Source organism: Streptomyces radicis, assembly GCF_003626575.1.
Taxonomy (GTDB): Bacteria; Actinomycetota; Actinomycetes; order Streptomycetales; family Streptomycetaceae; genus Streptomyces; species Streptomyces radicis.
In genome coordinates this window covers 1-56,178 of record NZ_RBDY01000028.1, presented here as the reverse complement: position 1 = coordinate 56,178, position 56,178 = coordinate 1, and the positions used below count along the sequence as shown (strand labels likewise).

The 56,178-nt window shown below is 72.3% G+C and carries 54 protein-coding genes (1 of these 54 only partly in view); 21 read left to right on the top strand and 33 right to left on the bottom strand.

Translation table 11 applies throughout. From position 1 onward, the window contains the following. Positions 1-969: the 5' portion of a 2,3,4,5-tetrahydropyridine-2,6-dicarboxylate N-succinyltransferase gene (dapD, locus tag D7318_RS26130; RefSeq protein ID WP_120699675.1), read on the bottom strand. The gene continues 27 nt to the left of window position 1, outside the view; the window shows 969 of its 996 coding nt (coding positions 1-969); the start codon lies at positions 967-969; its stop codon lies off the left edge, out of view. Positions 970-1,141: 172 nt separating this feature from the next. Here dapD and D7318_RS26125 point away from each other — a divergent pair, with 172 nt between their 5' ends. Beyond that, positions 1,142-1,378, top strand: a complete 237-nt coding sequence (locus D7318_RS26125) for a hypothetical protein (RefSeq protein WP_120699674.1) — start codon at positions 1,142-1,144, stop codon at positions 1,376-1,378. Between the two features lie 120 nt (positions 1,379-1,498). On the opposite strand, the gene D7318_RS26120 is transcribed toward D7318_RS26125, so the two are convergent. The 8 genes from D7318_RS26120 to D7318_RS26085 form a co-directional block, all read right to left on the bottom strand. Continuing rightward, complete coding sequence (locus D7318_RS26120) at positions 1,499-1,831, bottom strand: metal-sulfur cluster assembly factor (RefSeq protein WP_120699673.1); 333 nt, start codon at positions 1,829-1,831, stop codon at positions 1,499-1,501. Further along, on the bottom strand, positions 1,828-2,292 hold the full coding sequence (sufU, locus tag D7318_RS26115) for a Fe-S cluster assembly sulfur transfer protein SufU (protein WP_113689066.1): 465 nt from the start codon (positions 2,290-2,292) through the stop codon (positions 1,828-1,830). The genes D7318_RS26120 and sufU overlap by 4 nt, the downstream gene beginning before the upstream one ends. A 15-nt stretch (positions 2,293-2,307) precedes the next feature. After that, a complete protein-coding gene (locus D7318_RS26110; protein WP_120699672.1) occupies positions 2,308-3,594 on the bottom strand; it encodes a cysteine desulfurase in 1,287 nt (428 codons plus the stop codon). Then, on the bottom strand, positions 3,591-4,352 hold the full coding sequence (sufC, locus tag D7318_RS26105; RefSeq protein ID WP_120699671.1) for a Fe-S cluster assembly ATPase SufC: 762 nt from the start codon (positions 4,350-4,352) through the stop codon (positions 3,591-3,593). Before sufC ends, D7318_RS26110 begins: the two co-directional genes overlap by 4 nt. A gap of 8 nt (positions 4,353-4,360) precedes the next feature. Further along, entirely contained in the window at positions 4,361-4,708 is a 348-nt protein-coding gene (locus D7318_RS26100; protein WP_120699670.1) for a non-heme iron oxygenase ferredoxin subunit, read from the bottom strand. Continuing rightward, the gene (sufD, locus tag D7318_RS26095; protein ID WP_120699669.1) at positions 4,705-5,856 is read right to left on the bottom strand and encodes a Fe-S cluster assembly protein SufD; all 1,152 of its coding nucleotides are present in this window, start codon (positions 5,854-5,856) and stop codon (positions 4,705-4,707) included. Before sufD ends, D7318_RS26100 begins: the two co-directional genes overlap by 4 nt. A gap of 96 nt (positions 5,857-5,952) precedes the next feature. Further along, positions 5,953-7,374, bottom strand: a complete 1,422-nt coding sequence (sufB, locus tag D7318_RS26090; RefSeq protein ID WP_120699668.1) for a Fe-S cluster assembly protein SufB — start codon at positions 7,372-7,374, stop codon at positions 5,953-5,955. Next, complete coding sequence (locus tag D7318_RS26085) at positions 7,371-8,171, bottom strand: helix-turn-helix transcriptional regulator (RefSeq protein WP_120699667.1); 801 nt, start codon at positions 8,169-8,171, stop codon at positions 7,371-7,373. The genes sufB and D7318_RS26085 overlap by 4 nt, the downstream gene beginning before the upstream one ends. A 149-nt stretch (positions 8,172-8,320) precedes the next feature. On the opposite strand from D7318_RS26085, the gene D7318_RS26080 reads away from it, so the two are divergent. The 3 genes from D7318_RS26080 to D7318_RS26070 all read left to right on the top strand — a co-directional run bounded on the left by D7318_RS26080 (position 8,321) and on the right by D7318_RS26070 (position 11,317). Continuing rightward, on the top strand, positions 8,321-9,253 hold the full coding sequence (locus D7318_RS26080) for an ABC transporter ATP-binding protein (RefSeq protein WP_120699666.1): 933 nt from the start codon (positions 8,321-8,323) through the stop codon (positions 9,251-9,253). After that, positions 9,250-10,041, top strand: coding sequence for an ABC transporter permease (locus tag D7318_RS26075; RefSeq protein ID WP_120699665.1), 792 nt, complete (start codon positions 9,250-9,252; stop codon positions 10,039-10,041). The genes D7318_RS26080 and D7318_RS26075 overlap by 4 nt, the downstream gene beginning before the upstream one ends. A gap of 274 nt (positions 10,042-10,315) precedes the next feature. Beyond that, positions 10,316-11,317, top strand: coding sequence for a COX15/CtaA family protein (locus tag D7318_RS26070; protein ID WP_230424081.1), 1,002 nt, complete (start codon positions 10,316-10,318; stop codon positions 11,315-11,317). Positions 11,318-11,347: 30 nt separating this feature from the next. Here the strand turns inward: D7318_RS26070 and D7318_RS26065 are convergent, their stop codons facing one another. Further along, positions 11,348-11,668 carry an antibiotic biosynthesis monooxygenase family protein gene (locus D7318_RS26065; RefSeq protein ID WP_120699663.1) on the bottom strand — a complete coding sequence of 107 codons (321 nt, stop codon included), beginning with the start codon at positions 11,666-11,668 and terminating at the stop codon, positions 11,348-11,350. A gap of 217 nt (positions 11,669-11,885) precedes the next feature. On the opposite strand from D7318_RS26065, the gene D7318_RS26060 reads away from it, so the two are divergent. Continuing rightward, positions 11,886-12,356, top strand: coding sequence for a VOC family protein (locus D7318_RS26060; RefSeq protein ID WP_120699662.1), 471 nt, complete (start codon positions 11,886-11,888; stop codon positions 12,354-12,356). Between the two features lie 33 nt (positions 12,357-12,389). Further along, the gene (locus D7318_RS26055) at positions 12,390-12,656 is read left to right on the top strand and encodes a DUF2087 domain-containing protein (RefSeq protein ID WP_120699661.1); all 267 of its coding nucleotides are present in this window, start codon (positions 12,390-12,392) and stop codon (positions 12,654-12,656) included. Here D7318_RS26055 and D7318_RS26050 read toward each other — a convergent pair. After that, the gene (locus D7318_RS26050; RefSeq protein WP_120699660.1) at positions 12,638-13,033 is read right to left on the bottom strand and encodes a hypothetical protein; all 396 of its coding nucleotides are present in this window, start codon (positions 13,031-13,033) and stop codon (positions 12,638-12,640) included. The genes D7318_RS26055 and D7318_RS26050 overlap by 19 nt on opposite strands. Before the next feature lie 26 nt (positions 13,034-13,059). Continuing rightward, positions 13,060-14,007, bottom strand: a complete 948-nt coding sequence (locus D7318_RS26045; protein WP_230424090.1) for a heme o synthase — start codon at positions 14,005-14,007, stop codon at positions 13,060-13,062. 323 nt (positions 14,008-14,330) lie between these two features. Between D7318_RS26045 and tkt the strand changes: the two genes are divergently transcribed. From tkt to pgl, 5 genes are read left to right on the top strand one after another with little or no spacing between them, the layout of a single operon-like run. Then, a complete protein-coding gene (gene tkt, locus D7318_RS26040; RefSeq protein WP_120699658.1) occupies positions 14,331-16,409 on the top strand; it encodes a transketolase in 2,079 nt (692 codons plus the stop codon). A gap of 35 nt (positions 16,410-16,444) precedes the next feature. Beyond that, a complete protein-coding gene (gene tal, locus D7318_RS26035; protein WP_120699657.1) occupies positions 16,445-17,563 on the top strand; it encodes a transaldolase in 1,119 nt (372 codons plus the stop codon). Between the two features lie 7 nt (positions 17,564-17,570). Then, complete coding sequence (gene zwf, locus D7318_RS26030) at positions 17,571-19,103, top strand: glucose-6-phosphate dehydrogenase (protein WP_120699656.1); 1,533 nt, start codon at positions 17,571-17,573, stop codon at positions 19,101-19,103. Next, positions 19,100-20,146 carry a glucose-6-phosphate dehydrogenase assembly protein OpcA gene (gene opcA / locus D7318_RS26025; protein WP_120699655.1) on the top strand — a complete coding sequence of 349 codons (1,047 nt, stop codon included), beginning with the start codon at positions 19,100-19,102 and terminating at the stop codon, positions 20,144-20,146. The genes zwf and opcA overlap by 4 nt, the downstream gene beginning before the upstream one ends. Beyond that, a complete protein-coding gene (pgl, locus tag D7318_RS26020) occupies positions 20,143-20,901 on the top strand; it encodes a 6-phosphogluconolactonase (protein ID WP_120699654.1) in 759 nt (252 codons plus the stop codon). Before opcA ends, pgl begins: the two co-directional genes overlap by 4 nt. Here the strand turns inward: pgl and pgi are convergent. The 12 genes from pgi to D7318_RS25960 form a co-directional block, all read right to left on the bottom strand. Beyond that, the gene (gene pgi, locus D7318_RS26015; protein ID WP_120699653.1) at positions 20,898-22,550 is read right to left on the bottom strand and encodes a glucose-6-phosphate isomerase; all 1,653 of its coding nucleotides are present in this window, start codon (positions 22,548-22,550) and stop codon (positions 20,898-20,900) included. The two genes, pgl and pgi, sit on opposite strands and share 4 nt — an antisense overlap. A 138-nt stretch (positions 22,551-22,688) precedes the next feature. Then, positions 22,689-23,024, bottom strand: a complete 336-nt coding sequence (locus D7318_RS26010; RefSeq protein WP_077062098.1) for an RNA polymerase-binding protein RbpA — start codon at positions 23,022-23,024, stop codon at positions 22,689-22,691. Between the two features lie 94 nt (positions 23,025-23,118). Further along, positions 23,119-23,349, bottom strand: a complete 231-nt coding sequence (secG, locus tag D7318_RS26005) for a preprotein translocase subunit SecG (protein ID WP_113689047.1) — start codon at positions 23,347-23,349, stop codon at positions 23,119-23,121. A 141-nt stretch (positions 23,350-23,490) separates the two neighbouring features. After that, positions 23,491-24,276, bottom strand: coding sequence for a triose-phosphate isomerase (gene tpiA / locus D7318_RS26000; RefSeq protein ID WP_120699652.1), 786 nt, complete (start codon positions 24,274-24,276; stop codon positions 23,491-23,493). 6 nt (positions 24,277-24,282) lie between these two features. Then, a complete protein-coding gene (locus D7318_RS25995) occupies positions 24,283-25,485 on the bottom strand; it encodes a phosphoglycerate kinase (protein WP_120699651.1) in 1,203 nt (400 codons plus the stop codon). A gap of 103 nt (positions 25,486-25,588) precedes the next feature. Then, positions 25,589-26,593: a type I glyceraldehyde-3-phosphate dehydrogenase gene (gap, locus tag D7318_RS25990; RefSeq protein WP_120699650.1), complete on the bottom strand. Its 1,005-nt coding sequence runs from the start codon at positions 26,591-26,593 to the stop codon at positions 25,589-25,591. A gap of 168 nt (positions 26,594-26,761) precedes the next feature. After that, on the bottom strand, positions 26,762-27,739 hold the full coding sequence (gene whiA, locus D7318_RS25985; RefSeq protein WP_120699649.1) for a DNA-binding protein WhiA: 978 nt from the start codon (positions 27,737-27,739) through the stop codon (positions 26,762-26,764). Then, positions 27,730-28,785 (bottom strand): gluconeogenesis factor YvcK family protein, encoded by a 1,056-nt coding sequence (locus D7318_RS25980; RefSeq protein ID WP_120699648.1) that lies wholly within the window; start codon positions 28,783-28,785, stop codon positions 27,730-27,732. The genes whiA and D7318_RS25980 overlap by 10 nt, the downstream gene beginning before the upstream one ends. Then, positions 28,786-29,709, bottom strand: a complete 924-nt coding sequence (rapZ, locus tag D7318_RS25975) for an RNase adapter RapZ (protein WP_230424080.1) — start codon at positions 29,707-29,709, stop codon at positions 28,786-28,788. A gap of 59 nt (positions 29,710-29,768) precedes the next feature. After that, entirely contained in the window at positions 29,769-31,742 is a 1,974-nt protein-coding gene (gene uvrC, locus D7318_RS25970) for an excinuclease ABC subunit UvrC (protein ID WP_120699647.1), read from the bottom strand. Between the two features lie 157 nt (positions 31,743-31,899). Next, positions 31,900-32,556: an MBL fold metallo-hydrolase gene (locus D7318_RS25965; RefSeq protein WP_120699646.1), complete on the bottom strand. Its 657-nt coding sequence runs from the start codon at positions 32,554-32,556 to the stop codon at positions 31,900-31,902. A gap of 13 nt (positions 32,557-32,569) precedes the next feature. Then, the gene (locus D7318_RS25960; protein WP_120699645.1) at positions 32,570-33,256 is read right to left on the bottom strand and encodes a maleylpyruvate isomerase family mycothiol-dependent enzyme; all 687 of its coding nucleotides are present in this window, start codon (positions 33,254-33,256) and stop codon (positions 32,570-32,572) included. 216 nt (positions 33,257-33,472) lie between these two features. On the opposite strand from D7318_RS25960, the gene uvrA reads away from it, so the two are divergent. Both uvrA and D7318_RS25950 read left to right on the top strand, forming a co-directional pair. Next, entirely contained in the window at positions 33,473-36,409 is a 2,937-nt protein-coding gene (uvrA, locus tag D7318_RS25955) for an excinuclease ABC subunit UvrA (protein ID WP_120699644.1), read from the top strand. Between the two features lie 294 nt (positions 36,410-36,703). After that, positions 36,704-39,988, top strand: a complete 3,285-nt coding sequence (locus D7318_RS25950) for a phosphodiester glycosidase family protein (RefSeq protein ID WP_120699703.1) — start codon at positions 36,704-36,706, stop codon at positions 39,986-39,988. An 18-nt stretch (positions 39,989-40,006) separates the two neighbouring features. Here D7318_RS25950 and D7318_RS25945 read toward each other — a convergent pair whose 3' ends face one another. Together D7318_RS25945 and uvrB are read right to left on the bottom strand one after the other, a co-directional pair. After that, positions 40,007-40,594, bottom strand: a complete 588-nt coding sequence (locus D7318_RS25945) for a TerD family protein (RefSeq protein WP_120699643.1) — start codon at positions 40,592-40,594, stop codon at positions 40,007-40,009. Positions 40,595-40,663: 69 nt separating this feature from the next. After that, positions 40,664-42,769, bottom strand: a complete 2,106-nt coding sequence (uvrB, locus tag D7318_RS25940; RefSeq protein WP_120699642.1) for an excinuclease ABC subunit UvrB — start codon at positions 42,767-42,769, stop codon at positions 40,664-40,666. Between the two features lie 152 nt (positions 42,770-42,921). On the opposite strand from uvrB, the gene D7318_RS25935 reads away from it, so the two are divergent. From D7318_RS25935 to D7318_RS25925, 3 genes are all read left to right on the top strand, one after another. After that, the gene (locus tag D7318_RS25935; protein ID WP_120699641.1) at positions 42,922-43,821 is read left to right on the top strand and encodes a glycerophosphodiester phosphodiesterase; all 900 of its coding nucleotides are present in this window, start codon (positions 42,922-42,924) and stop codon (positions 43,819-43,821) included. An 87-nt stretch (positions 43,822-43,908) separates the two neighbouring features. Next, complete coding sequence (locus tag D7318_RS25930; RefSeq protein WP_120699640.1) at positions 43,909-44,451, top strand: methylated-DNA--[protein]-cysteine S-methyltransferase; 543 nt, start codon at positions 43,909-43,911, stop codon at positions 44,449-44,451. A 76-nt stretch (positions 44,452-44,527) separates the two neighbouring features. Next, positions 44,528-45,007, top strand: a complete 480-nt coding sequence (locus D7318_RS25925; protein ID WP_120699639.1) for a hypothetical protein — start codon at positions 44,528-44,530, stop codon at positions 45,005-45,007. A 17-nt stretch (positions 45,008-45,024) separates the two neighbouring features. Here D7318_RS25925 and D7318_RS25920 read toward each other — a convergent pair whose 3' ends face one another. The 4 genes from D7318_RS25920 to D7318_RS25905 all read right to left on the bottom strand — a co-directional run bounded on the left by D7318_RS25920 (position 45,025) and on the right by D7318_RS25905 (position 48,864). Beyond that, positions 45,025-45,627, bottom strand: a complete 603-nt coding sequence (locus D7318_RS25920) for a M23 family metallopeptidase (protein WP_230424079.1) — start codon at positions 45,625-45,627, stop codon at positions 45,025-45,027. 446 nt (positions 45,628-46,073) lie between these two features. Beyond that, on the bottom strand, positions 46,074-46,796 hold the full coding sequence (locus D7318_RS25915; protein WP_183091613.1) for a PIG-L deacetylase family protein: 723 nt from the start codon (positions 46,794-46,796) through the stop codon (positions 46,074-46,076). Between the two features lie 159 nt (positions 46,797-46,955). Continuing rightward, positions 46,956-48,407 (bottom strand): 3'-5' exonuclease, encoded by a 1,452-nt coding sequence (locus D7318_RS25910; RefSeq protein WP_120699637.1) that lies wholly within the window; start codon positions 48,405-48,407, stop codon positions 46,956-46,958. 7 nt (positions 48,408-48,414) lie between these two features. After that, positions 48,415-48,864 (bottom strand): type II toxin-antitoxin system PemK/MazF family toxin, encoded by a 450-nt coding sequence (locus D7318_RS25905; protein ID WP_120699636.1) that lies wholly within the window; start codon positions 48,862-48,864, stop codon positions 48,415-48,417. A 133-nt stretch (positions 48,865-48,997) separates the two neighbouring features. Here D7318_RS25905 and D7318_RS25900 point away from each other — a divergent pair, with 133 nt between their 5' ends. Together D7318_RS25900 and D7318_RS25895 are read left to right on the top strand one after the other, a co-directional pair. Further along, a complete protein-coding gene (locus tag D7318_RS25900) occupies positions 48,998-50,428 on the top strand; it encodes a WGR domain-containing protein (RefSeq protein ID WP_120699635.1) in 1,431 nt (476 codons plus the stop codon). A gap of 50 nt (positions 50,429-50,478) precedes the next feature. Continuing rightward, entirely contained in the window at positions 50,479-51,471 is a 993-nt protein-coding gene (locus tag D7318_RS25895) for a zinc-binding alcohol dehydrogenase family protein (protein ID WP_183091614.1), read from the top strand. 15 nt (positions 51,472-51,486) lie between these two features. On the opposite strand, the gene D7318_RS33040 is transcribed toward D7318_RS25895, so the two are convergent. Together D7318_RS33040 and D7318_RS25885 are read right to left on the bottom strand one after the other, a co-directional pair. After that, positions 51,487-51,927 (bottom strand): DUF6224 family protein, encoded by a 441-nt coding sequence (locus D7318_RS33040; RefSeq protein ID WP_183091612.1) that lies wholly within the window; start codon positions 51,925-51,927, stop codon positions 51,487-51,489. 112 nt (positions 51,928-52,039) lie between these two features. Next, a complete protein-coding gene (locus D7318_RS25885) occupies positions 52,040-52,678 on the bottom strand; it encodes a nucleoside/nucleotide kinase family protein (protein WP_120699633.1) in 639 nt (212 codons plus the stop codon). Positions 52,679-52,812: 134 nt separating this feature from the next. On the opposite strand from D7318_RS25885, the gene D7318_RS25880 reads away from it, so the two are divergent. Next, complete coding sequence (locus D7318_RS25880) at positions 52,813-53,247, top strand: excalibur calcium-binding domain-containing protein (protein WP_120699632.1); 435 nt, start codon at positions 52,813-52,815, stop codon at positions 53,245-53,247. Positions 53,248-53,621: 374 nt separating this feature from the next. Here the strand turns inward: D7318_RS25880 and D7318_RS25875 are convergent, their stop codons facing one another. Further along, positions 53,622-54,353 carry a DUF7873 family protein gene (locus D7318_RS25875; protein ID WP_120699631.1) on the bottom strand — a complete coding sequence of 244 codons (732 nt, stop codon included), beginning with the start codon at positions 54,351-54,353 and terminating at the stop codon, positions 53,622-53,624. 98 nt (positions 54,354-54,451) lie between these two features. Between D7318_RS25875 and D7318_RS25870 the strand changes: the two genes are divergently transcribed. Together D7318_RS25870 and D7318_RS25865 are read left to right on the top strand one after the other, a co-directional pair. After that, entirely contained in the window at positions 54,452-54,733 is a 282-nt protein-coding gene (locus D7318_RS25870) for a hypothetical protein (RefSeq protein WP_120699630.1), read from the top strand. A gap of 71 nt (positions 54,734-54,804) precedes the next feature. Further along, positions 54,805-56,055 carry an FUSC family protein gene (locus D7318_RS25865; RefSeq protein ID WP_120699629.1) on the top strand — a complete coding sequence of 417 codons (1,251 nt, stop codon included), beginning with the start codon at positions 54,805-54,807 and terminating at the stop codon, positions 56,053-56,055. Positions 56,056-56,178: the final 123 nt, after the last annotated feature.

The window sequence follows — 56,178 nt, the reverse complement described above, 5'->3', positions numbered from 1 at the left end:
GAGGCTGCCCCAGGCGCCGGTGCGGGGCAGCGCCTCGACGGCGCCGCTCGTGGAGTTGCGGCGGAAGAGGAGGTTGTGGGCGCCCGAGAGCTCGAGCGCCTTGACGATCTCGCCGTCCGGCAGCGTGACCCGCGTCCCCGCCGTGACATACAGGCCCGCCTCGACCACGCAGTCGTCGCCGAGCGAGATCCCGATGCCCGCCTGCGCGCCGAGCAGGCAGCGCTCGCCGATGGAGATGGTCTGCTTGCCGCCGCCCGACAGCGTGCCCATGATCGACGAGCCACCGCCCACGTCCGAGCCGTCGCCGACCACGACGCCCGCGCTGATCCGGCCCTCGACCATCGAGACGCCGAGCGTCCCCGCGTTGAAGTTGACGAAGCCCTCGTGCATCACCGTCGTCCCCGACGCCAGGTGCGCGCCGAGGCGCACGCGGTCCGCGTCGCCGATGCGCACACCCGAGGGCACCACGTAGTCGGTCATCCTCGGGAACTTGTCGACGCTCGTCACCCCGAGCTGCCCGCCCGACGCGCGGACGGCGACCCTGGTCCGCTCGATCCGCTCGACGGGAACGGGCCCGACCGTCGTCCAGGCGACATTGGCGAGCAGCCCGAAGATCCCGTCGAGGCTCAGGCCGTGCGGGCGCACCAGGCGGTGGCTGAGCAGGTGGAGCCTGAGGTAGACGTCGTGCGCGTCGACCGGCTTCTCCTGGAGGTCGGAGATCACCGTCCGCACCGCGACGACCTCGACGCCGCGCCGCTCGTCGGGCCCGAGCGCGGCGGGGGCCGAGGGGCCGAGCAGCTCGGCGACGCGCGGCCCGGTCAGCCGCTCGGTGCCCGAGACGCCGGGCTCGGTGACCAGTTCGGGGGCGGGGAACCAGGTGTCGAGCACGACGCCTTCGGCGGTGACCGTGGCGAGCCCGGCGGCGACGGCGCCGGAGAGGGAGAGCTGGTGAGAGGGGGTCTCGGTCATGGCCACGACGCTAGCCGGTGCCCGCCGCCGGACGCGAACCGGTCCCGGGGAGCCCGGCCGGTCGGGTGACCGCCCCGCGCGTCTGCGGGGCGACCGACGCGGGCGCCCGCGATCCTTGCGGCGAATTTCCCATCGTCCTTTTTCCACACACATGAGAAGGAGTGAGAGTCGGATGGCCGAGTGCGAGGTCTGCGGCAACGACTACCGGATGGCCTTCGAGGTGCGCGCCGCCGGGCAGGTGCACGTCTTCGACAGCTTCGAGTGCGCGGTGCAGCGGATGGCGCCGGTGTGCGAGAACTGCGGCTGCAAGATCATGGGCCATGGCCTGGAGACGGAGGAAGGACACTTCTTCTGCTGCGGCCACTGCGCCCGCACCCAGGGCCACGCGGAGCTGGTCGACCACGCCTGAGCCCGCGCTGAGCCCGAAGCGCGAACGCGCCGATGCCCGCCGGGGCGAGAGCGACCCGGGCGGGCATCGGCGCGTTCGAGGGCTGGCAGTGCCGTCAGCGCCGTCGGCTCAGGGGCGCGCTCAGACGTTGAACCCCAGGGCGCGCAGCTGGTCGCGCCCGTCGTCGGTGATCTTGTCGGGTCCCCACGGCGGCATCCAGACCCAGTTGATCTTGAGCTCGCTCACCAGGCCCTCGGTCGCCGTCCTGGCCTGGTCCTCGATGACGTCGGTCAGCGGACACGCGGCCGAGGTCAGGGTCATGTCCACGGTGGCGACGTTGTCCTCGTCCACGTGGATGCCGTAGATCAGGCCGAGGTTGACGACGTCGATGCCCAGCTCGGGGTCGACGACGTCCATCATCGCCTCGCGGATCTCCTCCTCGCCCGCGGGCGCGGTTTTCGTTGCCTCACTCACAGCTTCTCCTCGAGAGCGGTCTCGCCCAGCGCCTGGGCGGTGGCGTCCTTCCAGGCCATCCAGCTCAGCAGGGCGCACTTCACCCGGGCCGGATACTTCGACACCCCGGCGAACGCGACGGCGTCCTCCAGGGTCTCCTCCATGGCGTCGTCCGGGGTGAGCCGCCCCTTGGACTGCATCAGCGTGAGAAACGTCTCCTGCACGGCCAGCGCGTCCTTCAGCTCGCGGCCCACCAGCAGGTCGTTGAGCACCGAGGCGCTGGCCTGGCTGATCGAGCAGCCCTGCCCCTCGTAGGAGACATCGGCGATCCGCTCACCCTCGTACCGGACGCGCAGCGTGATCTCGTCGCCGCACGTGGGGTTCACGTGGTGCACCTCGGCGTCGCCCTCGCGCAGGCCACGCCCGTGCGGGTTCTTGTAGTGGTCCAGGATCACGTCCTGGTACATCGATTCCAGCTGCACGCGTTCACACCGCTCTCATCCGAAGAAGCCACGGACGTACTCGAGCCCGGCGACCAGGGCGTCCACCTCGGCCGGTGTCGAGTACAGATAGAACGACGCCCGCGTGGTCGCGGGAATTCCGTACCGCAGGCAGACGGGCCGCGCGCAGTGGTGGCCGACCCGGACGGCGATGCCCTGCTCGTCGAGCACCTGCCCCACGTCGTGCGGGTGGATGTCGCCCAGCGTGAACGAGATCGTCGCGCCGCGGTCCTCGCCCGTGACCGGGCCGATGATCCGCAGGTCGGGGACCTCGGCCAGCCGCCCGAGCGCGTACGCGGTCAGCGCGTGCTCGTGCTCGGCGATCCGCTCCATGCCGATGCCCGAGAGGTAGTCGACGGCCGCGCCGAGCCCGACCGCCTGGGCGATCGGCGGCGTGCCCGCCTCGAACTTGTGGGGCGCGGGCGCGTAGGTCGACGCGTGCATCGTGACCGTCTCGATCATCTCCCCGCCGCCGAGGAAGGGCGGCAGGTCCTCGAGCAGCTCCTGCCTGCCCCACAGCACGCCGATGCCCGTCGGGCCGCACATCTTGTGCCCGGTGAACACCACGAAGTCCGCGCCGAGCGACTGCACGTCGAGCGGCATGTGCGGGGCCGCCTGCGAGGCGTCCACCACGACCAGCGCGCCGACCTCCTGCGCCCTGCGGACGATCTCGTCCACGGGGTTGACCGTGCCGAGGACGTTGGAGACCAGCATGAACGAGACGACCTTGGTCCGCTCCGTGATGACCTCGTCGATGCGGGAGAGGTCGAGCCTGCCGTCGTCGGTCAGCCCGAACCACTTCAGCGTCGCGCCCGTGCGCTGCGCGAGCAGCTGCCACGGCACGATGTTGGAGTGGTGCTCCATCTCCGTGATGACGACCTCGGTGCGGGAGTCCACCCGGTAGGGGTCGTCGGCCCAGCCGAGCATGTTCGCGACGAGGTTGAGCGACTCGGAGGCGTTCTTGGTGAAGACGACCTCGTCGCGGCTCGGGGCGTTGATGAACGCCGCGACCTTGTCCCTCGCGCCCTCGTACAGCGCCGTCGACTCCTCGGCGAGGATGTGGACGCCGCGGTGCACGTTGGCGTGGTGCCGCTCGTAGTACTCGTTCACCGCGTCGAGGACCTGGCGCGGCTTCTGCGAGCTGGCCGCGTTGTCCAGGTAGATCAACGGCTTCCCGCCGTGGACCGTGCGGTGCAGGATCGGGAAGTCCTTGCGGATCGCCTCGGTGTCCAACAGGCCGGGCAGCCCGTGCGGCGTGCCGGGTGCCTGCGTGCCGTCCGTCATGAGCCGCCGCCCTTCGTGTACTGCTCGTAGCCCTCGGCCTCCAGCTTGTCCGCCAGCTCGGCGCCGCCGGACTCCACGATCCGGCCGCCCGCGAAGACGTGCACGTGGTCGGGGGTGATGTACCGCAGGATGCGGGTGTAGTGCGTGATCAGCAGGGTGCCGACCTCGCCGGTGGAACGGACCCTGTTGACGCCCTCGGAGACGATCCGCAGCGCGTCGATGTCGAGCCCCGAGTCGGTCTCGTCGAGCACCGCGATCCTCGGCTTGAGCAGCTCGAGCTGAAGGATCTCGTGGCGCTTCTTCTCGCCGCCCGAGAAGCCCTCGTTGACGTTGCGCTCGGCGAACGCCGGGTCCATCTCCAGGCGCTCCATGGTCTCCTTGACCTCCTTGACCCATGTCCGCAGCCTGGGGGCCTCGCCGCGGACCGCGGTGGCGGAGGTGCGCAGGAAGTTGGAGACCGAGACGCCGGGGATCTCCACCGGGTACTGCATGGCCAGGAAGACGCCGGCGCGGGCGCGCTCGTCGACGGACATCTCCAGGACGTCCTCGCCGTCGAGCGTGACGGTGCCGCCGGTGACGGTGTACTTGGGGTGCCCGGCCAGCGAGTAGGCCAGGGTGGACTTGCCGGAGCCGTTGGGGCCCATGATGGCGTGCGTCTCGCCCTGCTTCACGGTCAGGTCGACCCCGCGCAGGATCTCTTTGGAGCCGCCTTCGCCGTCGACGGAGACGTGCAGGTCGTGGATCTCAAGCGTTGCCATGGGTGCCTTCAGGACTCCTGGGTGACGGAGACGAGCACGGCGGCGCCGGGCCCCTCTCCTTCGATCTTTACGGGGTAAACGGGGATGGGCCGCGTGGCGGGCAGCCCGGACGGCTTTCCGGTGCGCAGGTCGAAGCGGGAGCCGTGCAGCCAGCACTCGATCTGGCAGTCCTCCACCTCGCCCTCGGACAGCGACACGTTCGCGTGCGAGCAGATGTCGTTGACCGCGAACACCTCGCCCTCGGCACGGACCACGGCGACCGGGACGCCGCCGAGGTCGACGCGGCGGGCCACCTCGTCCTCCAGGTCGCCGAGCGAGCAGACCCTGACGAAGCCGCCGTCGCCGGGGGCGCTCACGCGATCGCCTCCGCGAGCTCCGCCTCCAGCTTGGCGATCAGCCGCTCCTCGACGTCCGGCACGCCGATCTGCTGGACCAGCTCGGCGAAGAAGCCGCGCACCACGAGGCGCCGCGCCTCCTCGGCCGGGATGCCGCGCGCCATCAGGTAGAACAGCTGCTCGTCCTCGAAGCGCCCGGTGGCCGACGCGTGCCCCGCGCCGACGATCTCGCCGGTCTCGATCTCCAGGTTGGGCACGGAGTCCACGCGGGCGCCGTCGGTCAGCACGAGGTTCCGGTTGAGCTCGTAGGTGTCCGTGCCGGTGGCGGCGGCCCTGATCAGCACGTCGCCGATCCACACCGCGTGCGCGTCCGCGCCCTGGAGCGCGCCCTTGTAGGCGACGTTGCTCCGGCAGTTCGCCGCCGTGTGGTCCACGAGCAGCCGGTGCTCCTGGTGCTGCCCGTTGTCCGTGAAGTACAGGCCGTACAGCTCGGCCTCGCCGCCGGGGCCCGCGTAGCTGACCCGGGGGTGCAGCCGCACCAGGTCGCCGCCGAAGGTGACGACCACGGACTTGAACGTGGCGTCCCGGCCGATCAGCGCGCTGTGCTGCGAGCAGTGCACGGCGGTGTCGTCCCAGTCCTGCACGGAGACGAACGTGACCTTGGCGCCGTCGCCGACCAGGAACTCGACGTTGGCCGCGCGGACCGCGTCGCCGGTGTGGTCGGCCACGATGACGACCTCGGCGAACGCCCCGATCTCGAAGACCGTGTGCCCGTACGTCACCCCGCCCTCGCCCTGCACGCTCAGCCGCACCGGCTCGGCGGGGGCCGCCTCGGCGGGCACCGAGACGACCGTGGCCTTCTCGAAGGCGCTGAACGCCTGCGCGGCCACCCGGTCCACCGGCGTGCCCGCCCTGCCGACGCGCGGGTCGTCCCGCCCGACGGTGGTGACGGTCACGCCGTCGGGCGCGCTCACCTCGACCTTGACGGAGCCGGTCGCGACGGCGGTGCCGTTGTGCAGCCCCTTGAGCCGCTCCAGGGGAGTGAAGCGCCACTCCTCCTCGCGGCCGTGCGGCACAGGGAAGTCGGCCACGTCGTAGGACGGCGGCGCGCTCATCCTGGTGGCCACGGTGGATTCGGCTGCCACCGCGATGCTCTGGGCCTCAGCCATGGGTGTCGTCGTGCTCACTCTCTTGATGGACCTTGATGGACGCTCTTGCCCGGGCTCCTGCCCGGGCGCTCCGACGGACGGGTGCGGCGCGGCGGGTCAGCCGACGGCGCCCTCCATCTGGAGCTCGATCAGCCTGTTCAGCTCGAGGGCGTACTCCATGGGCAGCTCCTTGGCGATCGGCTCGACGAAGCCGCGCACGATCATCGCCATCGCCTCGTCCTCGGACAGGCCCCGGCTCATCAGGTAGAACAGCTGGTCATCGCTCACCTTGGAGACGGTCGCCTCGTGGCCCATCGTCACGTCGTCCTCGCGGACGTCCACATACGGATAGGTGTCCGAGCGGGAGATGGTGTCCACCAGGAGCGCGTCGCACAGCACGTTGGACTTGGAGCCCTCGGCGCCCTCGCCGATCTCGATCAGCCCACGGTACGAGGTCCGGCCGCCGCCCCTGGCCACGGACTTGGACACGATGTTCGACGACGTGCGGGGGGCCATGTGCACCATCTTGGCGCCCGCGTCCTGGTGCTGGCCCTCGCCCGCGAACGCGACCGAAAGGGTCTCGCCCTTGGCGTGCTCGCCCATCAGGTAGACGGCGGGGTACTTCATGGTGACCTTGGAGCCGATGTTCCCGTCGACCCACTCCATGGTGGCGCCCTCGTAGGCGACGGCGCGCTTGGTCACGAGGTTGTACACGTTGTTCGACCAGTTCTGGATGGTCGTGTAGCGGCAGCGGCCGCCCTTCTTGACGATGATCTCGACGACCGCGGAGTGCAGCGAGTCCGAGTCGTAGATCGGCGCGGTGCAGCCCTCGACGTAGTGGACGTAGGCGTCCTCGTCGACGATGATCAGCGTCCGCTCGAACTGGCCCATGTTCTCGGTGTTGATCCGGAAGTACGCCTGGAGCGGGATGTCCACGTGCACGCCCGGCGGGACGTAGATGAACGAACCACCGGACCAGACCGCGGTGTTGAGCGCCGCGAACTTGTTGTCGCCGACGGGGATCACCGTGCCGAAGTGCTCCTGGAACAGCTCGGGGTGCTCGCGCAGCGCCGTGTCGGTGTCGAGGAAGATGACGCCCTGCTTCTCCAGGTCCTCGCGGATCTGGTGGTAGACGACCTCCGACTCGTACTGCGCGGCGACGCCCGCGACCAGCCGCTGCTTCTCCGCCTCGGGGATGCCCAGCTTGTCGTAGGTGTTCTTGATGTCCTCGGGCAGGTCCTCCCAGCTCTGGGCCTGCTTCTCGGTGGACCGGACGAAGTACTTGATGTTGTCGAAGTCGATGCCGCTGAGGTCGGAGCCCCAGGACGGCATGGGCTTCTTGCCGAACAGCTTGAGCCCCTTCAGGCGGAGCTTGAGCATCCACTCCGGCTCGGACTTCTTGCCCGAGATGTCGCGGACGACGTCCTCGGACAGGCCGCGCTTGGCGGCGGCACCGGCCGTGTCGGAGTCGGCCCAGCCGTATTCGTACTTGCCCAGCCCCTCGAGCTCGGGGTGGGCCGTCTCCGTGGGGAGCGTCATGCGGGGTTCCTCCCGGCAGTGCGTGGTGGTGCGGTGGTCTTGGGCGGTGCCTTCGTGGGCGGTACGTCGGGCGGTACTTCGGGGACGAACGTGGTGCACACGCCGTCGCCGTGGGCGATGGTCGCGAGCCGCTGCACATGGCTGCCGAGCAGGCGGGAGAACACCTCGGTCTCCGCCTCGCACAGCTGAGGGAAGCGCGCGGCGGCGTGCGCCACGGGGCAGTGATGCTGGCACACCTGCTCCCCCGCCGACGCGTCCACCCGGCGCACGGTCGCGGCGTACCCGTGGTGGGACAGCGCCTCGGCCAGCGCCCGCGCCCGGCCCTCCGGGGGGACGCCGTCGAGGAACGGACGGTACGCCTCGGCCTGTGCGGCGGCCTTGTCCCTGGCGAAGTCCATCACGGCCGCGGCCCCGCGGTCGCCTCCCCCGGCCAGGCGCTCGATCCAGCGCAGCGCCTCGACGGCCAGCTCGTCATAGGCCTGGTCGAACGCGTCGCGCCCCGAGTCGGTGATCGCGAAGACCTTGGCGGGACGGCCACGCCCCCGCGAGCCGTAGACTCGCTTCTCGCGCGGCTCCACGAGGCCCCCTCCGACGAGCGCGTCGAGGTGGCGGCGGACCGCCGCCTGGGTGAGCCCGAGCCGGTCGGCCAGCTCGGCCGCGGTCGAAGGGCCGTGGTCAAGGATCGAACGGGCGACGCGGCGGCGGGTGCCGGACTGCTCGTCGGCGGCCTGGGGCACGCCTGAGCCACCGACGGCGGGGGCCGCCTGGGTGTCATCGCGCTCGGGCCCGTTTTTCACAACGCCATTGTTGCTTAATTCGGCGGACACGAGCAAGCCGCGTCCTGACCTGGCCGGATGCAGTACATCACGTAAGGCAAGCCTTACTTCGCGGGCCCCGGGGGACCTGGCGCACGGGGCGCACCCACCGGGTTCCTACACTCCACCCCATGGATGCGCCCCCCACCGCGTCGGCCGTCGAGGCCGTCGGACTGGTCAAGCGATACGGCGCCACGACCGCGGTGGACGGCCTCGACCTGACCGTGCGCCCCGGCACCGTGACCGCCGTGCTCGGGCCCAACGGCGCGGGCAAGACCACCACCATCGAGCTGTGCGAGGGCTACCGCGCCCCCGACGCCGGGCGGCTGCGCGTGCTCGGCCTCGACCCGGTGGCCGACGCCGCGGCGCTGCGCCCCAGGATCGGCGTGATGCTCCAGAGCGGCGGCGTCTACCCCGGCGTCCGCGCGATCGAGATGCTCACGCACGTCGCCAGGCTGCACGCGCACCCCCTCGACGTGGCCGAGCTGGCCGAACGCCTCGGGCTCGCCTCGTGCGGGCGCACCCCCTACCGCCGCCTCTCCGGCGGCCAGCGCCAGCGGCTCGCCCTCGCGCTCGCCGTGGTGGGCCGCCCCGAGCTGGTCTTCCTCGACGAGCCCACCGCGGGCCTCGACCCACAGGCCAGGCGCGCCACCTGGGAGTTGATCGGCGAGCTGCGCGCCGACGGGGTGACCACCGTGCTGAGCACCCACACCATGGAGGAGGCCGAGGAGCTGGCCGACGACGTGGCGATCGTGGACGCGGGCCGGGTCATCGCGCGGGGCACCCCGGCCGAGCTGTGCGGCGGTGGCGGCGACGTGCTGCGCTTCGCGGGCCGCCCCGGACTCGACCTGGTGTCGCTGCGCCAGGCGCTCCCGGTGGGCGGCGACGCGGCGGAGCCGAGCCCCGGCAGCTATGTGGTCACCGGCGACGTGGACCCCAGGCTGCTGGCCACGGTCACCGCGTGGTGCGCCCAGCACGGGGTCCTGGCCGACCGGATCACCACCAGGCGCCACACGCTCGAGGACGTCTTCCTCGAGCTGACCGGCAAGGAGCTGCGGCCATGACGGAGACCCGGACCCACACCGGGCGCCACACCCCGAGGCCAGGCGCGGCGCCGCTGCCGCGGATGATCGCCGCGCAGGCCGCGTTGGAGACCCGGATGCTGCTGCGCCACGGCGAGCAGCTGCTGCTCACGGTCGTCATCCCGACGCTGCTGCTCGTGCTGTTCAGCGCGGTGGACATCGTGTCGGCGGCCGGGGACACGCGCGCGGAGCGCGTCGACTTCCTCGCCCCGGGCGTCCTCGCGCTCGCCGTGCTGTCGACCGCGTTCACCGGGCAGGCCATCGCCACGGGGTACGAGCGGCGTTACGGCGTGCTCAAACGCCTCGCCACCTCGCCGCTGCCGCGCTGGGGGCTGATGTGCGGCAAGACGGGCGCGGTGCTGGTGACCCTGCTCCTCCAGACCGCCCTGCTGACCGGGATCGCCCTGGCCCTGGGCTGGTCCCCGCGCGGCAACGCCCTGGGCGCGGCACTCCTGATGCTGCTCGGCACCGCGGCCTGCTCGGGCCTCGGGCTGCTGATGGCCGGGACCCTGCGCGCCGAGGCGACGCTGGCCGCGGCCAACCTGGTCTTCGTCCTGCTGCTGTTCTTCGGCGGGGTGATCATCCCGCTCGACGACTTCCCCGACGAGCTGCGGGCGGTGCTCGAGGCACTCCCGGTGAGCGCGCTCTCGGGCGGCCTGCGCGACATCCTGCGCGACGGCGCGGGCCTCCCCTGGGCGGACGCGGCCACGCTGGCCGCGTGGTCGGCGGCGGGACTGGCCGCCGCGGGCCACTTCTTCCGCTGGGAGTGATCAGGGGGCTGACGCCCCCGGCAGGCACGACGCGCTGGTCGCCGCCGGACACCCAGGACCCCGCCGGTCCTGCCGAGGCGAGCACGAACGCGCGCAGGCAACGGTCCGGGACCCCGCCCGAGCGACCTCCCGAGGACCCCACCCGTGGGAGCACCCCCCACACCCCGGAGGTGCTCGCTCGCGACGACGCGAGCTGTTCGCCCGGACAGGACCGAGGCGGCTCAGCGCGGCCCCTCGTGAAACCGTGCACAAGCCGAGGGCCTACGATGTGCGCGTGCCGAAAGCAGTGCGAAACCCCCTCGCCCTCATCGCAGAGCGCTGGACCCCACGCCCGGCGACCGTGCGCCGGGCCGCGCTGGCCGCGCTGGTCATGAGCGTGGTGATCGTCGTCACGGGCGGCGCGGTCCGCCTCACCGGGTCGGGCCTCGGCTGCGACACCTGGCCCAAGTGCAGCGACGAGAGCCTGGTCGCCACCTCGGAGATGGGCGTCCACGGCGCGATCGAGTTCGGCAACCGCCTGATGTCCTACGTGGTCTCGGCCGCGGTCGGCTGGTTCATCGTCGCCGCCCGGTGCGCGAAGCCGCGCCGCAGGGAGCTGACCCGGCTCGGCTGGCTCCAGTTCTGGATCGTGATGACCAACGCCGTGATCGGCGGCATCACCGTACGGACCGAGCTCAACCCCTGGATCGTCGCGTCCCACTTCCTTGCCGCGATGGCGCTGCTGACCGCGACGACCGTCTCCTGGCAGCGCGCCCGCGAGGGCGACGCCCCGCCAAGGCCGCTGGTCGGCATCCCGCTGCGGCGCGCGATCGGCGGGCTCACGCTGCTGACGGCCGCCCTCGTGGTGGTCGGCACCGCGGTGACCGGCAGCGGCAAGCACTCGGGCGACACCAGCGGGCACATCGAGCGGATGCCGTTCGACTGGGACACCATCACGCGCGCGCACTCCGCGCTCGCCTGGCTCGTGGTGCTCGGCACGCTGGCCGTGCTCGCCGGGCTGCGCCTGATGGACGCCCCGCGGGGGGCGCGGGCCCGCGCCCGCGACCTGCTGCTGATCCTGCTGGCCCAGGGCGTCATCGGCTATGTCCAGTACGCGCTCGACGAGCCCGCGTGGCTGGTCGGCGGCCACCTGCTCGGCGCCACCCTGGTGTGGATCGCGGCGCTGCGCCTCTGGCTCGCCACCCGCGACCGCGAAGAGGCGGCCACCGCCCCGGTGCCCCGGGACGGCGCCGCCCCGGCCGAGCCCCCGACCCGCGAGCCCGCGACCTCGGCCTGACCCCCGGGGCCGCCCTCCGCTACGCGGCGGCTACGCGGCGCTCTCCTTGGGCGACGCCTGCTGGAGCACCTCGAACGACCACAGCGTGGCGCCGGACGCCGGGGAGGTGCGCCGCTCCTCACCCTGGTGCGCCTCCCGCATGGACCCCTTCGTCCAGTTCGCGAAGTCCTCCTCGCTGCGCCAGCGCGTATAGACGAGATAGGTGTCGGTGCCCTCCACCGGCCTCAACAGCTCGAACCACTCGAATCCGTCAGCCCCCTCCACCAGCCCCGCACGGGCCGCGAAGCGGGCCTCGAACTCCTCCCGGCGCTCCTCGGGCACGGTCACGGCGTTGATCTTCACAACGGACACGGGATCTCCTCGCGTTTCTCGGGCCGGTGCGGTCCTCCTCGCTCCGGCACCTGTGCGAGCAGTGTCCTACATCCTCGGGAGCGGACGCCGGGGCGAGGAAGGGCCGATCCTTCCTGACCCCCCGCCGCCCCCGCGCGGCGGGCCGGGAGCGGCGGGGGTGTCCTCCGTCCAGCACGCCCCGCTTTCGCGCCCCCCGCGTCGGCCGCACGATGGGCCCATGCGCACAGAAGACCTCCCCGCGCCCGACACCGGGATCCTGCTGACCCACTTCCTGACCGTCCGCGACGTGCCGCGCTCGCGGCGCTTCTACAGCGAGGTGCTCGGCGGCACGGTGGTGCTCGACGAGAACCCCTGCGTCGTCAAGCTGGCCAACGGCTGGATCATCATGAACCCGGGCGGAGGGCCGACCCCCGACAAGCCGGATGTGACCCTGGCCCCGCCGGAGGACCGGGGCGCGGCCTCCGCGTTCCTCAACATCCGGGTCGCGGACATCGCCGCGTGCCACCGGGAGTGGAGCGCCAAGGGGGCGGAGTTCCTGACGCCGCCGCTCGACCGCAAGGCCGAGCTGCGCTGCTATCTGCGCGACCCCGACGGCTACCTGATCGAGGTCGGCCAGGCGACGGGCATGCTGAGCGGCGTCTTCGCCGACCCGACGCCCGGCGCGTCGGGCGGCCGGAAAAGCGGATGACCCCGCGGCCGGGCCCATGACAGGCTCGGCCGCATGACGGACGGTGGCGCGCGTGGTGTCCAGGCTCTCTTCGCCCGCGGGCGCCTGATCGCGATCCCCCGCCGGGTCGACCGCCGCGAGCAGCTGCTCGCGCACCTGAGCGAGACGCTGTTCGAGCGGGGGCGCGCGTACAGCGAGCGCGAGGTCAACGACCGGCTGCGCACCGTTCACGAGGACTGCGCGGCGCTGCGCCGCTACCTCGTGGACGACGGCTGGCTGACCAGGTCCCCCGACGGCGGCAGCTACCTGCGCGCCCGGTAGACCGCGCCGCCGCCCCCGTCGTCGCCGCCGATCTGGAGCCCGGCCATGCGCGACCACTCGTAGGGCCCGCTGCGCATGCGCGCGGCCAGCTCGCCTTCGAGCGTCTCGTGGAGGGTGACGCCCGCCCGCTCGGCCGCCTCGGTGAGAGCCGCGCGGTCGCGGGCGACCAGGTCGCCCCACGCGCCGTCCGCGCCGACCAGCACGAGGCGGTGGCCTCGGGCGCCGAGGTGGGAGACCTGCCCATCGGCCGAGCCTCCATGGTCGGCGGCGAACGAGCGGACGCGCCGGGCCAGTCGCCCCACCTCGCGCCGGGCGGGACGTTCCCCCGCGGGCTCTGCGGTACCGGCGGGCTCGGCGGTCTTCGCGGTTTCAGCCATGCCCGCATTCTGCCCGGCGGGCGGGCTCAGCGCAGGAACGGGTCGATCGCGATGGCGAGGAAGACCAGCGACACATAGGTGATCGACCAGTGGAAGAGGCGCATCTCCTTGAGCTTCGCGCCCCGCGTCCCGGCCCGCGCCCTCCGGTGCAGCCCGTGCGCCTCCCAGAGCCACCAGCCGCCGGCCAGCGCCGCCACCAGCGGATAGAACCAGCCGGTGTACCCCAGCGGCCACAGCAGCAGCGAGACGGCGACCATCACCCAGCTGTAGAGGACGATCTGCCGCGCCACGACGGTGTTGGCCGCGACGACCGGCAGCATCGGGACGCCCACGCGCGCGTAGTCCTCCTTGACCTTCATGGACAGCGGCCAGTAGTGCGGCGGCGTCCAGAAGAACATCACCAGGAAGAGGATGACCGCGGCCCACGAGACCGTGCCGGTCACCGAGGACCAGCCGATCAGCACGGGCATGCAGCCCGCGATGCCGCCCCACACGATGTTCTGCGAGGTGCGGCGTTTCAGCCACATCGTGTAGACGATCACATAGAACAGCAGCGCGCCCAGCGCGAGGGCGGCCGAGGCCCAGTTGACCGTGAGCCCGAACCACAGCGTCGAGACCACCGCGAGCGCCAGGCCGAACGCCAGGCACTCGCCGGGTCGCACGACGCCCGTGACCAGCGGGCGGTTCCGCGTCCGGTCCATCAGCGCGTCGATGTCGCGGTCGATGTACATGTTCAGGGCGTTGGCCCCGCCCGCGGAGAGATAGCCGCCCAGGCACGTGGCGAACACCAGCCACAGGTCGGGCACGCCCTGCTCGGCGAGGAACATCACCGGCACGGTCGTGGTCAGCAGCAGCTCGATGATGCGCGGCTTGGTGAGGGCGAAGAACGCCTTGACCCTGGCTCCCCGTGTCCAGTGGCCTGGATGCGGGCGGACGCCCTCCACGGGACGGGAATCGACGGCCGTCACGGACACCCCTGATAGATGCGACATCAGCGATCACGCGCTGCGGGCGGAGAAGCGGGCCCCCGCCGGCGAACCGGCTGGTGAGAGCCCGCGCGTACCACGTCACTCTAGACGCCCGGCTTGCGCGACTTGTCGCCGGGGCCCCTCGGCGGCCTGGAGTGCCGGAACGCCCGGGCTGGGGCACCCTGGAGACGTGGGCGTCCCGTGCCGAGGGTCACCCGGGTGCCGCGCGTCCCGGCGGTAGGCTCGACACGCCGGTGAGGACGCTGTGCCGCCAGGCGGAGAGGATCGTTCACCGGCCTGACTCATGTGGAGAGGAGCCCTGACGCAGGGTGAGCAACAAGCCGACCACCTCAGATCTCGAATGGTCAGACCTTGACCAGCGGGCCGTCGACACCGCCCGGGTCCTGGCCATGGACGCCGTGCAGAAGGTCGGGAACGGCCACCCCGGCACGGCGATGAGCCTGGCGCCCGCGGCCTATGTGCTGTTCCAGAAGCTGATGCGGCACGACCCCTCCGAGCCCGACTGGGCGGGCCGGGACCGCTTCGTCCTCTCGGTGGGGCACTCGAGCCTCACGCTCTACGTCCAGCTCTTCCTGGCCGGTTACGGCCTCGAGCTGGACGACCTCAAGTCCTTCCGCACGTGGGGCTCCCGCACCCCTGGCCACCCCGAGTACGGGCACACCGTCGGCGTCGAGACCACCACGGGCCCGCTCGGCCAGGGCATCGGGAACGCCGTCGGCATGGCCATGGCGGCGCGTTACGAGCGCGGCCTGTTCGACCCGGACGCGGCCCCCGGCACGTCCCCGTTCGACCACACCATCTGGGTGTTCGCGGGCGACGGCTGCCTCCAGGAGGGCGTGGCCGCCGAGGCCGCGTCCCTGGCGGGCCACCAGAAGCTGGGCAATCTGGTGCTGCTCTACGACGACAACCACATCTCCATCGAGGGCGACACCCAGACCGCGTTCTCCGAGGACGTGCTGGCCCGCTTCGAGGCGTACGGCTGGCACGTCCAGCGCGTGGCGCCCCAGGAGAACGGCGACCTCGACCCGGCCGCCCTGCACGGCGCGTTCGCCGCGGCGCGGGGCGAGACCTCGCGGCCCTCGATCATCGCGGCCCGCTCGATCATCGCCTGGCCCGCGCCGCACGCGCAGAACACCGAGGCCGCGCACGGCTCGGCGCTCGGCGCCGACGAGGTCGCCGCGACCAAGCGCGTGCTCGGCTTCGACCCCGAGGTGGACTTCCCCGTCGATGAGGCCGTGATCGCGCACACCCTCGGCGCCGTCGAGCGCGGCCAGACGGCCCGCGCCGCCTGGGAGAAGCACCTCGCGGAGTGGCGCGTGGCGAACCCCGAGCGCGCCGCCGAGTTCGACCGGATCAGGGCGGGGCGGCTGCCCGAGGGCTGGGAGAAGGCCCTGCCGGACTTCGACGCGGGCACCGACGTGGCCACGCGCAAGGCGTCGGGGTCCGTGCTCAAGGCCCTCGGCGGCGTCGTCCCCGAGCTGTGGGGCGGCTCGGCCGACCTCGCGGGCTCGAACAACACCACGATCGACCCGTCCTCGTCGTTCCTGCCCGAGGGCAACCCCCTGGCCGAGGCCCGCCCTTACGGCAGGACCGTGCACTTCGGCATCCGCGAGCACGCCATGGGCTCGGCGATGAACGGCATCGCCCTGCACGGCAACACCCGCGTCTACGGCGGCACGTTCCTGGTCTTCTCCGACTACATGCGCCCGGCCGTGCGGCTCGCCGCGCTCATGAGGCTGCCCGTCACCTACGTCTGGACGCACGACTCCATCGGCCTGGGCGAGGACGGCCCGACCCACCAGCCGGTCGAGCACCTGTCCGCGCTGCGCGCCATCCCCGGGCTGAACGTCGTCCGCCCGGCCGACGCCAACGAGACGGTCATCGCCTGGCGCGAGATCCTGCGCCGCCACGGCAGCCACCCGGCCCCCCACGGCCTCGCGCTGACGCGGCAGAACGTCCCGGTGTACGCCGCCAACGAGGAGGCGGTCAGGGGCGGTTACGTCCACACCGAGGCCGAGGGCGGCACCCCCAAGGCCATCCTGCTCGCCACGGGCTCCGAGGTGCACATCGCGCTCGCCGCCCGCGAGCAGCTCCAGGCCGAGGGCGTGCCGACCCGCGTGGTCTCGCTGCCGTGCGTGGAGTGGTTCGAGGAGCAGGACCAGGCGTACCGCGACCGCGTCCTGCTGCCCGGCGTCAAGGCACGGGTCGCCGTGGAGGCGGGCGTCGGCCTGACCTGGCACCGTTATGTCGGGACGGCGGGGCGCGTCGTCTCGCTCGAGCACTTCGGCGCCTCCGCCGACCACAAGACGCTCTACCGCGAGTTCGGCATCACTCCGGAAGCCGTGGCGCAGGCCGCCAGGGAATCCCTGACGGCCTCGGCGCGCTGACACCGATACACGAGACAGCAGGAGATGCGATTTCCATGACCGACGCACTCAAGCGCCTCTCCCAAGAGGGTGTCGCGATCTGGCTTGACGACCTGTCGCGCACGATGATCACATCGGGCCACCTGGGCGAGCTGCTCGACCAGCAGCACGTGGTGGGCATCACCACCAACCCCACGATCTTCCAGAAGGCGATCTCCGCGGGCGACGGATACCAGGAGCAGGTCGCCGACCTCGCCGCCCGCCGCGTCACGGTCGAGGAGGCGCTGCGCATGATCACCACCGCCGACGTGCGCGACGCCGCCGACGTGCTGCGCCCGGTGTACGAGGCGACCGGCGGGCTCGACGGCCGGGTCTCCATCGAGGTGGACCCCAGGCTCGCCCACAACACCAGGGCCACCATCGCCGAGGCCAAGCAGCTGGCCTGGCTGGTCGACCGGCCCAACACGTTCATCAAGATCCCGGCCACCCGCGCCGGGCTGCCCGCCATCACCGAGACCATCGGGCGCGGCATCAGCGTCAACGTCACGCTGATCTTCTCGCTCCAGCGCTACCGCGAGGTGATGGACGCCTACCAGAAGGGCCTGGAGCAGGCCAAGGCGCGTGGGCTCGACCTGTCCACGATCTACTCGGTGGCGTCGTTCTTCGTCTCCCGCGTGGACACCGAGATCGACAAGCGCCTCGACGCGCTGGGCACCGACGAGGCGAAGGCGCTGCGCGGCAAGGCAGCCGTCGCCAACGCCCGCCTCGCGTACCAGGCGTTCGAGGAGGTCACGGCGGCCGACCGCTGGCAGGCCCTGGCGCGCGACGGCGCCAACGCGCAGCGCCCGCTGTGGGCGTCCACCGGCGTGAAGGACCCCGACTACCCCGACACGCTCTACGTCACCGAGCTGGTCGCCCCGGGCACCGTCAACACCATGCCGGGCGCCACGCTGCGGGCCACCGAGGACCACGGCGAGATCACGGGCGACACGGTCGCGGGCACCTACGAGCAGGCGCGCGCCGACCTGGACGCCCTCGAGAAGGTCGGCGTCTCCTACGACGACGTCGTCCAGGTGCTCGAGGACGAGGGCGTCGAGAAGTTCGAGACGTCCTGGCTCGGCCTGCTCGACTCGACCAAGGCGGAGCTGGAACGCCTGGCGGACGGGGAGGACTGAGCGAGCCGTGAGCGGCACCGCGAGCCACAACCCCCTTCGCAGTTCGCAGGACCGGCGGCTCCCGCGCATCGCGGGGCCCTCGGGTCTCGTCATCTTCGGCGTCACCGGCGACCTCTCCCGCAAGAAGCTCATGCCGGCCGTCTACGACCTCGCCAACCGGGGGCTGCTGCCCCCGGGGTTCTCGCTGGTGGGCTTCGCCCGCAGGGACTGGGCCGACGAGGACTTCTGCGAGGTCGTCCACGACTCGGTCAAGCAGTACGCGCGCACCCCGTTCCGCGAGGAGGTGTGGCGGCAGCTGGCCGAGGGGATGCGTTTCGTCCCCGGCGTCTTCGACGACGACGAGGCGTTCGCGTCGCTGCGCTCGACCATCGAGGAGCTGGACAAGCAGCGCGGCACCGGCGGGAACTTCGCGTTCTACCTGTCCGTGCCGCCGAAGTTCTTCCCCACGGTGACCCGCCAGCTCAAGAAGCACGGACTGGCCGACGCCCCCGCGGACTCGTGGCGGCGGGCGGTCATCGAGAAGCCGTTCGGGCACGACCTGATCTCCGCCCAGGAGCTCAACCAGGTCGTGCACGAGGTCTTCCCGCCGCACGAGGTCTTCAGGATCGACCACTACCTCGGCAAGGAGACGGTCCAGAACATCCTGGCGCTCCGGTTCGCCAACACGATGTTCGAGCCCATCTGGAACCGCAGCTTCGTCGACCACGTGCAGATCACGATGGCCGAGGACATCGGCATCGGCGGCAGGGCCGGGTATTACGACGGCATCGGCGCGGCCCGAGACGTCATCCAGAACCACCTCCTCCAGCTGCTCGCGCTGACCGCGATGGAGGAGCCCGCCTCGTTCGACGCCGACGCGCTGGTCACCGAGAAGCTCAAGGTGCTCCACGCCGTCAAGCTCCCGACCGACCTGGGCCGCCACACCGTGCGCGGCCAGTACACCGCGGGCTGGCAGGGCGGCCAGAAGGTCGGGGGCTATCTGGAGGAGGAGGGCATCGACTCCGCGTCGACGACCGACACCTACGCCGCGATGCGCCTCGAGGTCGACAACCGCCGCTGGGCGGGCGTCCCTTTCTACCTGCGCACCGGCAAGCGCCTCGGCCGGCGGGTCACGGAGATCGCGGTGGTCTTCCAACGCGCCCCGTACTCGCCGTTCAACGCCACCGACACCCAGGAGCTCGGCCACAACGCCCTGGTGATCCGCGTCCAGCCGGACGAGGGCATCACGGTCAGGTTCGGCTCGAAGGTGCCGGGGACCCAGATGGAGATCAGGGACGTCACGATGGACTTCGCGTACGGCGAGTCCTTCACGGAGTCGAGCCCCGAGGCGTACGAGCGGCTGCTGCTCGACGTGCTCCTCGGCGACGCCAACCTCTTCCCCCGCCACCAGGAGGTCGAACGCTCCTGGGAGATCCTCGACCCGGTCGAGAAGCACTGGGCGAGCCACGGCAAGCCCGAGCCGTACACCTCGGGCAGCTGGGGCCCCACGGCGGCTGACGACATGCTCGCACGCGACGGACGGAGCTGGCGCCGGCCATGAACATCGACCTGACGGACACCACGTCGAGCCAGCTGAACGCCGCGCTCATCCAGGCCCGCAGGGCGGTCGGCTCGGCCGTGGGCATGGTGCTGACCCTGGTCATCGTCACCGACGAGGGGAACCACTACGACGCCCTGCGCGCCGCGAGCGAGGCGTCCAAGGAGCATCCCTCGCGGATCCTGGTGGTCATCAAGCGCCCAGGCCGCTCGCCCCGCGAGCGGGCCATGGCGCGCCTGGACGCCGAGGTCCGCGTCGGCGCGGACGTCGGCAACGGCGAAACGGTCCTGCTGCGGCTGCACGGCGAGTTGGCGAACCACGCCTACAGCGTCGTGATGCCCCTCCTGCTCCCCGACGCCCCCGTGGTGGTGTGGTGGCCCGAGGACGCGCCGGAGGACCCCGCGAAGGACCTGCTCGGCACCCTCGCCCAGCGCCGCATCACCGACGCGGCGTCCACCGAGGACCCGGTGGCCGCGCTCGCCTCCAGGGCCGAGGTGTACGCGCCTGGGGACACGGACCTGGCCTGGACCCGGGTCACCCCGTGGCGCAGCGTGCTCGCGGCGGCGCTCGACCAGAAGCACAGCAAGATCGTGTCGGCCGAGGTGGAGGGCGAGGAGTACAACCCCAGCACCGAGCTGCTCGCCATGTGGCTGGCCGAGCGCCTCGCGGTGCCGGTCGAGCGCGTCGTGTCGCCGGGCCCCGGGATCACGGCGGTGCGGCTGACGACCGAGGACGGCGACATCTGCCTCGACCGCTCGGACGGCTCGCTCGCGCTGCTCGCGGTGCCGGGACAGCCCGACCGGCACGTGGCGTTGAACCGCCGCACCATGGCCGAGCTGATCGCCGAGGAGCTGCGGCGCCTCGACCCTGACGAGGCGTACGAGCAGGCGGTGCGCCACGGCGTCGGCAACCTCCAGCGGCCCGGGCCGAGGAGCGCCGAGGCCAACGGGAACGGCACGGCCCCCGCCGCCCCCGCGCAGGGCGGAAAGGCCGCCGCGAACAAGACGGCCGAGAAGGCCGAGGCGTCGCGGGAGCGGCCTTCATGACGCCCCCGCCCGACCTGGCCGTCCTCGTCCACCGGGACAAGGAGCTGATGGCGCACGCCGCCGCGGCCCGGCTGATCACCGCGATCACCGACGCCCAGGCCGCGTCGGGATCCGCCTCGGTGGTGCTGACCGGGGGCCGGAACGGGAACGGCCTGCTGGCCGCGCTCGCCGGCTCCCCGGCCAGGGAGGCGGTCGACTGGCACCACGTCGAGCTGTGGTGGGGTGACGAGCGGTTCCTCCCGGACGGCCACCCCGACCGCAACCACACCCAGGCGCGCGAGGCCCTGCTCGACGCGCTGCCCCTCGACGCGCGCCGGGTCCACCCCATGCCCGCGTCCGACGGCCCGCACGGCGGCGACCCGGAGGCGGCGGCAGCGGCGTACGCGGCCGAGCTGGCCGCCGTGCCGGGCCCGTTCGACGTGCTGCTGCTCGGCGTCGGGCCCGACACACATGTCGCGTCGCTGTTCCCGGGGCATCCGGCGGTGCGAGTGACCGACCGGACGGTGACCGCGGTCACCGAGGCGCCCAAGCCCCCGCCCACCCGCATCTCGCTGACCCTGCCCGCGATCCGCTCGGCGCGCGAGGTGTGGCTGCTCGCGGCGGGCGAGGACAAGGCCGAGGCGGCGGCCACCGCGTTGGGCACCGACGACGCCACGCGCGCCCCCGCGTCGGGCGCGCGCGGCGCCCGCACGCTGTGGCTGCTCGACGAGGCCGCCGCCGCGGGAATCCCCCAGGCGGCGGCCTCGGACGGCTAACGCCCCCGCAACTCCCGGTAGGCGGCGACGAGTCCGGCCGTCGACGGGTCGAGCCCCGGCACCTCCGCGCCCTCGGTGAGCGCGGGCTCGACCCGCTTGGCCAGCACCTTGCCCAGCTCGACGCCCCACTGGTCGAACGAGTCGATGTCCCACACGGCGCCCTGCACGAACACCTTGTGCTCGTACAGGGCGACCAGCTGACCCAGCACCGACGGGCTCAGCTCGGGCGCCAGGATCGTGGTCGTCGGGCGGCTCCCGGGGAACGTGCGGTGCGGCACCAGCTCGTCCGCGACCCCCTCGGCCCGCACCTCGTCGGGCGTCCTGCCGAAGGCGAGCGCCTGGCCCTGCGCGAAGAGGTTGGCCATCAACAGGTCGTGCTGCGCGGCCAGATCGTCCGCCAGCTCGGCCACGGGCCGCGCGAAGCCGATGAGGTCGGCCGGGATCAGCCTGGTGCCCTGGTGCAGCAACTGGTAGTACGCGTGCTGCCCGTTGGTGCCGGGAGTGCCCCATACCACGGGCCCCGTCCCCCAGCCGACCTGGCGCCCCTGCCGGTCCACGCGCTTGCCGTTGGACTCCATGTCGAGCTGCTGGAGATAGGCGGTGAAACGCGCCAGGTAGTGGCTGTAGGGCAGCACGGCGTGCGACTGGGCGTCGAAGAACCCGCCGTACCAGACGCCGAGCAGGCCGAGCAGCAGCGGGACGTTCTCCTCGGGCGGCGCGGTCCTGAAGTGCTCGTCCACCAGCCGGAACCCGTCGAGCATCTCGCGGAAGCGCAGCGGCCCGATCGCGATCATCAGCGAGAGCCCGATCGCGGAGTCGTAGGAGTAACGGCCGCCGACCCAGTCCCAGAACTCGAACATGTTGGCCGTGTCGATGCCGAACGCCGCGACCTTCTCGGCGTTGGTCGAGACGGCCACGAAGTGCCGCGCCACGGCCGCCTCGTCGCCGCCGAGCCCTTCGAGCAGCCAGCGGCGGGCCGAGGTGGCGTTGGTGATGGTCTCGATGGTCGTGAACGTCTTGGACGCCACGATGAACAGCGTCTCGGCCGGGTCGAGCCCCCGCAGCGCCTCGTGCAGGTCGGCGCCGTCCACGTTGGAGACGAAGCGGAAGTCCACCTCCCGTGCGGAGAACGGCCGCAGCACCTCGTACGCCATGGCGGGTCCCAGGTCGGAGCCGCCGATGCCCAGGTTCACCACGGCCCTGATGCGCCGCCCCGTGTGCCCGGTCCACTCCCCCGAGCGCACCCGGTCGGCGAAGTCGGCCATGCGGTCGAGGACCGCGTGCACGGCGGGCACGACGTTCTCGCCGTCGACCTCGACCACGGCGTCCGCGGGGGCGCGCAGCGCGGTGTGCAGCACGGCGCGGCCCTCGGTGACGTTGATCTTCTCGCCGCGGAACATCGCGTCCCGCAGCCCTGCCACGTCCGTCGCCGCCGCCAGGTCGCGCAGCAGGCGCAGCGTCTCGTCGGTCACCAGCTGCTTGGCGAAGTCGACGCGCAGATCGCCGACGCGCAGCACATACCGCCCGGCTCGGCCCGGGTCGCGCGCGAACAGCTCGCGCAGGCTCACCTCCCCGAGCTCCTGGCGGTGCTTGCCCAGCGCGTCCCACTCCGCCATCCGATCGAGCCTGGCCCGGCCAGTCGCGTTCATCTCGCCCTCAGCCCATCCGTCCACGTGAGTCGTCTCCCCCGACGATCACCACGCTAGTCGATCCACCCGCCGACCGCCCGAACGCCGACTGCCCGGACGCCTTCGGGCGTCCGGGCAGTCGGGAGGCTGAGCGCCGGGTCAGATCTCGCCGCGGAGCTTGGCCAGCGCCTCGGCCAGGATGGCCTCGCCGTCGGCGTCGCTGCGGCGCTCGCGCACATACGCGAGATGGGTCTTGTACGGCTCGGTGCGGGGTGGGTCCGGCGGCGCGTCGCGCTGGGTGCCCGCCGGGAAGCCGCACCGCGGGCAGTCCCAGGTCTCCGGGATCTGCGCGTCGCTGGCGAAGCTGGGCTGTGTCTCGTGCCCGTTCGCACACCAGAAGGAGACCCTCAGCCGCGGGGCGGACTCGCCGCGCTCGGCCTCACCCATGGGCCCCGCCCCGACCCGGCTGCCCCGGATCGCGTTGCCACCTGCCACGGTCCAACTCCCTGCCTGACTTACCTGGAAGTCCTCAGTCTATGCAAGGCTCAACGCACGTCCAGTGTCAGGAGTTACTGACTTAGGACACCGCTCACGACTTCATCAGCAGCCCGAGCGCCACGACGATGGCGGCCCAGACGATACCCACGACGACGGTGATCCGGTCCAGGTTCCGCTCGGCGACCGAGGAGCCGCCCACGGAGGACTGCATGCCGCCGCCGAACATGTCGGAGAGGCCGCCGCCCTTGCCCTTGTGCATCAGCACAAGCAGCGCCAGCAGAAAGCTGAAGACGATCAAAGCGATCTGGAACGCCGTTTCCACGACTGGACCAACTCTCTCGGTGATGGATGGATGGGTGGTCGCCGCCCCGCGGGGAGCGCGCCCCACGGGGACCGGGCGGAAAGCGGCTGGCTGCGCGCCCCTCCGGCCCCCGACAGGGTACCGCCACCACCCCCTAAGGGCCTACTGGTCGCGGAACCGCACGATCTTGACGAACTCCTCGGCGTTCAGCGCCGCACCGCCCACCAGGGCGCCGTCCACGTCGGGCTGGGCCATGATCGCGGCGACGTTCCCCGCCTTGACCGAGCCGCCGTACTGGACGCGGACACCCTCGGAGAGCGGCCGGTCGTACAGCTCGGCCAGCCGCCCGCGGATCGCGGCGCAGACCTCCTGCGCGTTCTCCGGGGTGGCGACCTCGCCCGTGCCGATGGCCCACACCGGCTCGTAGGCGACGACGATGCTCGCCACGTGCTCGGCGGGCACGTCCTTCAGGGCCCCGTCGAGCTGGGCCAGGGTGTGCGCGATGTGGCCGCCCGCCTTGCGGACGTCCAGCGGCTCGCCGACGCACAGGATCGGGGTGAGCCCGTGCCGGTAGGCGGCCTTCACCTTGGCGTTGCACGACTCCTCGGCCTCGCCGTGGTACTGGCGGCGCTCGGAGTGGCCGACGACGACATACGTGCAGTTCAGCTTGGCGAGCATGGGCCCCGAGACCTCGCCCGTGTAGGCGCCGTCGTCGTGCGCCGAGATGTCCTGCGCGCCGTACCTGATCTTGAGCTTGTCCCCGTCCACCAGGGTCTGCACCGAGCGCAGATCGGTGAACGGCGGCAGCACCGCGACCTCGACCGCGTCGAAGTCCTTGTCGGAGAGGCCGAAGGCGAGCTTCTGGACATGGGCGATGGCCTCGAGGTGGTTGAGGTTCATCTTCCAGTTGCCCGCCATCAGCGGGGTGCGTGCTTCCGGTGACGCCATGGTCGTTCAGTCCTCCAATGCCGCGAGACCGGGGAGCCGCTTGCCCTCGAGGTACTCGAGGCTGGCTCCGCCACCGGTCGAGATATGGCCGAAACCCGACTCGTCGAAGCCCAGCGTGCGCACCGCGGCGGCCGAGTCCCCGCCGCCCACCACGGTGAAGCCCTCGCTCTCGACGAGCGCCTGGGCCACGGCCCTGGTGCCCTCGGCGAAGTCGGGGTGCTCGAAGACGCCCATGGGCCCGTTCCAGAAGACGGTGGCGGCGTCGGCGAGCTTGGCGGCGTACAGGCGGGCCGTCTCGGGGCCGATGTCCAGGCCCTGGAGCCCCGAGGGGATCGCGTCGGCGGCCAGCACGACCGGGTCGGCGGGCCCCTTGGTCCTCAGGTCGGGGAACTCCTTGGCCGCCACGACGTCCACGGGCAGCACGAACTCCACGCCGCGCTCCTCGGCGGTCCGCAGATAGCCCTGGACGGCAGGGACCTGGTCCTCCTGGAGGAGGGAGTCGCCGACCTCGTGGCCCTGCGCCTTGAGGAACGTGTACGCCATGCCGCCGCCGATCAGGATGCGGTCGGCCTTCTGGAGCAGGGACTCGATCACGGCGAGCTTGTCCGAGACCTTGGCGCCGCCGAGCACGACGGCGTAGGGGCGGACGACGTTCGCGGTGAGCTGGCGCAGCACGCCGACCTCGGTGGCGATCAGGCCGCCCGCGGCGTGCGGGAGCCTGGCCGGGAGGTCGTAGACGGAGGCGTGCTTGCGGTGCACGGCGCCGAAGCCGTCGCCGACGTAGAGGTCGGCGAGCGAGGCGAGCTCGTCGGCGAACGCCCCGCGCTCGGCGTCGTCCTTGCTGGTCTCCCCGGCGTTGAAGCGGAGGTTCTCCAGCAGCGCCACCCGCCCGTCCGCGAGGCCCGCCGCGGTGGAACGCGCGCTCCCGCCGACCGTGTCGGAGGCGAACGCGACGTCGGCGCCGAGCAGTTCGCCCAGGCGGCGGGCGACGGGCGCGAGGGAGAACGCCGGGTCGGGGGCGCCCTTGGGCCGCCCGAGGTGCGAGGCGACGACCACCCTGGCGCCCGCGTCGGTGAGGCGGCGGATGGTCGGCACGGCGGCCCTGATGCGGCCGTCGTCGGTGATGGTCTCGCCGGAGAGCGGGACGTTCAGGTCGGCGCGGACGAAGACCCGCCGCCCGGCGACCTGGAGATCATCGATCGTCTGCATGTGAATTGGCTCCTAGAGCTGCTCTGCTGCCTGCCCTGATCGCACGAGGGCCCGCCGGGCGCGGAGCGAGCCGCGGCCCTGCGAGCCCTGGTGGGAGGAGCGGTCAGAGCCGCTCGCCGACGTAGACGGTGAGGTCGACCAGGCGGCTTGAGTAGCCCCACTCGTTGTCGTACCAGCCCACGATCTTGACCTGCGTGCCCTGCGCCATGGTGAGCGAGGAGTCGAACGTGCAGGAGGCGGGCGCGCTCACGATGTCGGAGGAGACGATCTGGTCCCCGGTGTACTCGAGGATGCCCTTGAGACCGGTGTCGGCGGCGGTGCGGAACGCGGCGTTGACCTCGTCCTTGGTGACCTCGCGGCCGACCTCGACGACCAGGTCGGTGACCGACCCGGTGGGCACCGGCACGCGCATCGCGATGCCGTCGAGCTTGCCCTTGAGCTGCGGCAGGACCAGCGCGGTGGCCTTGGCGGCACCCGTGGTGGTCGGGATGATGTTGATCGCGGCGGCGCGGGCCCGGCGGAGGTCCTTGTGCGGGAAGTCCAGGATCCGCTGGTCGTTGGTGTACGCGTGAATGGTCGTCATCAGACCCTTGACGATGCCGAAGCTCTCGTCGAGGACCTTGGCCATGGGCGCCACGCAGTTCGTGGTACACGAGGCGTTGGAGACGACGTGGTGGGTGGCCGGGTCGTACTGCTCCTGGTTCACCCCCATGACGACGGTGAGGTCCTCGTTCTTCGCGGGGGCGGAGATGAGGACCTTCTTGGCGCCGGCGGCGAGGTGCTTGGCGGCGTCGTCGCGCTTGGTGAAGATGCCGGTGGACTCGATGACGATGTCGGCGCCGAGCTCGCCCCACGGAAGGGCGGCCGGGTCGCGCTCGGCGAGCGTCTTGAACGTCTGTCCGCCGACGGTGATGCTGTTGTCGGTGGAGGTGACCTCTTCCTTGAGGCGACCGAGGATGCTGTCGTACTTCAGCAGATGGACCAGGGTCTCGTTGTCGGTCAGGTCGTTGACACCGACGATCTGGACATCCGCTCCCTGATCAAGGAGCGCACGGAAGTAGTTGCGACCGATGCGGCCGAAGCCGTTGATTCCTACGCGGATCGTCACGAACCGATCTCCTCGTTGGTACGTCGGTGAAACGAACACCGGCGATGCTGTATTGGGATGTCCCCGACCACGACCGACCCTACCGCGCCCGGGCTTTCCGGGTGACACCGGCCGGGCGCGCGGCGGCCTGGAGACCGGCCGCGCGCGCCCCTCGCGCCGGGGGTCGGCTCAGCCGACCATCTCCTCCGTGAGGCTCGCCTCGGTGCCGGGGATGCCGAGGTCCTGCGCGCGCTTGTCGGCCATCGCGAGCAGGCGGCGGATGCGCCCGGCGACGGCGTCCTTGGTCAGCGGCGGGTCGGCGAGCGCGCCCAACTCCTCGAGCGACGCCTGCTTGTGCTCCATGCGCAGCCGCCCGGCGGCGGCGAGGTGGTCGGGAACCTCCTCGCCCAGGATCTCCAGGGCGCGCTGCACGCGGGCGCCCGCGGCCACGGCTGCGCGGGCGGAACGCCGGAGGTTCGCGTCGTCGAAGTTGGCCAGGCGGTTGGCGGTGGCCCGCACCTCGCGGCGCATGCGGCGCTCCTCCCAGGCGAGCACCGACTCGTGCGCGCCGAGGCGGGTCAGCAGGGCGCCGATCGCGTCGCCGTCCCTGACCTGCACGCGGTCCACGCTGCGCACCTCGCGGGCCTTGGCGCCGATCTGGAGGCGCCGGGCGGCACCGACGAGGGCGAGGGCGGCCTCGGGTCCTGGGCAGGTGACCTCGAGGGAGGACGAACGCCCGGGCTCGGTGAGCGAGCCATGCGCGAGGAACGCCCCGCGCCAGGCGGCCTCGGCGTCGCACGTGGCCCCCGAGACCACCTGTGGCGGCAGGCCCCTGATCGGGCGTCCCCTGCCGTCGACGAGGCCGGTCTGCCGGGCCAGCTGGTCGCCCCCCGCGACCACCCGCACGACGTAGCGGCTGCCGCGGCGCAGCCCGCCCGGGGCCATCACCAGCAGGTCGGAGGCGTGCCCGAAGATCTCCAGGATGTCCCGGCGCAGCCGTCTCGCGGCGATCCCGGTGTCCAGCTCGGCCTCGATCACGATCCGCCCGCTGACCAGGTGCAGGCCGCCCGCGAAGCGCAGGATCGACGACACCTCCGACTTGCGGCAGCAGGTGCGGGTGACGGGAAGCCGGGAGATCTCGTCCTTCACCGCAGCCGTCATCGCCATGGGCCGATCCTTCCATGCATCCGAAAAACACGGTCATACGCGGCGGCAAGCAGCTCCGGGTCATGCCGGGGAGAGCCGTCAAGCGCGGCCACGGGGGCCAGCACGACTTCGGCCCCCAGCCGCTCGGCCGCCCGGCGCAGACTCTCCTGGTCCGGCACCGCGGCCCGGTCCGCCAGCACCACGTCAAAGGCGAGTTTAGGGGCGTGTTGTACCAAAACCTCCACATGACGCTGCGGGGAGAACCCATCAGTTTCGCCGGGCTGGGGGGCGAGGTTGAGGGACAGCACGCGGCGCGCCCTGGTGCCGGTGAGGGCGTCGAGGAGATCGGGGACGAGCAGGTGGGGGATCACGGAGGAGAACCACGAGCCGGGCCCGAGGACCACCCAGTCGGCGTCGAGCACGGCCTCGACGGCCTCGGGCACGGCGGGCGGGTCGTGCGGCGCGAGCATCACCTGGGTGACCTCGCCCGGGGTGAGGGCCACGGCGGCCTGGCCGCGGACGCGGCTCAGCTCGTCGGGGCGCCCTGGATCGTGGCCGCGGACCTCGGCCTCGAGCTCCAGGGGGACGGCCGACATGGGGAGCACGCGGCCATGGGCGCCGAGCAGCTTGCCGACCAGGTCGAGGGCGCGCACATGGTCGCCGAGCTGCTCCCACAGGGCGACGATCAGGAGGTTGCCCACGGCGTGGTCGTGGAGGGCGCCCCCGCTGGTGAAACGGTGCTGGACCACCTCGGACCACGTGCGGCCCCACTCGTCGTCCCCGCACAGCGCCGCGAGGGCCTTGCGCAGGTCGCCGGGGGGCAGCACGCCCAGCTCGTCGCGGAGCCGACCGCTCGAGCCGCCGTCGTCGGCCACGGTGACGACGGCGGTCAGGTCGCCGGTGATCCGGCGCAGCGCGGTCAGCGAGGCGGAGAGCCCCATGCCGCCGCCCAGGGCGACGACCTTGGGCTGGGCTCCCCGCCGCCCGCCGCGCAGGGTGCGCAGCGGGCGGCGGACGCCGTCCCTGCCCTCTGCGTTCCGGCGCTGCCGGACGCCCTTTCGTGGCATCTACTCGCGCCCCATGTCCCGGTGCACGACGACCGTTTCGACGCCTTCGGCGGCCAGCCGTCTGGCCAGCCGCTCGGACATGGCCACGCTGCGGTGCTTGCCGCCGGTGCAGCCGACGGCGATGGTGACGTACCTCTTGCCCTCGCGGCGGTACCCGGTGGCGATCAGCTGGAGCAGCTCGGCGTAGCGGTCGAGGAACTCCTTGGCACCCGGCTGGTTGAACACATAGCCGGCGACCTCCTCGCTGGTGCCCGTGTAGGGGCGCAGCTCGGGGACCCAGTGGGGGTTGGGCAGGAAGCGGCAGTCGACCACGTGGTCGGCGTCCACCGGGAGGCCGTACTTGTACCCGAAGGACATGACCGTGGCCCGCAGCTCGGGCTCGTCGCCGCTGGTGAACTGGGCGTCCATCTTGGCGCGCAGCTCGTGCACGTTCAGGTTGGAGGTGTCGATCACCAGGTCGGCGTCGCCGCGCAGCTCGCGCAGCAGGTCGCGCTCGGCGGCGATGCCGTCGACGATGCGGCCCTCGCCCTGGAGGGGGTGCGGCCTGCGCACCGACTCGAAGCGCTGGACCAGGGCGTTGTCCGAGGCTTCGAGGAACACGATGCGGCGGGTGACGCCCTTGGTGTCGAGGTCCGTGAGGGACTCCCGCAGGCTGTCGAAGAAGCCGCGGCCCCTGACGTCGACGACGACGGCGATCCGCGCGACATTCCCCTGCGAGCGGGCGCCGAGGTCCACCATCGTGGGGATGAGGGCCGGTGGAAGGTTGTCGACGACGAACCAGCCGAGGTCCTCGAGGCACTTGGCCGCGGTGGAACGGCCCGCGCCCGACATCCCCGAGATGATCACCAGCTCAGGGGTGGTGAGGGTCTCGTCGGTGCCGACCGCAGTGGCCGGCTCGTCCTCGCCTCTGGTCTGTTCGCTCATGATGTGTCCCCCGCCTGTCTCATTCCTTGTAGCGACTGTGTGGGCTGCGCTGTCCCCGCTCAGTCCTCGATGATCTCGCCGGTGGCGGTGTTGACCGCCGGGGCGGGGCGGCCGTCCCGGGCGAGCGCCGCGGCGACCGCCTCCGCGGTCGTGCGGCCCACCCCCGGCACCTCGCGGATCTCCTCGACCGTGGCGGCGCGCAGCCGCTTGACCGAGCCGAAGTGCTTGAGCAGGGCTCTCTTCCGGGTCTCCCCGAGGCCGGGCACGGCGTCGAGGGGACCCTTTCTTATCGATTGTGACCTCTTGCCCCGCTGGTAGCGGATCGCGAAGCGGTGTGCCTCGTCACGCACCCGCTGGAGGAGGTAGAGGCCCTCGCTGGTGCGGGGCAGGATCACGGGGTCGTCCTCGCCCGGGAGCCAGACCTCTTCGAGGCGCTTGGCCAGCCCGCAGACGGCGACGTCGTCCACCCCCAGCTCGTCCATGGCCCGCCTGGCGGCGGCCACCTGGGGCCGTCCGCCGTCCACCACCACGAGCTGGGGCGGGTAGGCGAAGCGCCTGGGGCGGCCGTCGTCCGTACGGGGGGACGCCGGAGCCTCGTCGTCCGGTTCCTCCACGGCCCACTCGCCGGTCCGCTCGCGCTCGCGCAGATAGCGGCGGAAGCGGCGGGAGACGACCTCGTGCATGGAACGGACGTCGTCCTGCCCGGCGAAGCCCTTGATCTGGAATCTCCGGTACTCGCCCTTGCGGGCCAGGCCGTCCTCGAAGACGACCATGGACGCCACGACGTCGTCGCCCTGGAGGTGGGAGATGTCGAAGCACTCGATGCGCAGCGGCGCGGAGTCGAGCGCGAGCGCCTCGGCGATCTCCTCCAGGGCGCGGGAGCGGGTGGTCAGGTCGGAGGCGCGCTTGGTCTTGTGCAGGGCGAGGGACTGCTGGGCGTTGCGCGCGACGGTCTCAAGCAGGTCGCGCTTGTCGCCGCGCTGGGGCACGCGCAGGCTGACCCGGGAGCCGCGGCGCTGGGTGAGCCACTCGGTGAGCGGCTCGGGCGGATCGGGGACGGCGGGGACCAGGACCTCGCGGGGGACGCTCTCGCCGCTCTCCTCGCCGTAGAGCTGCTGGGCGGCGGACTCCACGAGGTCGGCCGTGGTGACCTGCTCGACCTTGTCGGTGACCCAGCCGCGCTGGCCCCGCACCCGGCCGCCGCGCACGTGGAAGATCTGGACGGCGGCCTCCAACTCGTCCTCGGCGACGGCGATCAGGTCCGCGTCGGTGGCGTCGGCGAGCACCACGGCGTTCTTCTCCATGGCGCGGCGCAGCGCCTCGATGTCGTCGCGCAGGCGGCCCGCCCTCTCGTACTCGAGGGCCTCGGCGGCCTCGTGCATCCGCTCCTCGAGGCGGCGCAGATAGGCGCCGGTGCGCCCGGCCATGAAGTCGCAGAACTCCTCGGCCAGCTCGCGGTGCTCCTCGGCGGTGACGCGCCCTGTGCAGGGCGCGGAGCACTTGTCGATGTACCCGAGGAGGCAGGGGCGGTCGACGGCCCTGGCGCGCTTGAACACCCCGGCCGAGCACGTGCGGATGGGGAAGACGCGCAGCAGCAGGTCGACGGTCTCGCGGATGGCCCACGCGTGGGAGTACGGGCCGAAGTACCGCACGCCCTTGCGCTTGGGGCCGCGCATGACCTGGGCGCGGGGGTACTCCTCGCCCATCGTGACGGCGAGCGAGGGATAGCTCTTGTCGTCGCGGTACTTGACGTTGAACCGGGGGTCGTACTCCTTGATCCAGGAGTACTCGAGCTGGAGCGCCTCGACCTCGGTGGAGACCACGGTCCACTCGACGGAGGCCGCGGTGGTGACCATCGTGGCGGTCCTGGGGTGGAGGCCCGCGAGGTCCTGGAAGTAGGAGGAGAGGCGCTGCCGCAGGCTCTTGGCCTTGCCGACGTAGATCACCCGGCGGTGCTGGTCCCGAAAGCGGTACACCCCGGGCGAGTCGGGGATGTCACCCGGCGTCGGGCGGTAGCTGGAGGGATCGGCCATGAACGCAACCCTACTGCCGGCAACTGACAGTGAGTGACGCGTGCGCGGCCGCCCAGCGGCACCAGGACTCGAGACCCGAGGAATGCCGCGCGGGCGGCGAAACGAACCGGGGAAGGGGTGAGTGACCGTGGCGTCGGGCGCCGGATCGGCCGACGGGTCACCAGCCGCGTTCGCGCCAGGCGGGGATGCCGGGGCGTTCGGCGCCCAGGGTGGTGTCGTCGCCGTGCCCGGGGTAGACCCACGCCTCGTCGGGGAGCGGCCCGAACAGCTTGGCCTCCACGTCGTCGAGCAGGCGCGTGAACGCCGCGTGGTCGCCCCTGGTGTTGCCCACGCCGCCGGGGAAGAGGCAGTCGCCGGTGAAGACGTGCGGGTGGCCCTCGGGGTCGTCGTAGACCAACGCGATGGAGCCCGGGGTGTGGCCGACCAGGTGGCGGGCGGTGAGGCGGCATGTGCCGACGGGGATCTCGTCGCCGTCGTCGACGGGCACGTCGGTGGGCACGGGGATGCCATCGGCGTCGTGGCGCCCCGCGTAGGTGCGCGCCCCCGTGGCGCGCACGACCGCGTCGAGGGCCTGCCAGTGGTCGCCGTGGCGGTGGGTGGTGACCACCCCGGCGATGCCGTCGTCGCCGATGAGGGCGAGCAGGGTCGCGGGCTCGGCCGCGGCGTCGATCAGGAGCTGTTCGCCGGTCTCACGGCAGCGGAGCAGGTAGGCGTTGTTCTCCATGGGGCCGACGGCGACCTTGGAGATGATCAGCTTCCCCAGCTCGTGCGCGTCGGCGGGGCCGCCGACGGTGACCCTTCCGGTGTAGGACATGGCCGTCAGTGTGTCAGAGCGGCGGCAGGGTGGGGAGCGTTCCTCCGGTGGTCAGGCCGCTGCCCGAGGTGCGGCCGCTGAGCCAGCCGACGAGGGCGGGCGGGGTGCCGACGACGATCGAGGGGGCGCCCTCGCGGCCCGTGTGCCACACGCGGCCGTCCTCGGCGCGCAGCTCGAGCGGGGGCACGTCGGGGCGTCCGGCGAAGCGGGCGGTGAGGTAGTCGGCGGCGCGGTCGGTGAAGGCACCGGAGAGGTCGGCGACGGTGCGGCCGATGTCCAGGTCGAGGTGGTGCAGCTCGACCTCGACCCAGCGGCGCAGGGGCAGGGAGTGGGCGTGGTCGGTGACGCCGTTGCGCAGGGCGACCGTTGCCTTCCACTGCTCGTCGTCGAGGGCGTCGAAGGCGTCGGCCAGCCGGTCCGCGCTGTCGCGGACGTCGGCGCGGTGCTCGTCGGCTGGCCGGGCGGCGCCCCGCTCGATGTCGGCGTCGCGGGCCTCCTCGCCTGCGTACATGGGGTGGCCCTCGAGAACGTTGACCAGCGCGTCGGCGTTGCGCGCGAGGTGGGCGACGACGTGGCCGCGCGTCCACCCGGGGAGCAGGGAAGGGCCGGTCAGGGCGTCGTCGTCGACGGTGGTGAGGGCGAGGACGAGGGCGTCGGTGGCGCCGCGGAGGCCCGCGAGATCCGCTTCGGGTCGGCTCATGGCCACACGCTAACGGCACCACTCCATCGAGTGAAGTCGGCCGAGGAATACGGAGAATCGAACGCGCGTACTATAGGGTGCTGATCGCGGGGTCCACCGCTTTCAGGGCCGAGTGTCAGAGGCCGCCCCTAGTCTTGAACAGGGTGCCGGTGCGGCGCCGCCCCGGAGCTCTCCGCCCCAGGACCACAGCAGAAATCACGAAAGGTGCCATCCGGCGTGGCCGACCGACTCATCGTTCGTGGCGCTCGCGAGCACAATCTCCGGAATGTCTCGCTCGACCTGCCGCGCGACTCGCTCATCGTGTTCACCGGGCTGTCGGGCTCTGGCAAGTCCTCGCTCGCCTTCGACACGATCTTCGCCGAGGGCCAGCGCCGTTACGTCGAGTCGCTCTCGGCGTACGCACGGCAGTTCCTGGGGCAGATGGACAAGCCCGACGTCGACTTCATCGAGGGGCTCTCCCCCGCCGTCTCGATCGACCAGAAGTCCACGTCGCGCAACCCCCGCTCGACCGTCGGCACGATCACCGAGGTCTACGACTACCTGCGGCTGCTCTTCGCCCGCATCGGCAAGCCGCACTGCCCCGAGTGCGCGCGGCCGATCGCGCGGCAGTCGCCGCAGGCCATCGTGGACAAGGTGCTCTCGCTCGACGAGGGCAGCCGCTTCCAGGTGCTCTCGCCGCTGGTGCGCGAGCGCAAGGGCGAGTTCGCCGACCTCTTCGCCGACCTCCAGACCAAGGGGTACAGCAGGGCCAGGGTGGACGGGGCGACGGTCCAGCTCACCGACCCGCCCAAGCTGAAGAAGCAGGAGAAGCACACGATCGAGGTGGTGGTGGACCGCCTCACCGTCAAGGAGAGCGCCAAGCGGCGGCTGACCGACTCGGTCGAGACCGCGCTCGGCCTGTCAGGCGGCATGGTCGTGCTCGACTTCGTCGACCTGCCCGAGGACGACCCGCAGCGCGAGCGGATGTTCTCCGAGCACCTGTACTGCCCGTACGACGAGCTGTCGTTCGAGGAGCTCGAGCCGCGCTCCTTCTCGTTCAACTCCCCGTTCGGCGCCTGCCCCGAGTGCACCGGCATCGGCACGCGGATGGAGGTGGACCCCGAGCTGATCATCCCCGACCCGGAGAAGACGCTCGACGAGGGCGCCATCCACCCGTGGTCGCACGGGCACACGAAGGGGTATTTCAACCTCCTGATCGGCGCCCTCGGCGACGCGCTCAACTTCCGGACGGACATCCCGTGGGAGGGGCTGCCGCAGCGGGCGCGCAAGGCCCTGCTCAACGGGCACAGGACCAAGATCGAGGTCCGCTACGAGAACCGCCATGGCCAGGAGCGCGCCTACACCACGGCGTTCGAGGGCGTGCTGCCGTTCATCAGGCGCCGTCACGCGGAGGCGGAGACGGACTCGAGCAGGGAGCGCTTCGAGGGGTACATGCGCGAGGCGCCCTGCCCGGCCTGCCACGGCACGCGGCTCAAGCCGCTGGTGCTCGCGGTCACGGTGCAGGGGAAGTCGATCGCCGAGGTCTCCTCGATGTCGATCAGCGAGTGCGCCGACTTCCTGCGCGGGATGACGCTGTCCGCGCGGGAGAAGGCGATCGCCGAGCGCGTGCTCAAGGAGGTCAACGAGCGGCTGCGCTTCCTGGTGGACGTCGGCCTCGACTATCTGTCGCTCAGCCGCGCGGCGGGCAGCCTCTCCGGCGGCGAGGCGCAGCGGATCAGGCTCGCCACGCAGATCGGCTCGGGCCTGGTCGGGGTGCTCTACGTCCTGGACGAGCCGTCGATCGGCCTGCACCAGCGGGACAACCACCGGCTGATCGAGACCCTGGTCCGCCTGCGCGACCTGGGGAACACCTTGATCGTCGTCGAGCACGACGAGGACACCATCAAGACGTCGGACTGGGTCGTGGACATCGGCCCAGGGGCGGGCGAGCACGGCGGCAAGGTGGTGCACAGCGGGCCGCTGGCCGAGCTCCTGACCAACGAGGAGTCGCTGACCGGCCAGTATCTCTCCGGCGCGCGCAGCATCCCGACGCCGAAGCAGCGCCGCCCCGTGGACGAGGACCGGCGGCTGACGGTGCACGGCGCGCGCGAGCACAACCTCAGGGACATCGACGTGTCGTTCCCCGTCGGCGTGCTGACGGCGGTCACCGGCGTCTCGGGCTCGGGCAAGTCCACGCTGGTGAACGACATCCTCTACACCCACCTCGCCCGCGAGCTGAACGGCGCGAAGGGCGTTCCCGGGCGGCACACCCGGATCACCGGGGACGACCTGGTGGACAAGGTGGTGCACGTCGACCAGTCGCCGATCGGCCGCACCCCCCGGTCGAATCCCGCGACCTACACCGGCGTCTTCGACCACGTCCGCCGCCTGTTCGCGGAGACGGCCGAGGCCAAGGTCCGCGGATACCAGCCGGGGCGTTTCTCGTTCAACGTCAAGGGCGGCCGCTGCGAGAACTGCTCGGGTGACGGCACCATCAAGATCGAGATGAACTTCCTGCCCGACGTCTACGTCCCGTGCGAGGTCTGCCACGGCGCCCGGTACAACCGGGAGACGCTCGAGGTGCACTACAAGGGGAAGTCCGTCGCCGAGGTGCTGGACATGCCGATCGAGGAGGCGATGGACTTCTTCGAGGCGGTGCCCGCGATCTCCCGGCACCTGCGCACGCTCAACGACGTGGGGCTCGGCTATGTCAGGCTCGGCCAGCCCGCGACCACGCTCTCCGGCGGCGAGGCGCAGCGGGTCAAGCTGGCGTCCGAGCTCCAGCGGCGCTCCACCGGCTCGACCGTCTATGTCCTGGACGAGCCGACGACGGGTCTGCACTTCGAGGACATCCGCCGACTGATCGCGGTCCTGTCCGACCTGGTCGACAAGGGGAACACCGTGATCGTCATCGAGCACAACCTCGATGTGATCAAGACCGCGGACTGGGTGGTCGACATGGGGCCCGAGGGCGGGTTCGCCGGGGGCACCGTGATCGCCGAGGGCACGCCCGAGCAGGTCGCTTCGGTGCCCGCGAGCCACACCGGGAAGTTCCTGCGGGACCTGCTCGGCGACGCGGTGAGCGATGCCGCGAGCAACGCGATGAGCAGCGGCGCCGCCCCCCGGCGCGCGGCGAAGAAGCGCGCGCGTGCCGGGGCGTCACAAGGCCGCTGAGCCGGGTGAGTTGTTTCCCGAAAGTTCCCGGCGGCCCTCTGGCGCGGTGGTGACTCCCTTGGAACGCTGTGCCGCTGGATGCGCTCAACGCGCAGACAGGGCAAGCGTTTCTAGGGAGTACCCGTGCCAGGAATCGCTGTGCGCAGGGGGCTGTGCACACGTTCACTCATCGCGGCGGGGGCCGCGACCGCTCTGACGCTCGGGCTGGCGCCACCGGGCGCCGCCCACGCACCGGCCGGACCCGCACCTGCGGTCAGCTGGGCCGCCCCAGCCGGGGTGGCCGACCGCGACGGCATGGAGCTGTCGCGCACCGAGCAACCGATCGCGCCGGGCGCCGAGCTGACGACGTTCCAGCGGCTCGAATCCGACAAGTGGCTCAGCGCCCAGGCGCTCAGCATCGACCTGACGAGCGACCTGCGCGTCGACTACCTCTCCCCTGGCCGGGTCGCCGACGCGGCCCCGGTGAGCGAGCTGGTGGCCGGGCACGACGCGGGCGAGGACCGGACCACCGTCGCGGCCATCAACGCCGACTTCTTCGACATCAACGCCACCGGCGCCCCGCTGGGCGCCGGGATCTCCGACGGCGAGCTGACGCAGTCGCCCACGGACGGCGCCCACGAGGCGGTCGGCATGGGCCCGGAGAGCGCGGGCCGCGTCCTCGAGCTCTACTTCGACGGCACGCTCACGCTGCCCTCGGGCGAGGCCGCGCTCGACACGTTCAACGCCCCGCTCATCCCGGCCGACGGCATCGGCGTCTACACGCCGCAGTGGGGCGAGGCCGACCGTTCGCTCCCGGTGAGCGGGGCCACCGGCGTCACCGAGGTCCTGGTGGAGGACGGCGCGGTCGTCTCCGTCGGCGACGGGCCCGGCGATGACCCGATACCGGAGGAGGCCACCGTTCTCCTGGGCCGCGACGCCGGGGCGGCCACGCTCGCCGGACTGGCCGAGGGCGACGCCGTCGACCTGGAGTACGCGCCGCGCACCGGCGACGGCTCGCCGCTGCCGACCACCGCGGTCGGCGGCCGCGGCGTGCTCGTCGAGGACGGCGAGCCTCGGGACTGGGAGGGCCTGCCCAACAACCCCACCGCCCCCCGCACCGCCGTGGGCTTCTCCCGCGACGGCCAGGAGATGCATGTGCTGACCGTGGACGGGCGGCAGGCGCACTCCGGCGGCGTCACCCTCACCGAGCTCGCCGTGATGATGGCCGACCTCGGCGCCTGGTCCGCGCTCAACCTGGACGGCGGCGGCTCGAGCACCCTGCTGGCCAGGGACCCGGGCGCCGCCGCGCCGACCGTGCGCAACAGACCGTCCGACGGCGCCGAGCGCCCCGTGCCCAACGGCCTCGCCCTGACCGCCCCCGTGGGCAGCGGCGACGTCACCGGCTTTCGCGTCGGGACGGCCGCCGACCCCGCGGCGGCGCCGACCGCGGGCGCCGTGCCCGGCGGCCACCCCGACCGGGTCTTCCCCGGGCTGACCCGGCGGTTGACGGCCACCGCACACGACGAGACCTACGGCCCCGCCGACGGCACGCCCGCCCGGTGGCTCAGCGACCGGCGGCGCGTCGGCACCGTCACCGGCGACGGCGTCTTCCGCGCCGAGCGGCCCGGCACCACCCGGGTCACCGCGGTGCGCCGGGGCGCCGAGGGCTCGCTCGACCTGACGGTGCTCGGCCCGTTGGACCGCCTCGCGCCCACCACGCAACGCGTCGGGCTCGCCGACGCGCGGGCCACCGGCGCGTTCGGGCTCCTCGGCCAGGACGCCGCGGGGAACTCCGCGCCCATCGAGCCCACCGACGCCCGACTGGACTACGACGCCTCGCTGTTCACCGTCGAGCCCGCCCCCGAGGCGGGCGGCTTCACGGTGCGCGCCGCGTCGGGCGCGCCCTCCGTCTCGGGGCGGATCGGCGTCGAGGTGGACGGCGTGACCACCGAGGTGGCCGTCACCATAGGGCTCGACGACACCGCGGTCGCCGACTTCGAGGACGCCGACGCCTGGGAGTTCAGCCACGCCCGCGCCGACGGCGAGCTGCTGCCCGAGTCCGCGGGCCAGGAGGGCGCGGCGCTCCGCATGACATACGACTTCGGCCTGTCCACCGCGACCAGGGCCGCCTACGCCACCCCCGAGGCCGATATCCCGGTGCCGGGCCAGCCGCAGAGCTTCACGCTGTGGCTCGACGGCGACGGGCGCGGCGCGTGGCCCTCGCTGCACCTGGTGGACGCGCGCGGCACGGCACAGGTGCTGCGCGGCGACCACATCGACTGGGAGGGCTGGCGGCAGCTCACGTTCACCGTGCCCGAGGGCATCGCCTATCCGCTGTCGGTGCACCGCTTCTACGTGGCGGAGACGCGGCCCGAGCAGAGCTACACGGGCGACATCGTGATCGACGAGCTGCGCGCGCAGACGCCGCCCGAGGTGGAGCTGCCGCCCGCGGACGCGTACGCCGACCCGCTGATCGGCCCCGGCGCCGAGGCGGCGGAACGCGACTGGCGGTTCGCGGTGGTCTCGGACGCGCAGTTCGTGGCGCGCGACCCGGACAGCGAGACGGTGGCCGCGGCCAGGCGTTCGCTGCGGGAGGTGCGGGCCGCCGACCCGGACTTCGTCGTGATCAACGGCGACTGGGTGGACGAGGGCTCGCCCGCCGACCTGGACTTCGCCCGCGCGGTGATCGAGGAGGAGCTGGGCGACGCGCTGCCCTGGTACTACGTGCCGGGCAACCATGAGGTGATGGGCGGCTCCATCGAGGAGTTCGAGGCGGAGTTCGGCGAGAGCCGTGTGACGTTCGACCACCGGCGCACCCGGTTCGTCACGCTGGACACGTCGTCGCTGACGATCAGGGGCGGCGGCTACGAGCAGTTCGAGGAGCTGCGCGCGCAGTTGGACGCCGCGGCGGACGACCGGTCGGTGGACTCCGTCGTGGTGCTGGCCCATGTGCCGCCGCGGGACACCACGGCGCAGCCCGCGAGCCAGCTGACCGACCGCCACGAGGCCGCGCTGGTCGAGGACTGGCTGGCCGACTTCAGGCGCGAGACCGGCAAGGGCGCCGCCTGGTTCGGCGCCCATGTGGGGATCTTCGACTCCTACCACCTGGAAGGGGTGCCCTACTTCATCGGCGGGAACGCGGGCAAGGCCCCGGCCGCCCCGCCGGACGAGGGCGGCTTCTCCGGCTGGGCGCTCGTGGGCGTGGACCGGATCGGGGCGGCCGAGCAGGACAGGGCCAGGCGCGACCCCCACGAGGCGCGGCCCGACTGGCTGTCGGTGCAGACCAGGCCGCATGTGGACGGGCTGACGCTGGACGCGCCGCGCACGCTCGATGTGGGCGGGACCGCGGAGGCCGGGGCCACGGTGGCGCAGGAGGTGCCGGGCGGGACGCGCGAGGTGCCGGTGGCGTTCCCGGTGAGCGCCGACTGGGACGGCTCCGGGGCGCTGCACGTGGGCGACCCCGAGGAGGCGCGGCCCCGCGACGTGGCGGCGTTCGACCCGGCGACGGGCCTGCTCACCGGGCTGCGGCCCGGCACGGTGACCCTGGAGGTCACGGTGGCGGGCGAGCGGCGCGGCGTGGAGGTGCTCGTCACCCGCTGAGCGCCCCGGGGGGCCGGGTCAGAGGTGCGGCCTGATCGCCGGGAGCAGATCCTGGAACGTACGGCCCGACGCGGGGGCGCCCAGGGCGGTCATCCGCCACCCGGCGCCCTCGCGCCGCACCTTGGCCATGATCCGCGCGGTCGACGCCCCGCCCCCGGCCAGGGTGAAACGCGCCAGCTCCGTGCCGGTGGCCCCGTCGACCACCCGGCAGAACGCGTCCCGCACGCGCGTGAAGCGCTGGCCCGTGAACGAGCTGACGGTGAAGACGATCTGGTCGATCTCCCGCGGGACCCGGCGGAGGTCGACCTCGATCGACTCGTCGTCCTCCTCGCCCGCGCCCCCGGTCGTGCTGTCGCCGGTGTGGGTGACCGAACCGTCGTCGCTCGTCAGCTTCTTGAAGTAGACGACGTCCGCGGCGCGCTCCCCGGCGAACAGCACGGCCGAGGCGTCGAGGTCGATGTCGGGACGGCTGTCGAACATCCTGCCGAGGAAGCCACGGGGGCGGCGCAGCGCCCGCCAGCCCAGGCCCATGCGGATGACGCTCGGCCCGCCGTCGTCCACCGTGCCGAGGCCGATCTCCTCGCCCGGGGACAGCTCGACGCTCATGTGCGCTCCCCTCGGGCCGCGCCCGCCGCGCCGACCCTCACCCACCCAAGGTAAGCCCAGGGCCCCGCCCTACCGCAGCCCGACCTCGCGCATCTGGCGCAGCTCCTTCTTCAGGTCGGACACCTCGTCGCGCAGCCGCGCCGCGATCTCGAACTGGAGCTCCGCCGCCGCGGCCCGCATCCGCTCGGTGAGCTGCTCGATCGTCTCGGCCAGCTCGGCCGCGGGCCGGTCGGTCAGCTCCTTGCGCCCGCCGCCGGGGGCGACGGTCGGGACCGGCGCCTTGCCCTTCCTCGCCTCGGCGGGCTTGCGGTACCCGGTGTCGAGCAGCTCCCGCGTGTCGATGTCCTCGCGGGCGATCGTGGCCACGATGTCGTTGATCTTCTTGCGGAGCGGCTGCGGGTCGATGCCGCGCTCCTCGTTGTACGCGATCTGCTTGGCCCGGCGGCGGTTCGTCTCCTCGATGGCCCGCTCCATCGCCGGGGTGACGCGGTCGGCGTACATGTGCACCTGGCCCGAGACGTTCCGCGCGGCGCGGCCGATCGTCTGGATCAGCGACGTGCCGGAGCGCAGGAAGCCCTCCTTGTCGGCGTCCAGGATCGCCACGAGCGACACCTCGGGCAGGTCGAGGCCCTCCCGCAGGAGGTTGATCCCGACGAGCACGTCGAACTCGCCCGAGCGCAGCTCGCGCAGCAGCTCCACGCGGCGCAGGGTGTCCACGTCGCTGTGCAGATAGCGGACCCTGATGCCCAGCTCCAGGAAGTAGTCGGTGAGGTCCTCGGCCATCTTCTTGGTGAGCGTGGTGACCAGCACGCGCTCGTCCTTCTCGGCGCGCCCGCGGATCTCGTGCACCAGGTCGTCGATCTGGCCCTCGGTCGGCTTGACGACGACCTCGGGGTCGATCAGGCCCGTGGGGCGGATGATCTGCTCCACGACGCCGTCGCCGCGGGACAGCTCGTACGAGCCGGGGGTGGCCGAGAGATAGACGGTCTGGCCGACGCGCCCCAGGAACTCCTCCCACTTCAACGGGCGGTTGTCCATGGCGGAGGGCAGCCGGAAGCCGTGCTCGACGAGGGTGCGCTTACGGGAGGCGTCGCCCTCGTACATCGCGCCGATCTGGGGCACGGTGTTGTGCGACTCGTCGATGACCAGCAGGAAGTCGTCGGGGAAGTAGTCGAGCAGGGTGTGCGGCGCGGTGCCCGTGTCGCGGCCGTCGATGTGCAGCGAGTAGTTCTCGATGCCGGAGCACGTGCCGATCTGCCGCATCATCTCGATGTCGTACGTCGTGCGCATCCGCAGCCGCTGCGCCTCGAGCAGCTTCCCCTGCTTCTCCAGCGTGGCCAGCCGCTCGGCCAGCTCCGACTCGATCCCTGAGATGGCCCGCTCCATGCGCTCGGGGCCCGCCACGTAGTGCGACGCCGGGAACACATACAGGTGGTCGTCGTCCGAGATCACCTCGCCGGTGAGCGGGTGCAGCGTCGAGAGCGCCTCGATCTCGTCGCCGAACATCTCGATGCGGACGGCCAACTCCTCGTAGACCGGGAAGATCTCGATCGTGTCGCCCCTGACCCGGAAGGTGCCCCGGGTGAACGCCATGTCGTTGCGCGTGTACTGGATGTCGACGAAGCGCCGCAGCAGGGCGTCCCTGTCGATCTCCTGCCCGATCCTGAGCGGCACCATCCGGTCCACGTACTCCTGCGGCGTGCCCAGGCCGTAGATGCACGAGACGGAGGCGACCACGATCACATCGCGCCGGGTGAGCAGCGAATTCGTCGCGGAGTGGCGCAGCCGCTCCACCTCCTCGTTGATCGAGGAGTCCTTCTCGATGTAGGTGTCCGTCTGCGGGACGTACGCCTCGGGCTGGTAGTAGTCGTAGTACGAGACGAAGTACTCGACGGCGTTGTTCGGCAGGAGCTCCCTGAACTCGTTCGCCAGCTGGGCGGCCAGCGTCTTGTTGGGCGCGATGACGAGGGTGGGGCGTTGCAGCCGCTCGATCATCCAGGCCGTCGTCGCCGACTTGCCCGTGCCGGTCGCACCGAGCAGCACGACGTCCTTCTCCCCACCCGTGACGCGCTTCTCCAGCTCCGCGATCGCGGAGGGCTGGTCACCGCTCGGCTGGTACTCGCTGACGACCTCGAAGGGCGCCGTGGTGCGTTCGATGTCTGAAACGGGCCGCATGCCATCCACCGTACGGCCCTCCACTGACAACGTCGTCGCGCCGACGGACGGTAGCCACGTGTTCAACTGGCGGTCACCGTTCTCCTCCCGGTGCGTTCCCGGCCGCGGGCAGCCTGCCTGCGGCCGCTCACCGGAGAACAAGGAGTCCCCCCATGCCGTCCACTTCCCCTGCCAGCCTGGCCGGGTGGCTGCTCGCGGTCACCCTCGCCGCCTTCGGCATCGCCCCCACCGCGCAGGCCACGACGGCGGACGCGCTGCCCGTGGCCCTCGTCACCGAAGGCCCGATCGTGGTCGCGCACCGCGGGGCGTCGGGCTACGCCCCCGAGAACACCCTGGCCGCCGTCGACGCCGCCGCCGAGACGGACACGGAGTGGGTCGAGACGGATGTGCAGCGCACGGCGGACGGCGTGCTCGTCCTGATGCACGACACCACGCTCGCGCGGACGACCGACGTGGAGGAGGTCTTCCCCGAGCGCGCCCCGTGGAACGTCGGCGACTTCACCGCGGCGGAGATCGCGCGCCTCGACGCGGGCAGCTGGCTCGGCGAGGAGTTCGCCGGGGAGCCGGTGCCCACGCTGGCCGACTTCGCCGACCGCCTGGAGACGCACGGCCAGCGGCTGCTCCTCGAGCTGAAGTCCCCCGAGCTCTACCCCGGCATCGAGGCCGACGTCCTTGCGGAGCTCGAGCCGCTCGGCTGGCTGGACGAGCGTCGCCCAGGTGAGCGGCTGGTGGTGCAGAGCTTCGGCGCCGCGTCGGTGCGCACGGTGCACGAGCTGGCACCCGAGGTGAAGACCGGCTTCCTCGGCACGCCCGAGGTCGGGGACATCGCCGATTTCGCGGCCTTCAGCGACCAGATCAACCCTCGGTACACCGATCTGAGCGCCGCCTACGTGGCCGCGATCCAGGCCGTGGAAGGCCCGCGGGGCGAGCCCGTCGAGGTGCACGCCTGGACGGTGAACGACGGGCCCACCGCCGTGGCCGTGGCGGAGCTCGGGGTGGACGGCATCATCAGCAACTACCCGGACGTGATCGCGCGGGCCCTCGAGGGCTGAGGGCCGAGGACCGGGGACCGGGGGGCCGGGTTGTGGGGCTGAGCCCGGCCGCGTCCCGCTGTCAGTGGGCGGCCTTAGGCTGCGGGCATGAGCGGTGACACACAGTGCGCATGGGTCGTCAGGGCGACGCCGATCGGCCCGCTGCTGCTCGCGGCGACGGTGAAGGGCCTGGTCAGCGTGCGCTTCCACGCGGACGAGCGGGAGGTGCGGCGGTCCCTGGCGCGGCTGAGGGCGGCCCTGGGGGCGCGCCTGGATCCCGGGGAGCGCCACCCGGTGCTGCTGGCCGCGTCCGCCGAGCTCGACGCGTATTTCGCGGGAGAGCTGCGCCGGTTCACCGCGCCGCTCGACTGGTCGCTGGTCTCGGGCTTCACCGAGCGGGTCCTGCGGGAGCTGGCGGCGTCGGTGCCGTTCGGCGACGTCGTGGGGTACGGGGAGCTGGCCGACCGGGTCGGGGACCGGGACGCGGCGCGCGCCGTCGGGGCCGCGATGGGCGCCAATCCCCTGCCCGTGGTCGTGCCGTGCCACCGGGTGGTGGCGGCCGACGGGGGCATAGGCGGCTTCGGCGGCGGTCTCGAGACGAAGCGGCGGCTGCTGGAGCTCGAGGGGGTGCTGCCCCCCGCGCTGTTCTGAGCGGCGCATGTCCCCCGGCCCGGCAGGGCATCACTCCTGGTGAGTGGCTGTGCACCGGGAGCGTGGGAGGGCGTGGATGGTTCGGGGGGTTCGGCGCGAGGAGCGGCGGCCCGGGCTCGCCGCGGCCCGCGTGCTGCGCAGGAGGCGGGCCGAGTCGCTGCGCAGGGCGCGGCTGCGGCGGCGCGAGCGGGGCCTTGACGCCATCCGCAGCGCCTCCCTCGAGCTGCCCGCGCTCTCGCCCGCCGAGCTGCGCGCGCTCGCGGTGCGCCACCGGAATCTGCGCGACGCGAAGCGGGCCGCGCTCTCGTGGGGACACCGGCCGAGCGCGGTCAGCGCCGAGTCGGCCGTCCCCGCGGAGCTGGCCCGCTGGCAGGTCGAGTATTTACGTGATGTGCTCGCGCCCCACAGCCTGCTGGTCGAGGCGCTGCCGCCGGGGCGCAGCCGGGCCGAGGGCTCCCGACTGCTCACCGAGCGGGTCTTCGCGGCCATAGCGGCGGCCTATCCGGTGCTGTCCCGCGAGTGCCGCAGGCAGCGGGCCGCCGCGCTGGCCGGCTGAGTCCGGTTCGGTCCGGATCACACGTCCACGTCGTGGTCCTTCAGGAACTTCACCGGGTCGACGGCCGAGCCGTAGTCCGGCGTGGTCCTGATCTCGAAGTGGAGGTGCGGGCCACTGCTGTTACCGGTGTTGCCGGAGTCGGCGATGTCCTCGCCGGTCTCGACCTGCTCGCCGGTCTCGACCTCGATCTTGGACAGGTGGGCGTACTGCGAGTACGTGCCGTCGGCGTGCTTGATCACCACGGCGTTGCCGTACGCGGGGCCGTCACCGGCTCCGTTGCCGCCCGCCTTGACCACGGTGCCGTCGCCGACGGCGTGGACGTCGGTACCGGTCGGCACGGCGAAGTCCTGGCCGCTGTGGGTCGAGGCCCAGCGCTCACCGGTGTTGCCATAGGTGCCGGTCAGCTCGTAGTCGTCGGATATGGGGTTGACCCAGTCCTTGTCCTTCTTGGCGGCGACGGTCTGAGTGGCACGGTCGGCGTCGGCGCCCTGGCCGCCCTGGCCGCCCGCCACCGCCGCGCCCGTCACGGCCACCGAGGCGCACGCGCCGGCCGCGACGATGGCGGCGGTACGGGTCTTCAGGGTCTTCTTGGCGCGGTCGATCATGGTGCTGTTCGGCATGGGGTGGTCCACCTCTGCGCTTGGGGAAATTCCAGCCGATCGGGCCGGACAACCCCATGGATAAACGGCGGCTCGGGGGGACCACAAGCACCGCCACTACGAGGCGACCCCGTAGTGGGACATCGCGGAATACAGCGGCGCGACGGGCGCGGGACACGGCGTTTCCCCGGCGTTTCCCGGGGGCGACTCCCCCACCCGCGGCCCGCGCGACCAGCGGTGCCGTTCAGGGAAAGCGGCGTTTCACCGAGGTCGTGAGCCATTCCCCCCGAAATACCCGACCGGCTCGGGACCAAAGTCCCGGACCTTTGTCATTCGCCGCTACTAATCGGCGTCGTAGGCCCGGAAATGCCTGTGGCGAGCGTCACTTTCCCGACGCTCTCCGGACGCCTTCCCGGCACTTTCCCAGCGTTGGTCCGGGCCTTGATCGGGGGCGGGAACGGCCGTCCTCAGCGAGGGAAGAGCTCGAAGGGCACGCAGGGGCGGCCGCCGAACCGGGGCGCCGCCGCCTCGGTCACCATGGCGTTCAGCTCCTGGGCGTAGGCGAGCGGCTCCAGATCGCTCAGGGCCGAGATATAGGCCCGGTGCTCGGCGAGGGAGGCGACGGCCCGCCGCAGCGAGCGCTCCCCCACGGCCCTGGCGTGCGTCGGCAGGGGCGATCCCGCCACGGCCACCCAGCGCACCCCGCCCCAGGGCTCGGCGCCGTCCGCGCTCAGCTGCTCGGGGAAGATCCAGCGGTTCCCGGCGTCGCCTGCGGCGTCGAGCACGGCCCGGCCCACGACGCGGTGGTCGGGGGTGTTCCAGTCGCGGCTGTCCCGGTCCCACGTCTCGTGGTGGTTGATGGTGATCAGCAGCTCGGGCCTGTGGGCCCTGATGGCGGCGGTCAGGTCGCGGCGCAGCGCGGGCCCCTCCTCGATGACCCCGTCGCGGTGGCCGAGGAAGGTGACGGAGTCCACGCCGACGACCGCCGCGCCGGCGATCTGCTCGCCCTCCCTGACCCGGGCGCTCTCCTCGGGCGGCAGGGTGTCGATGCCCGCCTCGCCCCGCGTCACCAGGAGATACGCGATGTCACGCCCCGCGTCGGTCCACTCGGCGACGGCCGCGGCGGCGCCGTACTCCAGGTCGTCGGGGTGGGCCACGATGGCCAGGGCCCGCCCCCAGTCCTCGGGCATGGGCTCCAGGGCTCCGCTCACCGCCGCCTCCTTCGTCACCGCCCCGGCGCCACCGCCCGGGCCGCCCCGACGTCGCCGCCCGGGCCCTCACCGTCCGCGGCGGAACGGTCCCGTGCCCCGCCGCCCGCACATCCTAGGGTCGGGCACGCCGCTGACCCGTCACGCCGCCGCTTCCGTCAGCCGACGGCGGCACCGTTCGGCGCGCCTGGCCAGCGCGTCCCAGCTCGGGGACGCGGCCGTGGAGTCCTCGCGGCGCACCGCGAGGGCCCGTTCACACAGCGCGAGGGCGGTCGCGTGGTCGCCGAACTCGCGCTCGTGGTGCTGGGACAGCCGGTTGAACAGGGCGGGGTCGCGCGCCCCGCGGTCCAGCGCCCACTGCCACAGCCGCACGGCCTCGCCGATCCGGTCGAGCCGCTCCCACGCCTGCCCGGCGTAGCGGGCGCCGCGGCCCAGGGCCGCCAGGTCCCCGGCCGCGGCCAGCAGCGGAAGCCGCGCGGCCAGCTCGTCGGGGTGGGCGGTGGCGGGGCCGTAGTGCGAGACGAGCGCGGACCCTGCGCTCCCGGTGTCGCACAGCCCGATCGCCTCGCACGACCAGCAGCTCCCGCAGCCGGGCAGCGCGGCGATGGCGGCGGCGGACGCGGGGAACAGGGCCAGCAGGTGGGCGGGGGCGCGGGCACCCCGGTCGAGGGCGGCCAGCTGGGCCACGATCCGCGCGATGTCCTCGCGGTGCGCCTCGTCGGGCGCCGCGAGCTGGAGCCACAGGCCGGTGCGCAGCGCGTCATGGGCGAGCTGAGGCCGCGCCGGGCCGAACACCGAGGTCTCCTCGCACAGCATGCCGCCCAGCCACCCCCACAGGCGCCCCGCCTCGGGGCAGCCGTCGGCCTCGAGCGCCGCGAGCGCCCGCCGCCAGCCGTCGGCGCCGCCCTCCCAGCGGGCGATGGTCAGGTGCCCGGCGCGGTGCTCGTCGCCGATGCCCTCGGTCTCGGCGTCGCAGCGCATCCGCCTGCGCCGCCCCTCGCGGAGCAGCACGGCGGACGGTGCGCTCAGCCCGGCCAGGCCCGTATGACCGGCCGCGGCGGCGCGGCGCAGCAGCTCGGTGAGGAGCGCGGCGGTGACCTCGGCGTCGGAGTCCGCGCGGTGGGCGCGGTGCGGGATGCCCAACGCGGCGACGCACGTGGTCAGTCGGTGGTTCTCCAGCTCGGGCAGGAAGCGCCGGGCCAGGGCCAGGGTGTCGAGGGCGGTGTCCGGGAGGCCGCCGGTGCCCGCGCGCTCCAGCTCCATCGCGAGGAACGCCAGGTCGAACCCGGCGTTGTGCGCCACGAGCACCGCGCCGTCGAGCCGCGCGACGATCTCGGGGACGAGGTCGGCGAAGCGCGGAGCGGCGGCGGCCTGCGCGTTGGTGATGCCGTGTATCTCGACGGGGCCCGTGTCGCGGCCCGGGTCGACCAGGCTCGTCCAGCGGTCGGTGATCCGCCCCCGCTCGACGGTCACCAGGGCGAGGGAGACCATGCGGTCGCCGCGCTCGGGGCTGAACCCGGTCGTCTCGCAGTCGAGCACCACGAAGCGGTCCCCGAGCGGCGCGGGCGGCCCGGGGAGGATGTCGGCCGTCATCGGGGCCTCAGCGCCAGCCGTGCCGCAGCTGGAGGGCGTGCACCACCCGGTTGAACCGGGCGCGGTCCAGGGCGCACGCCTCGCGCCGCATGCCCAGGGGGTGCACGCGCAGCACGCGGTCGAGGTGCACCCAGGAGTCGCGCCCCGAGCGGTCCCACGGGCCCGAACCGAGCGGCATCCACTCGGCGTCGCCGTCCCGGTCGCGGCTGGTGAGCTGGACGGCGAGCAACGAGTCACGGCCGTCCTCGCGCGCGACCACGAGCACGGGACGGTCCTTGCCGCGGCCGTCGTTCTCCTCGTAGGGGACCCAGGTCCACACGACCTCGCCGGGGTCGGGATCGCCGTCGGGCTCGGGGGCGTACTGCGTGCGCACGGAACCGACTTCGCGCGGCTCGACCTCGACGGTGGCCGCCGGGCCCGTGCGCCCGGGTATCTGTTCTGTCCTGATGCGATCCATGCCGCACACGCTATCCCCGGCCACTGACAGACGGTCCTGGAGCGGGCCCTCCGACGGTCGCTGTCAGTGCCGGGGCCTAACGTTCGGAGCAGGTGATCCCGGGCCATCAGGGTCAGGGGGGAAGGAGTCTGCCGTGCCCGAGGCCACGACGTATCTGGAGCTCTCCGAAGAGGGCGGCGGCGCGCACAAGTTCTACGAGGTCTCGGTGCACGGGGCGGCGGTGACGGTCCGTTACGGGCGGATCGGCGCCGCGGGGCAGTCGAAGACGACGTCGTTCGCGACGGTGGCCAAGGCGCGGGCGGCGGCGAACCGGAAGATAGACGAGAAGGTCCGCAAGGGGTACGCGCTGGCGGTGCCCGGCCACCGCCAGGCCCGCTCGGTGACGCGCCGTCAGGTGGTCTCGGCGCCCTCGACGGCGCGGGCGGTGGCGCCGGTGCTGTGGCGGTTCCGCACGGGCACGGCGGCGTTCGGCATCCACATCGACCGCGACCGCTGCTGGGTGGGCAATCAGAGCGGCGACGTCTACACGCTGGCGCACGACGGCGAGGTGCTGGCCAGGTACTCGCTGCCCGACGGGGTCAAGTGCCTGGTGGCGGACGACTTCTGGATCTACGCGGGGTGCGACGACGGCACGGTGTACGACCTGTCGTCCAAGCTGCCGTTCGCCGCGTACGACATCGCGGACGACGTGGACATCTTCTGGCTCGACATCCACGAGGGCGTGCTGCACGTCTCCGACCGGCAGGGCGGGCTCACCGTCATCGACCACGAGGACGAGCTGAAGTGGTCGCGCGGCGGCAGGGGCGACCACGCCTGGATGGTGCGACGGGACGACGCGGCGGTGTACCACGGGCACAGCAGGGGCGTGACGGCGTATTACCCCGACAGCAGCGGCGAGCTGTGGCACACGCCGACCACCGGCTCGGTGCTGTTCGGCTGGCAGGAGGCCGACGCGGTGTACGCGGGCACCAACAGGAAGGTGGTGCAGCGCCTTTCGAAGGCGACCGGGCGGATCGAGGCGACGTACGCCTGCGACTCGGTGGTGTACTCGTGCGCGGCGGCGCCCGACGGCAGGTACGTGTTCGCGGGGGACTACGCCTCCTCGATCTACTGCTTCGCGCAGGACGGCACCCGGCTGTGGAAGCTGGGCACGGGCGCGGGCTCGGCCCTGTCGATGCAGTATCTGGACGAGCAGCTCTTCGTGGTGACCACCGACGGCTCGCTGGCCTGCGTGGACGCGAGCGACGCGGCGATCGAGGCGGCCAAGGCCGGGACGGTGCCCGAGGCCGTGGACATCAAGTCGGCGGCGGCGCTGCCGACATACGCCCCGGGCGCGGCGGTCGAGACGGTCGCGGCGGCGCCGAGCGGCGGGGTGGTCGTGGAGTGCGTGCAGGAGGGCGCGCGGCTGCGGATGCGCGTGATCACCTCCGGGTACCGCCCCGAGTGGAACGTCCAGTTCCCCCGGCACATCCGCCAGCCAGGGGCGCGTTACGTGGTGGACGAGTTGCACGCGTCATCGGGCGGGTTCTACCGGGTGCGTGGCGAGATACGGCGCCTGGCCTGACGCCCCGCCGGTCCCCGCGACGCTACGGTGACCCCATGGCGACGGAGACGATGCGGGCCTGGGTCGTGCCCTCCCCGGGACGGCTCGAGGCGGTGACGCTGCCGGTGCCGCGGCCCGCGGACGACGAGCTGCTGGTGCGCGTCAGGACGTGTGGCGTGTGCCGCACGGACCTGCATGTGCGGGACGGCGACCTGCCGCCGCACCGCAGCCGCGTGGTGCCGGGGCACGAGGTGGTCGGCGAGGTGGTGGCGGCGGGCCCGGCGGCGTCTGCGCACGCGGTGGGCGACCGGGTCGGCGTTCCCTGGCTGCGGCACACGTGCGGGCGCTGCCGCTTCTGCGCGCGCGGCCAGGAGAACCTCTGCCCGCACTCCCGCTACACCGGCTGGGACGCGGACGGCGGCTACGCCGAGTACGTCACCGTCCCCGCGGACTACGCCTACGAGCTGCCCGACGGGTTCACCGACGAGGAGCTGGCGCCGCTGCTGTGCGCCGGGATCATCGGGTACCGGGCGCTGCGGCGGGCCGACCTGCCCGAGGGCGGTCGGCTCGGCGTCTACGGGTTCGGCGGCTCCGCGCACCTCACGGCGCAGGTGGCGATCGGCCGGGGCGCCAGCGTTCACGTGCTGACGCGCTCGCGGGAGGCGCGGCGCCTCGCCCTTGACCTCGGCGCGGCCTCGGCGGGGGACGCGGCGGCCCGCCCGCCCGAGCCGCTGGACGCGGCGATCCTGTTCGCGCCGGTGGGCGACCTGGTGCCGGTGGCCCTCGAGGCGCTGGACGCGGGCGGCACGCTGAGCATCGCGGGCATCTACCTCTCGGAGATCCCGGCGCTCGACTACGAGCGGCACCTCTTCCGGGAGCGCACGGTGCGCAGCGTGACGGCCAACACCCGGGAGGACGGGCGGGAGTTCCTGGCCGCTGCGGCGCGGTACGGGGTGCGGACGACGGTGATGCCGTATCCGTTCGACCGCGCGGACGCCGCACTCGACGACCTCGCGGCCGACCGCGTCACGGGGGCGGCCGTGCTGACGATGCCCGGCGCCTGAGGGCCCTCGCCGCCTTCAGAACTGGGCGGTGCGCAGCGCCCGTTCGCGCACCGTGTCGAGGAAGCTCGGCACGTCCTCCATCCGCGTGCCGGTGCACTGGATGATCAGGTCCATCACGTCGCCCGCTGACAGCGCGCCCACCACCGGGTGCACATGGGCGAGGCCGATGCGCTCCTCCATGCGCTTGAGCACGTGGATCGCGAGGTTCAGCTCGGGCACCCGGCTGGTGTGGCCGAAGTCGAGATTCTGCTTGATCACCCACATCTCGGGGATGATCTGCCCGAAGACGATGACATGGGCCAGCGCGAACATCGACCGCGCGCACTGGCGGGCGCTCTCCTCCGTCTCGTCCTGGAGGGCCTGCACCGCCTCCTCGTCCTCCGCGAGGTGCGCCTGGATCAACGCCACCGCGTGCAGCACCTCGTCCGTGGTGTACGGCTTTCCCGACTCGTCCACCAGCCACCGCCCCTGTCACTGTCCGCCGATCGTGCGGACACCCAGTGTTGCAGGTTCGTCGCCGTGCGGCAGCCGTTCGTCACCCAACGCCCCCCGTCGCATGAGGATTCGGTCAGGAAGGGGCGTCGGGGCCCGGCGCCCAGGCGGGCCGCTTCGGGTCGTCGGCGCGCACGACGACGTCCGCGCGCTCCGCGGGGGCGGTCTCGCGCTCGTACCGTGCGAAGGCGGGCAGCGTCCAGCGTTCGTCCTCGGGGGTACGCCGCCCGAGCGCGCCGGGCGACAGGCTCAGATGCACGGACAGGTCCGCCGGGAACCAACGCCCCAGCAGGAACGTACCGTGCAGCAGGAGAACGCCGCCGGGCGGCAGCTCGACATAGGGGCTGCGGGTGGCCCGGTCCCGCTCGGGGTCCCACAGGTCGGGCAGCACCCGGCCGCTGCCGCCGGGGTCCAACGGCGTGAACACCTCGCGCCACAGCGCCCGTTCGTCGAGCCACAGGTCGAGATGGGCGTCGGCGTCCCGCTTGCCGTACTCGTACCGCAGCGACGCCGCCCGCAGAAAGCCCGCGGCCGCCACCACAAGCGCCTCGCGCCCGCGCAGCCGCAGCTCCCGCGCCATGCCGTCGGCCAGCGCCGCGCCCCCGGCGACGGGCGCACCGTCGATCACCACGCGCGCCCACTCCCCGGTCATCCCCGCCACCCGGTCCACCAGCTCCCCGGTGAGCCGCTCCCAGCTGATCGCCTCCATCCGCATCCCCCCATCCTCCCGCCCTCACCGGGCGCCTCGGCACGCCCCACCCGCCCCCGGCGCATCAGTTTCCCGAAAATCTGACGAACTGCCCCACCAATCCATCACACTTACTCCCTCACCAAGGGGAGGACGACACGATGAACGCACATACGCCGCGCTGGGGCCGCAAGCGCTTCGTCATTCCCGCGCTGCTCGTCGCGGGGTTCCTGGGGATCGGGATCGGCGCCTCGGGGGAGGGCGCGGCCGAGGAGAGCGCCGCGGAGCCGATACCCACGGCCACCGTGACCGCCACCGTCACGGCCACCGCCGAGCCGGAGCCGCGGCCCGACCCCGAGCCCGCGCCCACGGTCACCACCACCGAGACGGTCACCGCCACGGCCACCGTGACCGCGCCGCCGGTCGCCGACGACAACGGGTCGGGGGGCGGGGACGAGGAGCCCGAGGCGCCTTCGAGCGTGTACTACGAGAACTGCGACGCGGCGCGCGACGCCGGTGCCGCGCCCGTGTACGCGGGCGACCCCGGCTATGGCCGCCATCTGGACCGGGACGGGGACGGCGTCGGCTGCGAGTAGCCGCGCGGGCCACGGCATGAGATGAGACATGAGGTGGGACCCGGGGTCTAGCCAAACCCCGGGCCCCTGTGGATCCGTCCGTGGCACGCCCCGGCTGTTCATGAGGCGGGTCAGTGCCCAGCGCGTGCTCTGCCTTTGAGCCACCGCCGCGTGTGGCGCGGCGGGCCGGATTCGAACCGGCAATCTCGACGCTTCTGCCCGCGTCCGGTCGCCCGGGCGATGGACGGGATGCTGAGTCTGGAGCGAGAGTCTGAGATTGATGTCCTCATGACAAGCTTCAGCGTCAGCTTGCGCTCCTCAGGCGCACCCCGGCCGCACGCGCCGAACGCGGCCGCCGGGGAGATGGAAAGACTATCCGCTCGCCGTCGGACGCGTCAGCTGAACAGATAGCCGAATATGGCGTCGCCCACCCGCTGGTCGGTGACCTCCATGCCGTTGGCCTCCTCCCGGGCGAACTTCACCGCCTGCTGAAGCTTCTCGATCCGCTCCAGCAGCTCGTTCACCCGGCGGGCGGGCAGCGCGCCGGAGAACTTGACGGTCGTCCAGTACCCGACGGGGATGTCCTCGTAGTACACCTCGACCTGCGCCGGGTGCTTCTCGGTCGCCTCCGCCTTCACATGGTTGCGCGGGACCTTCTTGGTCCTGACCGTGCGCACGACGTCCGTCCTCCACCAGTCCGTCGAGCCGTCGAGCGTCCAGGACTCCGCGGCGTCGAGCACCGGCAGCTTCCGCAGGAACGCGCCGAGCTCGCCCAACTGCTTCTCCAGGAACAGCAGATACGCCACCGGCACATCGCGCAGCAACGGCTGCCCGTCCACGGTCACATCGGCGCTCGCCGTCCGGTTCGCCCAGTCCTTGGTGGCGGTCACGTCGAACAGCCGGGTGAGCGTCTTCGCGGACTCGCGGAGCACGTCCTCCGCCTTGACCTGCACGCGCGTGGACTCGGGCGGCAGCTGCTCGCCCTCCTCGTCCTTCGGCTGGTACGTCCGCGAGATCCCGGCCAGCAGCGCGGGCTTCGTCAGCCCGTGATGCACCCCCGCCAGGTCCTGCTGCACCTTGGACTTGACGCCCTTCTCCACCGCGATGATCTGATTGAGCTTCGCCACATGAGCACCGTAGTCCCCCGCACACCCGTACGGCGACCCAATTCGGCGCACCCGAGGCGACCTTCCCACCGCGCCCCGCGCGCCGCACGATAGAGCCCATGGACACAGACACGGGTCGGGCACAGCTGGAGCTGTATGTGGAGGCGCTGCGAAGCAGGTTGGCGCCGGATCAGTTCATCGTGTTAATGCGGGCGTTCACCGTCTGCCGGGGCGCGGGGTCGGCGCTCGCGCCCGGCCTCTCGCTCACCGCGCAGGAGCAGGAGCTGTTCACGCCCGAGGTGCAGAGCGAGATGCTCACGCTCATGGCGATGGGCATGGACACGATCAGGAGGCCGCGGGAGTGGCCATGGACGCGCGACGCGGGCGCGGTTCACCGGTGATCGCGGCGCGGAGTGACATCTTTTTCACGAGCCGGGGTCGTGGCGTGCGACCGGAGTGAAAGGGGCCGCGCATGCGGGAGGTACCCGAGCAGCTTGCCGATCTGGTCAAACGGAGCAACGAGCCCGTGGTGATCCAGACGCTCCGCTCGACGGCCGCCGCGACCATCTCCTACATCGTCGCCCTCTGGGTGACCGACGTCGAGGCGCCCCTGCTCGCGCCCCTGACCGCGCTCCTGGTCGTCCAGGTCACCCTCTTCGCCACGATCACCACCGGCATCCGCCGCGTGAACTCCGTGATCGCGGGCGTCCTCATCGCCACCGCGTTCAGCGCCCTGGTCGGCCTCAGCTGGTGGAGCCTCGCCCTGCTGATCCTGACGTCGCTCTCGATCGGTCACCTGGTGCGGGTGAGCGAGTTCGTCCCCGAGGTGGCGATCAGCGCGATGCTCGTCCTGGGCGTCGCCCAGGTGACCGCCACCGCGCTCGACCGCGTCGTGGAAACGGTGATCGGCGCCGTCGTCGGGCTGCTGTTCAACATCATCTTCGTGCCGCCCCTCTGGGTCGGCTCCGCGGGCGAGGACATCGAGGAGCAGGCGCGGCGCATGCGCGAGCTGCTGCGCAGGCTCAGCGAGGAGGCCGAGCAGGGCCGCAGCCCCGTCCAGCGGGTCTCCGCCAAGCTCAACGAGGCCCGGCGCCTCGACCAGGACATCGCCCAGGTGGACGCCTCCATCAGCCAGGCGGAGGAGAGTCTGCGCTTCAACCCCAGGGTCAAGGAACCCCTGGTCACCCGCATCGTGCTGCGCACCGGGCTCGACACCCTCGAGGTGTGCGCGGTCATCCTGCGCACCCTCACCCAGACGATGCGCGACCTCGCCGCCCGCCGCGCCGACGAGCCGCTGTTCCCGCCCGAGGTGGCCCCCGCCCTCCAGGAGCTGCTCGCCAACCTCGCGGGCGCCGTCGACAGCTTCGCGACCCTGATCACCAGCCAGGTCAGCACGGCGGCCGACGAGGCCGAGGCGTTCCTGGCCGTCGAGCTCGACGCCGCCCGCGTCAGCCGCGAACACGTCGCGCGGCTGCTCCTCGAACGCGTCCAGGAACACCCACAGCAGTGGCAGCTCCATGGCTCCCTGCTGGCCGAAGTGGACCGGATGCTCGATGAGTTGGACATCGACAAGCGGTCGATGCACCTGGCCGAGGAGCTGGACCGCGCCGCGAGCCAGCAGCGCCAGCGCTTCCCGCGCCTGCGCCGGATCGCCGGCTACCCGCTGCGGGTGGCCCGCAGGAGCAGACGCGCCATCAGGAGCTCGGCCCCGCGCCGACGCTAGTAGTGCTTGGTCAGGTTGGTATGGGTGTGGGTATGTCACGGTGACAGGTGGGGCAGGCGCCGGTCCAGACCGCGAGGAGCGTCTGCAACTCGCGGATGACCTGGTAGAGGCTCAGGCTGGCGC

Coding starts and splice junctions, on each gene's coding strand:
- D7318_RS26125 (WP_120699674.1), top strand. CDS start 1,142: ATGGCCGAGTGCGAGGTCTGCGGCAACGACTACCGGATGGCCTTCGAG.
- D7318_RS26110 (WP_120699672.1), bottom strand. CDS start 3,594: ATGACGGACGGCACGCAGGCACCCGGCACGCCGCACGGGCTGCCCGGC.
- sufC (WP_120699671.1), bottom strand. CDS start 4,352: ATGGCAACGCTTGAGATCCACGACCTGCACGTCTCCGTCGACGGCGAA.
- sufD (WP_120699669.1), bottom strand. CDS start 5,856: ATGGCTGAGGCCCAGAGCATCGCGGTGGCAGCCGAATCCACCGTGGCC.
- sufB (WP_120699668.1), bottom strand. CDS start 7,374: ATGACGCTCCCCACGGAGACGGCCCACCCCGAGCTCGAGGGGCTGGGC.
- D7318_RS26080 (WP_120699666.1), top strand. CDS start 8,321: ATGGATGCGCCCCCCACCGCGTCGGCCGTCGAGGCCGTCGGACTGGTC.
- D7318_RS26075 (WP_120699665.1), top strand. CDS start 9,250: ATGACGGAGACCCGGACCCACACCGGGCGCCACACCCCGAGGCCAGGC.
- D7318_RS26060 (WP_120699662.1), top strand. CDS start 11,886: ATGCGCACAGAAGACCTCCCCGCGCCCGACACCGGGATCCTGCTGACC.
- D7318_RS26055 (WP_120699661.1), top strand. CDS start 12,390: ATGACGGACGGTGGCGCGCGTGGTGTCCAGGCTCTCTTCGCCCGCGGG.
- D7318_RS26050 (WP_120699660.1), bottom strand. CDS start 13,033: ATGGCTGAAACCGCGAAGACCGCCGAGCCCGCCGGTACCGCAGAGCCC.
- tal (WP_120699657.1), top strand. CDS start 16,445: ATGACCGACGCACTCAAGCGCCTCTCCCAAGAGGGTGTCGCGATCTGG.
- opcA (WP_120699655.1), top strand. CDS start 19,100: ATGAACATCGACCTGACGGACACCACGTCGAGCCAGCTGAACGCCGCG.
- pgl (WP_120699654.1), top strand. CDS start 20,143: ATGACGCCCCCGCCCGACCTGGCCGTCCTCGTCCACCGGGACAAGGAG.
- pgi (WP_120699653.1), bottom strand. CDS start 22,550: ATGAACGCGACTGGCCGGGCCAGGCTCGATCGGATGGCGGAGTGGGAC.
- tpiA (WP_120699652.1), bottom strand. CDS start 24,276: ATGGCGTCACCGGAAGCACGCACCCCGCTGATGGCGGGCAACTGGAAG.
- D7318_RS25995 (WP_120699651.1), bottom strand. CDS start 25,485: ATGCAGACGATCGATGATCTCCAGGTCGCCGGGCGGCGGGTCTTCGTC.
- whiA (WP_120699649.1), bottom strand. CDS start 27,739: ATGGCGATGACGGCTGCGGTGAAGGACGAGATCTCCCGGCTTCCCGTC.
- D7318_RS25980 (WP_120699648.1), bottom strand. CDS start 28,785: ATGCCACGAAAGGGCGTCCGGCAGCGCCGGAACGCAGAGGGCAGGGAC.
- rapZ (WP_230424080.1), bottom strand. CDS start 29,709: ATGAGCGAACAGACCAGAGGCGAGGACGAGCCGGCCACTGCGGTCGGC.
- uvrC (WP_120699647.1), bottom strand. CDS start 31,742: ATGGCCGATCCCTCCAGCTACCGCCCGACGCCGGGTGACATCCCCGAC.
- D7318_RS25965 (WP_120699646.1), bottom strand. CDS start 32,556: ATGTCCTACACCGGAAGGGTCACCGTCGGCGGCCCCGCCGACGCGCAC.
- D7318_RS25960 (WP_120699645.1), bottom strand. CDS start 33,256: ATGAGCCGACCCGAAGCGGATCTCGCGGGCCTCCGCGGCGCCACCGAC.
- D7318_RS25950 (WP_120699703.1), top strand. CDS start 36,704: ATGGAGCTGTCGCGCACCGAGCAACCGATCGCGCCGGGCGCCGAGCTG.
- D7318_RS25945 (WP_120699643.1), bottom strand. CDS start 40,594: ATGAGCGTCGAGCTGTCCCCGGGCGAGGAGATCGGCCTCGGCACGGTG.
- uvrB (WP_120699642.1), bottom strand. CDS start 42,769: ATGCGGCCCGTTTCAGACATCGAACGCACCACGGCGCCCTTCGAGGTC.
- D7318_RS25935 (WP_120699641.1), top strand. CDS start 42,922: ATGCCGTCCACTTCCCCTGCCAGCCTGGCCGGGTGGCTGCTCGCGGTC.
- D7318_RS25930 (WP_120699640.1), top strand. CDS start 43,909: ATGAGCGGTGACACACAGTGCGCATGGGTCGTCAGGGCGACGCCGATC.
- D7318_RS25925 (WP_120699639.1), top strand. CDS start 44,528: ATGGTTCGGGGGGTTCGGCGCGAGGAGCGGCGGCCCGGGCTCGCCGCG.
- D7318_RS25920 (WP_230424079.1), bottom strand. CDS start 45,627: ATGCCGAACAGCACCATGATCGACCGCGCCAAGAAGACCCTGAAGACC.
- D7318_RS25915 (WP_183091613.1), bottom strand. CDS start 46,796: ATGCCCGAGGACTGGGGGCGGGCCCTGGCCATCGTGGCCCACCCCGAC.
- D7318_RS25910 (WP_120699637.1), bottom strand. CDS start 48,407: ATGACGGCCGACATCCTCCCCGGGCCGCCCGCGCCGCTCGGGGACCGC.
- D7318_RS25905 (WP_120699636.1), bottom strand. CDS start 48,864: ATGGATCGCATCAGGACAGAACAGATACCCGGGCGCACGGGCCCGGCG.
- D7318_RS25895 (WP_183091614.1), top strand. CDS start 50,479: ATGCGGGCCTGGGTCGTGCCCTCCCCGGGACGGCTCGAGGCGGTGACG.
- D7318_RS25885 (WP_120699633.1), bottom strand. CDS start 52,678: ATGCGGATGGAGGCGATCAGCTGGGAGCGGCTCACCGGGGAGCTGGTG.
- D7318_RS25880 (WP_120699632.1), top strand. CDS start 52,813: ATGAACGCACATACGCCGCGCTGGGGCCGCAAGCGCTTCGTCATTCCC.
- D7318_RS25870 (WP_120699630.1), top strand. CDS start 54,452: ATGGACACAGACACGGGTCGGGCACAGCTGGAGCTGTATGTGGAGGCG.
- D7318_RS25865 (WP_120699629.1), top strand. CDS start 54,805: ATGCGGGAGGTACCCGAGCAGCTTGCCGATCTGGTCAAACGGAGCAAC.